Annotated in this window: 62 protein-coding genes (1 of these 62 cut by a window edge); 5 read left to right on the top strand and 57 right to left on the bottom strand. The window is 51.1% G+C overall.

All coding sequences use genetic code 11. The features are described from left to right. The 23 genes from J1782_RS08370 to J1782_RS08260 form a co-directional block, all read right to left on the bottom strand. On the bottom strand, positions 1 to 351 hold the 5' portion of the coding sequence (locus J1782_RS08370) for a hypothetical protein (protein ID WP_217152891.1). Its footprint begins 48 nt before the window's first position; the window shows 351 of its 399 coding nt (coding positions 1–351); it begins with the start codon at positions 349 to 351; its stop codon lies beyond the left edge, outside the window. Continuing rightward, positions 348 to 3,167: a conjugative transfer ATPase gene (locus tag J1782_RS08365; RefSeq protein WP_217152890.1), complete on the bottom strand. Its 2,820-nt coding sequence runs from the start codon at positions 3,165 to 3,167 to the stop codon at positions 348 to 350. Before J1782_RS08365 ends, J1782_RS08370 begins: the two co-directional genes overlap by 4 nt. Next, on the bottom strand, positions 3,167 to 3,574 hold the full coding sequence (locus J1782_RS08360) for a TIGR03751 family conjugal transfer lipoprotein (RefSeq protein ID WP_217152889.1): 408 nt from the start codon (positions 3,572 to 3,574) through the stop codon (positions 3,167 to 3,169). The genes J1782_RS08365 and J1782_RS08360 overlap by 1 nt, the downstream gene beginning before the upstream one ends. Before the next feature lie 405 nt (positions 3,575 to 3,979). Continuing rightward, positions 3,980 to 5,527: a TIGR03752 family integrating conjugative element protein gene (locus tag J1782_RS08355; protein WP_217152888.1), complete on the bottom strand. Its 1,548-nt coding sequence runs from the start codon at positions 5,525 to 5,527 to the stop codon at positions 3,980 to 3,982. Beyond that, positions 5,524 to 6,393 (bottom strand): TIGR03749 family integrating conjugative element protein, encoded by an 870-nt coding sequence (locus J1782_RS08350; protein ID WP_217152904.1) that lies wholly within the window; start codon positions 6,391 to 6,393, stop codon positions 5,524 to 5,526. Before J1782_RS08350 ends, J1782_RS08355 begins: the two co-directional genes overlap by 4 nt. 20 nt (positions 6,394 to 6,413) lie before the next feature. Then, a complete protein-coding gene (locus J1782_RS08345; protein ID WP_217152887.1) occupies positions 6,414 to 7,073 on the bottom strand; it encodes a PFL_4703 family integrating conjugative element protein in 660 nt (219 codons plus the stop codon). Then, a complete protein-coding gene (locus tag J1782_RS08340) occupies positions 7,070 to 7,444 on the bottom strand; it encodes a TIGR03750 family conjugal transfer protein (protein WP_217152886.1) in 375 nt (124 codons plus the stop codon). Before J1782_RS08340 ends, J1782_RS08345 begins: the two co-directional genes overlap by 4 nt. A gap of 9 nt (positions 7,445 to 7,453) precedes the next feature. After that, a complete protein-coding gene (locus J1782_RS08335; protein WP_217152885.1) occupies positions 7,454 to 7,804 on the bottom strand; it encodes a TIGR03745 family integrating conjugative element membrane protein in 351 nt (116 codons plus the stop codon). A gap of 15 nt (positions 7,805 to 7,819) precedes the next feature. Next, positions 7,820 to 8,065, bottom strand: coding sequence for a TIGR03758 family integrating conjugative element protein (locus J1782_RS08330; protein WP_217152884.1), 246 nt, complete (start codon positions 8,063 to 8,065; stop codon positions 7,820 to 7,822). Beyond that, a complete protein-coding gene (locus tag J1782_RS08325; protein WP_217152883.1) occupies positions 8,065 to 8,382 on the bottom strand; it encodes an RAQPRD family integrative conjugative element protein in 318 nt (105 codons plus the stop codon). Before J1782_RS08325 ends, J1782_RS08330 begins: the two co-directional genes overlap by 1 nt. Positions 8,383 to 9,068: 686 nt before the next feature. Next, positions 9,069 to 9,974 carry a hypothetical protein gene (locus J1782_RS08320; RefSeq protein ID WP_217152882.1) on the bottom strand — a complete coding sequence of 302 codons (906 nt, stop codon included), beginning with the start codon at positions 9,972 to 9,974 and terminating at the stop codon, positions 9,069 to 9,071. A 22-nt stretch (positions 9,975 to 9,996) separates the two neighbouring features. Then, positions 9,997 to 10,236: a PerC family transcriptional regulator gene (locus J1782_RS08315; protein WP_254302995.1), complete on the bottom strand. Its 240-nt coding sequence runs from the start codon at positions 10,234 to 10,236 to the stop codon at positions 9,997 to 9,999. A 1-nt stretch (position 10,237) separates the two neighbouring features. Next, a complete protein-coding gene (locus J1782_RS08310; protein WP_217152881.1) occupies positions 10,238 to 10,990 on the bottom strand; it encodes a TIGR03747 family integrating conjugative element membrane protein in 753 nt (250 codons plus the stop codon). Then, positions 10,990 to 13,092: a type IV conjugative transfer system coupling protein TraD gene (gene traD / locus J1782_RS08305; protein WP_217152880.1), complete on the bottom strand. Its 2,103-nt coding sequence runs from the start codon at positions 13,090 to 13,092 to the stop codon at positions 10,990 to 10,992. Before traD ends, J1782_RS08310 begins: the two co-directional genes overlap by 1 nt. Continuing rightward, on the bottom strand, positions 13,089 to 13,859 hold the full coding sequence (locus tag J1782_RS08300) for a hypothetical protein (protein ID WP_217152879.1): 771 nt from the start codon (positions 13,857 to 13,859) through the stop codon (positions 13,089 to 13,091). Before J1782_RS08300 ends, traD begins: the two co-directional genes overlap by 4 nt. Continuing rightward, positions 13,856 to 14,230, bottom strand: a complete 375-nt coding sequence (locus J1782_RS08295; RefSeq protein ID WP_217152878.1) for a hypothetical protein — start codon at positions 14,228 to 14,230, stop codon at positions 13,856 to 13,858. Before J1782_RS08295 ends, J1782_RS08300 begins: the two co-directional genes overlap by 4 nt. Then, complete coding sequence (locus J1782_RS08290) at positions 14,227 to 14,616, bottom strand: hypothetical protein (RefSeq protein WP_217152877.1); 390 nt, start codon at positions 14,614 to 14,616, stop codon at positions 14,227 to 14,229. The genes J1782_RS08295 and J1782_RS08290 overlap by 4 nt, the downstream gene beginning before the upstream one ends. Positions 14,617 to 14,626: 10 nt before the next feature. Then, entirely contained in the window at positions 14,627 to 15,118 is a 492-nt protein-coding gene (locus J1782_RS08285; RefSeq protein ID WP_217152902.1) for a restriction endonuclease, read from the bottom strand. An 89-nt stretch (positions 15,119 to 15,207) separates the two neighbouring features. Next, positions 15,208 to 15,726 carry an integrating conjugative element protein gene (locus J1782_RS08280; protein ID WP_217152876.1) on the bottom strand — a complete coding sequence of 173 codons (519 nt, stop codon included), beginning with the start codon at positions 15,724 to 15,726 and terminating at the stop codon, positions 15,208 to 15,210. Further along, positions 15,723 to 16,358, bottom strand: a complete 636-nt coding sequence (locus tag J1782_RS08275) for a transglycosylase SLT domain-containing protein (protein ID WP_217152875.1) — start codon at positions 16,356 to 16,358, stop codon at positions 15,723 to 15,725. Before J1782_RS08275 ends, J1782_RS08280 begins: the two co-directional genes overlap by 4 nt. Beyond that, entirely contained in the window at positions 16,337 to 17,071 is a 735-nt protein-coding gene (locus tag J1782_RS08270) for a TIGR03759 family integrating conjugative element protein (protein ID WP_254302993.1), read from the bottom strand. The genes J1782_RS08275 and J1782_RS08270 overlap by 22 nt, the downstream gene beginning before the upstream one ends. Before the next feature lie 9 nt (positions 17,072 to 17,080). Further along, on the bottom strand, positions 17,081 to 17,935 hold the full coding sequence (locus J1782_RS08265) for a plasmid transfer protein (protein WP_217152874.1): 855 nt from the start codon (positions 17,933 to 17,935) through the stop codon (positions 17,081 to 17,083). A gap of 98 nt (positions 17,936 to 18,033) precedes the next feature. After that, on the bottom strand, positions 18,034 to 19,128 hold the full coding sequence (locus J1782_RS08260) for a site-specific integrase (RefSeq protein ID WP_217152900.1): 1,095 nt from the start codon (positions 19,126 to 19,128) through the stop codon (positions 18,034 to 18,036). Positions 19,129 to 19,253: 125 nt separating this feature from the next. Between J1782_RS08260 and J1782_RS08255 the strand changes: the two genes are divergently transcribed. Continuing rightward, a complete protein-coding gene (locus J1782_RS08255; protein WP_217152873.1) occupies positions 19,254 to 19,580 on the top strand; it encodes a prepilin, shufflon protein A in 327 nt (108 codons plus the stop codon). Between the two features lie 35 nt (positions 19,581 to 19,615). On the opposite strand, the gene pilV is transcribed toward J1782_RS08255, so the two are convergent. The 11 genes from pilV to J1782_RS08200 are packed head-to-tail and all read right to left on the bottom strand — an operon-like array spanning position 19,616 to position 30,571. Then, entirely contained in the window at positions 19,616 to 20,917 is a 1,302-nt protein-coding gene (gene pilV / locus J1782_RS08250; protein ID WP_217152872.1) for a shufflon system plasmid conjugative transfer pilus tip adhesin PilV, read from the bottom strand. 3 nt (positions 20,918 to 20,920) lie between these two features. Continuing rightward, positions 20,921 to 21,601, bottom strand: a complete 681-nt coding sequence (locus J1782_RS08245) for an A24 family peptidase (RefSeq protein ID WP_217152871.1) — start codon at positions 21,599 to 21,601, stop codon at positions 20,921 to 20,923. Further along, positions 21,598 to 22,074: a lytic transglycosylase domain-containing protein gene (locus J1782_RS08240; protein ID WP_217152870.1), complete on the bottom strand. Its 477-nt coding sequence runs from the start codon at positions 22,072 to 22,074 to the stop codon at positions 21,598 to 21,600. The genes J1782_RS08245 and J1782_RS08240 overlap by 4 nt, the downstream gene beginning before the upstream one ends. 6 nt (positions 22,075 to 22,080) lie before the next feature. Continuing rightward, positions 22,081 to 22,671, bottom strand: a complete 591-nt coding sequence (locus tag J1782_RS08235; protein WP_217152869.1) for a type 4 pilus major pilin — start codon at positions 22,669 to 22,671, stop codon at positions 22,081 to 22,083. Positions 22,672 to 22,681: 10 nt separating this feature from the next. After that, positions 22,682 to 23,800, bottom strand: a complete 1,119-nt coding sequence (locus J1782_RS08230) for a type II secretion system F family protein (RefSeq protein WP_217152868.1) — start codon at positions 23,798 to 23,800, stop codon at positions 22,682 to 22,684. Continuing rightward, positions 23,793 to 25,358 (bottom strand): GspE/PulE family protein, encoded by a 1,566-nt coding sequence (locus tag J1782_RS08225; RefSeq protein WP_217152867.1) that lies wholly within the window; start codon positions 25,356 to 25,358, stop codon positions 23,793 to 23,795. The genes J1782_RS08230 and J1782_RS08225 overlap by 8 nt, the downstream gene beginning before the upstream one ends. A gap of 19 nt (positions 25,359 to 25,377) precedes the next feature. After that, the gene (pilP, locus tag J1782_RS08220; protein WP_217152866.1) at positions 25,378 to 25,890 is read right to left on the bottom strand and encodes a type IV pilus biogenesis protein PilP; all 513 of its coding nucleotides are present in this window, start codon (positions 25,888 to 25,890) and stop codon (positions 25,378 to 25,380) included. Beyond that, complete coding sequence (gene pilO2, locus J1782_RS08215; protein WP_217152865.1) at positions 25,877 to 27,166, bottom strand: type 4b pilus protein PilO2; 1,290 nt, start codon at positions 27,164 to 27,166, stop codon at positions 25,877 to 25,879. Before pilO2 ends, pilP begins: the two co-directional genes overlap by 14 nt. A 2-nt stretch (positions 27,167 to 27,168) precedes the next feature. Beyond that, positions 27,169 to 28,851, bottom strand: coding sequence for a PilN family type IVB pilus formation outer membrane protein (locus J1782_RS08210; RefSeq protein ID WP_217152864.1), 1,683 nt, complete (start codon positions 28,849 to 28,851; stop codon positions 27,169 to 27,171). A gap of 11 nt (positions 28,852 to 28,862) precedes the next feature. Then, the gene (pilM, locus tag J1782_RS08205; RefSeq protein WP_217152863.1) at positions 28,863 to 29,300 is read right to left on the bottom strand and encodes a type IV pilus biogenesis protein PilM; all 438 of its coding nucleotides are present in this window, start codon (positions 29,298 to 29,300) and stop codon (positions 28,863 to 28,865) included. After that, positions 29,300 to 30,571 (bottom strand): TcpQ domain-containing protein, encoded by a 1,272-nt coding sequence (locus J1782_RS08200; RefSeq protein WP_217152862.1) that lies wholly within the window; start codon positions 30,569 to 30,571, stop codon positions 29,300 to 29,302. Before J1782_RS08200 ends, pilM begins: the two co-directional genes overlap by 1 nt. 262 nt (positions 30,572 to 30,833) lie before the next feature. Between J1782_RS08200 and J1782_RS08195 the strand changes: the two genes are divergently transcribed. Beyond that, positions 30,834 to 31,454: a hypothetical protein gene (locus J1782_RS08195; RefSeq protein WP_217152861.1), complete on the top strand. Its 621-nt coding sequence runs from the start codon at positions 30,834 to 30,836 to the stop codon at positions 31,452 to 31,454. A 535-nt stretch (positions 31,455 to 31,989) separates the two neighbouring features. On the opposite strand, the gene J1782_RS08190 is transcribed toward J1782_RS08195, so the two are convergent. The 14 genes from J1782_RS08190 to dnaB-PI all read right to left on the bottom strand — a co-directional run bounded on the left by J1782_RS08190 (position 31,990) and on the right by dnaB-PI (position 44,349). After that, entirely contained in the window at positions 31,990 to 32,421 is a 432-nt protein-coding gene (locus tag J1782_RS08190; protein WP_217152860.1) for a DUF29 domain-containing protein, read from the bottom strand. Between the two features lie 99 nt (positions 32,422 to 32,520). Next, positions 32,521 to 32,679, bottom strand: coding sequence for a hypothetical protein (locus tag J1782_RS08185; RefSeq protein ID WP_217152859.1), 159 nt, complete (start codon positions 32,677 to 32,679; stop codon positions 32,521 to 32,523). 73 nt (positions 32,680 to 32,752) lie between these two features. Continuing rightward, positions 32,753 to 32,953, bottom strand: a complete 201-nt coding sequence (locus J1782_RS08180) for a hypothetical protein (protein ID WP_217152858.1) — start codon at positions 32,951 to 32,953, stop codon at positions 32,753 to 32,755. A 10-nt stretch (positions 32,954 to 32,963) separates the two neighbouring features. After that, positions 32,964 to 33,503, bottom strand: coding sequence for a single-stranded DNA-binding protein (locus J1782_RS08175; RefSeq protein WP_217152857.1), 540 nt, complete (start codon positions 33,501 to 33,503; stop codon positions 32,964 to 32,966). A 76-nt stretch (positions 33,504 to 33,579) separates the two neighbouring features. After that, complete coding sequence (locus J1782_RS08170) at positions 33,580 to 34,080, bottom strand: STY4534 family ICE replication protein (RefSeq protein WP_217152856.1); 501 nt, start codon at positions 34,078 to 34,080, stop codon at positions 33,580 to 33,582. 620 nt (positions 34,081 to 34,700) lie between these two features. Next, a complete protein-coding gene (locus J1782_RS08165) occupies positions 34,701 to 36,713 on the bottom strand; it encodes a DNA topoisomerase III (protein WP_217152855.1) in 2,013 nt (670 codons plus the stop codon). 10 nt (positions 36,714 to 36,723) lie between these two features. After that, positions 36,724 to 37,464, bottom strand: a complete 741-nt coding sequence (locus J1782_RS08160) for a PFL_4669 family integrating conjugative element protein (protein WP_217152854.1) — start codon at positions 37,462 to 37,464, stop codon at positions 36,724 to 36,726. A 532-nt stretch (positions 37,465 to 37,996) separates the two neighbouring features. After that, a complete protein-coding gene (locus tag J1782_RS08155) occupies positions 37,997 to 39,256 on the bottom strand; it encodes an STY4528 family pathogenicity island replication protein (RefSeq protein ID WP_217152853.1) in 1,260 nt (419 codons plus the stop codon). A 101-nt stretch (positions 39,257 to 39,357) separates the two neighbouring features. After that, positions 39,358 to 39,591 carry a hypothetical protein gene (locus J1782_RS08150; protein WP_217152852.1) on the bottom strand — a complete coding sequence of 78 codons (234 nt, stop codon included), beginning with the start codon at positions 39,589 to 39,591 and terminating at the stop codon, positions 39,358 to 39,360. Next, complete coding sequence (locus J1782_RS08145) at positions 39,588 to 40,169, bottom strand: DUF2857 domain-containing protein (RefSeq protein ID WP_217152851.1); 582 nt, start codon at positions 40,167 to 40,169, stop codon at positions 39,588 to 39,590. Before J1782_RS08145 ends, J1782_RS08150 begins: the two co-directional genes overlap by 4 nt. A gap of 84 nt (positions 40,170 to 40,253) precedes the next feature. After that, the gene (locus J1782_RS08140; RefSeq protein WP_217152850.1) at positions 40,254 to 41,018 is read right to left on the bottom strand and encodes a DUF2786 domain-containing protein; all 765 of its coding nucleotides are present in this window, start codon (positions 41,016 to 41,018) and stop codon (positions 40,254 to 40,256) included. Further along, complete coding sequence (locus J1782_RS08135; protein ID WP_217152849.1) at positions 41,005 to 41,253, bottom strand: TraR/DksA C4-type zinc finger protein; 249 nt, start codon at positions 41,251 to 41,253, stop codon at positions 41,005 to 41,007. The genes J1782_RS08140 and J1782_RS08135 overlap by 14 nt, the downstream gene beginning before the upstream one ends. Further along, positions 41,243 to 42,982 carry a ParB family protein gene (locus tag J1782_RS08130; RefSeq protein WP_217152848.1) on the bottom strand — a complete coding sequence of 580 codons (1,740 nt, stop codon included), beginning with the start codon at positions 42,980 to 42,982 and terminating at the stop codon, positions 41,243 to 41,245. Before J1782_RS08130 ends, J1782_RS08135 begins: the two co-directional genes overlap by 11 nt. Then, on the bottom strand, positions 42,982 to 44,349 hold the full coding sequence (dnaB-PI, locus tag J1782_RS08125) for an SPI-7-type island replicative DNA helicase (protein ID WP_217152847.1): 1,368 nt from the start codon (positions 44,347 to 44,349) through the stop codon (positions 42,982 to 42,984). The genes J1782_RS08130 and dnaB-PI overlap by 1 nt, the downstream gene beginning before the upstream one ends. A gap of 229 nt (positions 44,350 to 44,578) precedes the next feature. Between dnaB-PI and J1782_RS26350 the strand changes: the two genes are divergently transcribed. Both J1782_RS26350 and J1782_RS26345 read left to right on the top strand, forming a co-directional pair. Then, positions 44,579 to 44,821, top strand: a complete 243-nt coding sequence (locus tag J1782_RS26350) for a hypothetical protein (protein WP_254302991.1) — start codon at positions 44,579 to 44,581, stop codon at positions 44,819 to 44,821. A gap of 48 nt (positions 44,822 to 44,869) precedes the next feature. Beyond that, entirely contained in the window at positions 44,870 to 45,007 is a 138-nt protein-coding gene (locus J1782_RS26345) for a hypothetical protein (protein WP_254302990.1), read from the top strand. Positions 45,008 to 45,072: 65 nt separating this feature from the next. Here the strand turns inward: J1782_RS26345 and J1782_RS08115 are convergent, their stop codons facing one another. Next, the gene (locus J1782_RS08115) at positions 45,073 to 45,945 is read right to left on the bottom strand and encodes a ParA family protein (protein WP_217152846.1); all 873 of its coding nucleotides are present in this window, start codon (positions 45,943 to 45,945) and stop codon (positions 45,073 to 45,075) included. A gap of 571 nt (positions 45,946 to 46,516) precedes the next feature. Here J1782_RS08115 and J1782_RS08110 point away from each other — a divergent pair. Next, a complete protein-coding gene (locus J1782_RS08110; protein ID WP_321186227.1) occupies positions 46,517 to 46,855 on the top strand; it encodes a DUF1294 domain-containing protein in 339 nt (112 codons plus the stop codon). A gap of 77 nt (positions 46,856 to 46,932) precedes the next feature. Here J1782_RS08110 and J1782_RS08105 read toward each other — a convergent pair whose 3' ends face one another. The 8 genes from J1782_RS08105 to J1782_RS08070 form a co-directional block, all read right to left on the bottom strand. Next, on the bottom strand, positions 46,933 to 48,018 hold the full coding sequence (locus J1782_RS08105; RefSeq protein WP_217152845.1) for a GDP-mannose 4,6-dehydratase: 1,086 nt from the start codon (positions 48,016 to 48,018) through the stop codon (positions 46,933 to 46,935). A 145-nt stretch (positions 48,019 to 48,163) separates the two neighbouring features. Then, on the bottom strand, positions 48,164 to 49,318 hold the full coding sequence (locus J1782_RS08100) for a glycosyltransferase family 4 protein (protein ID WP_152328021.1): 1,155 nt from the start codon (positions 49,316 to 49,318) through the stop codon (positions 48,164 to 48,166). A 144-nt stretch (positions 49,319 to 49,462) separates the two neighbouring features. Further along, positions 49,463 to 50,842 (bottom strand): phosphomannomutase CpsG, encoded by a 1,380-nt coding sequence (cpsG, locus tag J1782_RS08095; protein WP_152327725.1) that lies wholly within the window; start codon positions 50,840 to 50,842, stop codon positions 49,463 to 49,465. Positions 50,843 to 50,856: 14 nt separating this feature from the next. Continuing rightward, on the bottom strand, positions 50,857 to 52,278 hold the full coding sequence (locus J1782_RS08090) for a mannose-1-phosphate guanylyltransferase/mannose-6-phosphate isomerase (protein WP_217152899.1): 1,422 nt from the start codon (positions 52,276 to 52,278) through the stop codon (positions 50,857 to 50,859). Between the two features lie 117 nt (positions 52,279 to 52,395). Next, the gene (locus J1782_RS08085) at positions 52,396 to 53,385 is read right to left on the bottom strand and encodes a glycosyltransferase family 2 protein (protein WP_152327724.1); all 990 of its coding nucleotides are present in this window, start codon (positions 53,383 to 53,385) and stop codon (positions 52,396 to 52,398) included. A gap of 8 nt (positions 53,386 to 53,393) precedes the next feature. Further along, complete coding sequence (locus J1782_RS08080; RefSeq protein WP_152327723.1) at positions 53,394 to 54,857, bottom strand: lipopolysaccharide biosynthesis protein; 1,464 nt, start codon at positions 54,855 to 54,857, stop codon at positions 53,394 to 53,396. A gap of 18 nt (positions 54,858 to 54,875) precedes the next feature. Next, positions 54,876 to 55,892: a polysaccharide pyruvyl transferase family protein gene (locus J1782_RS08075; RefSeq protein WP_165059130.1), complete on the bottom strand. Its 1,017-nt coding sequence runs from the start codon at positions 55,890 to 55,892 to the stop codon at positions 54,876 to 54,878. 4 nt (positions 55,893 to 55,896) lie between these two features. Beyond that, a partial coding sequence (locus tag J1782_RS08070) for a glycosyltransferase (protein ID WP_217152844.1) occupies positions 55,897 to 56,701 on the bottom strand: 805 nt, incomplete at its 5' end.

Raw genomic sequence — 56,701 nt, 5'->3', positions numbered from 1 at the left:
CATGTCAGTGGCATCCGCCACATTGATATACCATCGCGCTCCCCGCGCATACTCATTACCATCTGGCCAGACGGTGTTACCCGTAATGGTGATCAACAAATCTAACGTAGCCCCTGCGTTATCTTTAAGGTGCACGGAGACACAGTTGAGCGAGCCCACCCTGTGCGGCCGCATCGAGAGAAGCGCCGGCGACTGCAGACGCTTACGGATATGGTCACACAGCGACATCAGTTGGCCGTGATCTGTCAGACCTATACGGGCCTCCCCCTGCGGTGACACATCAAACATCACCGCAAGACTCACTTCATTATCGTTAACCACCGCAGGTTGTGCCATTCCCATTCTTCTCATGTGCCCCTCGTTTCAGTGAGTATTCCCCGGGCCATGTCCTGTTTACGGGCAACGCGGTAGGCCGCATCCAGTTCAGTACAGTTAAATTCCGTCATCAGCGCCCGCCGCTCGGCTTTCTCTTCTTTCTCAGTCATTCCAAGTGCCAGGTACAGACTGGGCGGGACTGCCCGGAACAATGCCTCCACCCTTTCGGCCAGCACCACACCTTCGGTATAGCACCTCGGGAGCTTGGTTGCTGACAGCAGCATGGCTTTTTGCTCAACCGTGAGCTTTTTAAAACGGGAAATTTGCTCAACTTCATCCGGCGGCATGGTCAGGCACAGCCACCACTCGGCCATGTTCAGCATTTTTTCCGCCGTGTCCGGGTAGTCCGCGAGGTTCTGGGTAGCCAGCCACAACCAGGCGCCGAGCTTACGCCACATTTTTACCACCTTGGTCATGTAAGGCGACAGCAGCGGGTTCGTGGTCACGATATGGGCCTCATCGATAACCATATTGATCTCCCGAGCTTTATACTGGTCACGTTCGGCAATGTTGTTCACCGTGTTGACCAGAGCGATGACCGCCACCGCCATCTGCGCCTCATAGCCTTCGCGGGCCAGCGTTCCCAGGTCAATCAGCGTGACGTCCGCCTCCGGCCACGGCGTACCAGGCCGGTTAAACAGTTCTCCCTCAAAGCCTTCGGTGAACATGCGCAGCGCCTCTGACATTTCTTCGGCGCGCGCACGCCGGCTGGCCGTTCTGCGTTCACGACCGTCGGCATCTTTGGAGCTATCGCGTGCGATATTTTCCAGTGAGTGCATCAGATCCTCAGGCAACATTTGCCGGCTCTCATTAAAGGATGTGCGCGCCGCCGCGAGGATGGCCTCACGCAGCATCCCGCGATCGGCTCGCGTCATGCGGGCTTCTTCTGCCGCTTCCCCGCCGGTCACCATCAGGCGCGCCGCAATTTCCATTTCCCCCAGAATGTCACGTTTTTCATCGTCTTCGTCATCGCCGGTGCCGGCATCAAGCTCGGGCAGGGCTGACTCATCGATGACAAGCTCATCAGGTGAGACCTGCAGCAGCAGATGGGCGTCCGCAAAAGGAGCAAGCGAGACACCTTTACCCGGCTTCACGCTGATCTTATTGACGGTCAGCCCCAGAGATTCGCAGTAATCTGCAAACAGCCCAAATGAGTTACCCGCCTCCAGCAGGAATAACCGGGAACGATGTACAGCCATTAACTGAGACAGCGCGGCGCAGAGCGTGGCCGACTTACCTGAGCCGGTTGGGCCGAACAGCAACAGATGCGCGTTCTGCGTGCGGTCATCTTTGTTCATCGGATCAAAGGTCAGCGGAGCACCGCCGCGGTTGAAGAAGGAAAAACCCGGGTTACCGGTACCGGTATCTCGGCCAAACACCGGTAACAGGCAGGCAAAATGCTGAACAAATGTCAGCCGGCTGTACCAGTGATTTTTATCCACCGCCGGGTTAAAACACATCGGCATTGCACGCAAATAGCCATTCAGCGGAGCCACATCATGCTCCGGGTTCACTGGCTGCAAGCCAGCATTCAGCAATTTGGCACTAATATCGAGATAACGCTTATCGAGCGTATCCAGATCCGATGCGCGGATAAGAAATGTCAGGGACGAACGGTACAACTTATGCCGCTCCCCAAGATACTCACGTGCTTTTTTAGCGTCTTCGCGGGCACGGGTAGACTCAATATTTTCCCCCATAGCATTACGGCCGAGGCGGTTAAACTCCTCCTCGAGCACATCCTGAGGCTGGACAATCAGGGTCATAGCAATCAGGGTGCCTTCAGGCATTAAATCCATCAGGGTGTTAATATTCTCACCCCGCCGGACTTCTCCGGTCAGATGACCCGTTTGTGGAGCACGGCGTAATCGCTCAACCGGCACCGCCTTATGCGCAACATCATCAAACCACCACACTCCCCGTTCGGCATCGCTTCGCGGTCGCGTAAACCACAAGGTTTCACTAAAATCGTTGAGAATAGGCAGGCTGTTCGCCTCACCATCTTCATGGCGGGCCGCACGGTAAAGCACCTGAGGGGCAACCCATTGCGGGTTGGGGTTAAACCATCGAAGCAACCAGCTGTGGATCTGCTCACCGTTTTGCCGTTCGCAGCGTATTCCTCCACCGGCCAGAGCTGACGTAAGGCGATCACAAACTTGGTTTAACATGACGGCCGGCGGCAAAGGGTCGCGAGCATTCTTTTCGACGTAGCGATAAATAATCATTCGCGTACGTCGGGTCTGACCACGCCAGGGCGCACCTGTGACTATTTTGTCTTCGAAGAGCCCTTTCTCCACGGCAATATTCTTCATGTGTCTTTCAGTTTCTGCCAACCAGGCCTGAGTAAATTTGGTGCCCTGAGCCCAGGGTTTAACATACCCCCGAAGTTTATCCATATACGACGTGATGTCAGTATCATCCTGACAATAAAACTGTATCACCCACTGGTTACCATCAAGCTCCGGTAAACTGTCTTGCAAAGCATCCTCGACGACGTCTCTGATTTCTTCCAGACGTTCAGCCGGACGACCTTCCGTGCCTACAGGTATCACTTCAAATACGGCCCCAACAGAGACGCCATCATCCAGCAACAGACAGCGCCCCTCGGTCAGATATTCCCCCCAGGGCATGTAATCTATAATAGAAGGCTGCAAACCATAGGCTTTGGCTTCATCATGGTGCGTTAAGCGCCCTTCACGGCTAAAGGGCTCATGCCCTTCTACAGCAAAAGGACCATCACCGGCGAGATGTGCATCCGACGGGCCGTTGTGGCGGCGAAACAATGAAAACATTACAGCTCTCCTGTGCGTTCGCCCGGCAGGGCATACTGGATTTGACTGTAGAAGGGAAATACCGTGCTGTAGCCAGGGATCGGGGCATTACCATCTGCAATATGGGGGTAGACATACATCACCATGTCAGGGTTGGGTAACCGCGGGAATGTTTGTTGAATCTCATTTTCCTGCGTACGGCTGTAACTTTCGCTCACCGACGTTGATACGCTGTGCTCACTGTCGTTTAGCCCACGACGTAAAGTTGCCCGCCCTTCAGTAGTGGCATGTGTTGTTGATGCGCCGTCATTCCACAGCTCCAGCATGTTGCTGTCACCGGGAGGAAGCATCGCATCTTTACTGGTACTGCACCCCGCTAACAGCATGACCGCACCTGCAATGAGCGGGGGCAAAATTTTAACTCTCATGGTTTATCCACCTTTCTTAAAGAGCGCATCGGCACGGGCAAAATCCCGAAAGCAGCGCAGCAAAAAGTTGTCTATCTCCGGTCGTAGTAACGCGTCTCTCTCAGTTACTAACCGCGACTTCACCGCCTGCAGCCACAATATTCCGGCCGCAGGTGTCGGGTCCTGGGTAAGCTGGGCCATCCAGCAGAGCGAATTTTTATGCAAAGGCTTCACCTGGAGTGGCCCGCGACAGCACCACCACATGGGTTGAAGTACGGTTGAAAACAACGTGGTACTTAACTGCTCCATGTCTTGAGCTGCCCTTGACGGCGAACGGCAAACCAACAGCCAGGGCGTCGCCTGACCGGTAACAAGTGACAAGAACAAAGCCAGAGATGCCTCAGAACCGGCTACATGGCTGCCCATTTAGTCCAACCCCGTGCCAGCCTGATTAAGACTGAAGTCATATTTCACTTTCCGCCCCTTCTCTTCATAATCAATGGCCAGCTGCTGCGTGATATGGATAGCCACCCTCGCCCCCGGGGGCACATAAATGGCATCAAAGGTCTGTCCGTAGCGGGCTTTCACCCACTCTGCGGTCTCCTGCATACCGCCAGCGAGCGCTTTTCCCACCACAGCCTGCCCGGCATCGCCTGTTAGCGATGACGTCACCCCGCCATAGGCATTGGTCTGCGCAGTATTTTGGTTTTGGGCCAGCGCGTCGCCAGCGGCACTGCCTGCCGAGAGAGCAAAGAGCGTAGGCAGGTAAGTTGATGCGTTAGATTTGCGCTCACCGGAGAGACAGGGGATACCGTTTTCATCAGACAGCCAGCCAATGCCGCCGGCGTTGTTGCTACTGTTGCCGTTCTGACTCCCCCCCTGAGCGTTACTTTGACCTTCTGTCTGCCCGGCAGGCCGTGGCAGGGTGCGTACCGTACCGTCAGAAAACACGAACGTAATACTGGTGACAGAGCCGCGCACACAAGACAACGTCCAGTCACCTGTGGCAGTACCAGATACAATGGCCCCCTGCACATCAGGCAGATCAATGCCGTTAGCAGTCAGGTTATCTTTACCTATCAGGACCTTGAAAGGATATGGATCGGTCACTTTACCATCGATAGGGACACGGCCTAACAATGCAGTCATCGCCCGGCTACCGATTAACGTCGAGTTTTCCGGCAGGGTATAGACAGGGTCAACGGGGCCTGCTTCAGCACTGTTACCGCTAAGCGTTTTACCCGCGTTGGTTTTATTCGCCAGATCGGCTTTCTGGCGGGTAATCGCGTTATCATCTAAAAATGACGTCGCAAAAGAAAACCCACTCGGAGTGTTGTTATTCCCCTCACCGACGGGTTTACCACTGGCATCAACGGCTACGCCGTCTTTAGGCTCAACCCACTGCAAACCATCGCTCCCTGTAGACGGAGAGGTGCTACCGCCCCCTCCACCATCAAGCCCCAACCCCACAGGGATATCACTGCCTACGGTGGAAGAATTTCCTGTTCTTCCCTCCGGCGAGCCACTGCGTTTATCCTGTAGCTGCTGCATGAGGCCGCTAATCTGTGACGTCAACGCCTGCACCTGACTCTTGAGTTGACCTTGCTCTTTGTCAGCCACTGAATGCGCATTGCTAACGGCCTGATTGATGCGCTCATCGATGTTCTGATTGTCCTGCTTCAGATTTTTATTTTCGTCCGAAAGGCTCTTATTATCAGCATCGAGCTGATTCTGTCGTTTCGTCACCGTTTTCAAACTCCCCACCAGGGTCCGCAAAGTATCCTGAGGCGTATCCCCCTCAATACCCATCGCCTTCATATCCTCAGGCGTCAAGTCGGGCACTACCATGCCAATTTTGGTTTGCGCTTTTTTATCATCGTTTCCGTTCGAACAAGATTTAACCGCGATTAACACCGCACCTAAAATAACCAGAGGCACAAGAATTTTAACCAGATTGTTGGAGTGAATTTTCATTGATGGGGGCTCCGCAGTTTTTTGGCGTGAGTCTTGAGCACCGCGGGTTCATCCAGAAACGCGCCTTCCGGATGGCCTTCCATAACAAGGTACAGCACCGTCGTATCCTCCGGCGTTCCTGCATTTCCTAACCAGCGGTGCTGAAAAGTTGCAGAGACAAACTGCCCTTCCAGTACGCGGGGATCGAGGATGACTTTTGACGCGGACATATTGCGCACTTGCAGGGCTACAACGCTGTACCCGTTAAGGCTCCATGCGGCCAGCGGGCTGACGGTTACGGACTCAGAAGGGTAAAGAGTAGTAATCCGTGAAGGTAATTTCAGAGCAACGGGGCTGATACCGGGAACGGCCTCTACGGTGCGCAGAGGACCATACAGGCTTTGAGCAGCATAACGCGTCAACACGACAGGCAACGGCGCGTTTAATTTTACGGGTTTACGGCGCTCCACCGTTGCATCGCTCTGCTCAGGCGTGGCTGAATTACCGCTGTTACCAACACCACTCACCTGCGTTTTATCACTGGCCGATGCCGAAGACACCTCTCCCTCATAAACGATCTGAACCGGTTCACGGGTCGTTTTACCTGACACGGCGCTGACGTCGAGTAAGATGATCTCGCCGTTTTCCTTGTTTTGCAGCTGCAGGCGCGTCACGGGGAAAACATCGCTGGCATCGAGATAAACAGCTCCGCCACTGCTCTGCACCCTCAGCTTGCCGTTGAGTGACGGAGGAAAACCAACACGCACATTTTTATCAACAAATACTATCCGTTCCTGCCCCACATTAAGGGGTACCTGCAAAGGAATGCGCTCCCACTTCATCAGTTCGATGGCATGAGCGGTACCCATGACGAACATCAACCCCATAGCGGCTAAAATAGGATGTTTCACTGGAATACCCCTGTTTTTTTCTGCGGTGTCGGCACGGGTATGGCCTCCAGTCGTTCGGGCACACCGTCATAACAGTCCATCGCCAGGCCAAACGGGTTACGCTCAGGATCGCCTTCCCAGCGAATAATTTTGATGGGGTAACGCACCATTGCCCGTTTGACTGATTCGGTGTGGTAATACTCGTCAGCAACAAGATCCAGCCTGGCCACCCATTCATTATCGGATTTAATGTCGATACTTTTGTTGCTGTAACCGCGTTTGGGGATCTCGTAAACCACTCGTACGCGATCTTTCAGTTCCCCGCTGTTGGTGCGAAATTCAGCATCTTTATTTAGAAAATCCTGACAGGCCGGAGTCAGATAGGGGCTTACCTGGGCGATTTTTGCCGGGTAGTCCACCTCACCATCTTTTGGCCAGGAGTTGAGCTGCTGAAAAATATAAAATGCGAAACTGTAAACAGTGGAAGGTGGCACTTCCCACCATTTTTTAGTGCTGCCCGAACGCAAATCGGGCGGGTTGTGAATAGTCAGGTTCCGGGGAGCCAACATCCAGCCTAAGCTGGTTGTCAGCAACGCGACGAACAACATGGCGCATACCATACGCAGGGTAAAAATATGATTGTCCCGGGCACTGACGGCATTGCGAAAGCGGCTCATTGCATCCCTCTCCGTTTAAAAGGAGGCGTGCGGCGCAACGCCCACGTCTGGCTGCTGATAACCAATCCCCGGTGTAACCCAAATTTGGCACGTACCTCTTCCAGCCGCCGCCAGAGATAGTTGTCCGGCTTCCCTCTCTTATAGCTGCTGACCCAACGTCCACCAACGAAAACCACGAAGATGGGCATAATCAGCATACAGGTAGGGATCGCAATCCAGCCCACCGCAGGAATGAATACCAGCGGCAAAGATAAAGGGATGCCGAGAAAAAATCCCACCGTGGCCGCCAGCAGAAACTCACCGGCGGTGAACCCTCTCCAGACGACGGGGGAAGAATTCAGACGGTCAGGCAAAAACTCGATCACAGCCATACCGTCCCCTTACAAAATGTCGCTGGCTTTGGTCACTAACCAGATGACGACGACCACCAAAATGACACCGATAACAACAAATGTGCCAAATTCAGTCCATGTTGCTTTGCCCTGACGCACATGGTGAAAACAACTGATGGCGGCATTTGCAACAACGATGAACGCAATAGCGGCGATGACTAACCCGCCAAGGGTAAGACCATCCTGTAAATACCCTTTAACGGTGGCATAGGTGCCACTTCCCCCGCCGCTAACAGGTTGTTCAACAGGTGGCAAATCAGCCAGCGCATTGCCTAAATAAAACAAAGTACTTCCTGACAGCAGCGCAATTTTATTACGAATAAAAGTTATAATTTTCATTGAATTACCCTTACTTCAGTGGAAATAAAAGAAAAGCGTGAGCAGCAGCATCAGAACCAACCGAACAACTGCCTCTAATAGTTTTTTCATGGGTACGGATTTATCGGACACTCCGCGATAAGCCGTGACCAGCACCCAGGCCGTAAAAAGAAAAAGCACTGAGATAAGCAGGCCCAAAACAAGAAGGTTAAGTTCCGAAGGCGGCATACCGCCTCCGCTGCCGGCATTCCAGCCTGACAGTTGGGCCGCAGTCATTGCCATCAGCGAGCATCCTCCCCGCGATATTGACCGGTGACGGACATCGGAACAGATGGCTGAGCCCGGGAGGGTTCCAAATAGCGGGATATGCCCTGCTTCATGGTAGAGATATCGCGGGTGGCACTGAGATAGTCAAAATAAAAGCGGGCATCCTGATCATTTTGATTGGCCACGACGCGGGCCCGATCTAGGCCGGCCTGAACCTGATCCAGCTGACGCATAACCAGAGCCAGTTCATCTTTTTCGGACGCCTGTGTCTGGAACGAGCTGAAGCCGGTAACAGTCAGCAATACCACGCAAAGTCCGGAGGTTAGGCGCATGAAGCTCTCCTGTGTGTTTAAGGTTGCGGAGGAAAGACTGACGCAACCGGACAAGGAGAGCAGCAGGAAACTGTTTATGGCGGGGTGAAAATTAAAACGAAGAAACCCATGCAATTTTTACTGTTCATTATTATAGCGTTTGCAGGTATTAGGGGGCTATGGCATTTCGATATCATCAATCCGTTCGCACTTTTAACACGACTTTTTGATCAGCTCACACATCCATCGTAAATCATGGTCAATCGTTTTTCTTTGGTAGCAAAATATACGCCGGTGGGGGGTTGGTTGGGGAAAGCCGATATCCTCTTACTGAAGAGTCTTTAGGGCCGTTTAAGGCAGAACATCGTATTGAAAAAATAGACTGAACACACATCTGATTAAAGGATGAAAATTCGTACCTCAGCATAGAAACTGAAGTCCTTATTCATCTTTAGAGCCCCTTCTATGTCAGATAACAATGAACATAACCCCCTCATTTCACACAACTGGGCCCATCCTGAAGGCATACTCCTCCCTTCACCAGAATGGCCCCAGACGCATTTTGTCATGCAGGATAACCATCATACATTCATGCTTTCCCTTGAAAGTATTCTACTTTGCCTACGGGAAGCTGAGCGTCATGGCGAAGTTCCACCTGTCGGCGAGGAATGGTGGATAGCACTGCAAGGAAAATTCGAAATCTTGCGTTAGCGGATTAAATCCCCCAAGACTTCCTGTGCCAGCTGCAACAGTTGCTCATTTTTGGGGGATGATTTCCAATCACTGAAGTTGACCAGGTTATTAAAATAGTTAAAATCAAAGAGAACGGATTTCCTGTATATTTCCTCCACTGCGGCATACCCCACTTTTCGCGTGAACACCATATCCATAGACTCATGAAGCCTATCATCGACAACCTCTGACTGATGCTTCGTGTAATACACGCCTAGCTCAATATAAGACTGACAGTTTTTAGACTTGACCAAATAATGTTGTGCTGTCTGTTCCAGGTACTCAGGTGATCGGGCAACAAGTTCGTCAGCTAATTTAACATCTCTCATCTTTTTGAAAAGAATGCCCTGATTATCCGTCATATAAGCAAATACCCAGGGAATATTCATCAGTGTTGCCCGGGAATATAACCAACCTTCCTCACGGCGATATTGCAACAGCATACTTTTGGCTAATGCTTCATCAATGTTTACACCCGTAGAGTGACTTAATAACCAGATCACCTTGTCAAAATGCATGACGAGCAGAGAAAGGATTTGTTGCGAGAGCATGCTCTGAGACCGCTTTGGCTTACCATCATTATTATTTTGTTTTTTATTCGAATACGGACACCACTCATAAGCATTCTGATCATAAAGACCCACCCCGGGTATCGACTTACCATAATGCTTTCCATAGGGATGATGCAGATTAGCAGGCAACTTATATAAACCGATCAGCTGTACGGGGTTGTTGCAAGCAGGACAAATTGCGAAATATCGCGGTTCCCCGTTATCACTGACCTTATACCAGGGAGGCCGCCGCGCCGTTCTCTGTTCGTAACTGTCCTTTTCGATAAGGTAGTAACCTTGAGTTTTCACTGACAGCTTGTATACATTCATACTGTTTATTTTCCCGCATCAGTTAATATCCCTCATTATATCTATTTTGCTGCTTATATTTCTTACGGTTTTCCCTGCGGCGCTGTTCGGGTGCGACCTGTCCTGCCATGTCAAGACAATGACCTCGCCTGCGTACGATCGTTTCACGGACAATATCGTCATCAGTATTATCCAAAACATCAAGCCAGCGGCGTGCAGCCCGATTCCACCATCCCCGTTCTTCAAGCATCTCAGCTGTATTATCTTTAATTACCATGCTCATCTCACAGATACTTTTTGAATGCGCCGGTCACGATAGAAAGCACCATGCCCAACATCACCGCTGACGGCACTAGCAATAAATTAGGCCATACCGCCGTTGGCCACGCAAGATACAGCATGCAGGGTCCATACATAGCAGGCTTCACATAGCGCTTCGCGTGGTGGTAAACAAAGCTGGATTCGTAACCTGCACCGTAGCGGCGTAAATCGCGACGGACCAGACCATCAACAATGCCGGTGATACTCACCATGATGAACAGAGGGACTGACAACACCAGAATAGACACGCGAATGGCAAAGATAATCGTCACATACACCGTGGCCTGTAAGTAATCCCACAGTAATCTCGCCAGCCAGCTGCCTGCCATACTTAATGTTTCTACAGCTCCGCCCTGGCCGTGAGCAGTCCGAGCATTATTGACCCAACCGATAAAACCACTGTCCACAAATCCCCATTGATAAGCTTGCTGTATCCACGCCCTGATGACCGTCACCGGCTGTGAGAGCATCAGGCTGTGGGTAAAACCCTCAGATAAATAGCCACTTTCCGTCAGCATAACCTGCCGGCTGTGTTCTGCACCTTCACCTGCCCAGACAAAGGTCATGCCGGCATATTCGATGAGCAGACTGACCAGCAGAGAAGCCAGTAATATCCCAATTACTTTCCAGGGCAGCAGCCAAAACAAGGTGATGAAAAGCCCGGGTTGCTTCGGCGGAACCGTCTGCTGTCTCTGCTGAACTTTCTCTTCGGCCATTATCCCTCCGCAGATGCCGTCAGGGCATCAGAAGGTAAGGCGCTGCCCGTCCACCAGGTTTCGCCAGTGCGGTAATTCTGTTGCATGTATTCTGCGATGCGGCTGATACTTTCCGGCATCAGTGGGTCGTTACCGCTCCCCGGTAACGGCATTCGGATTTTCCACAGTCGCCCCCCTTCCAGCAGGGCAAATGCCTGACCCTTAGGCAGATTGATGATGTCCGCGGGCGTTATCATCGGCATTCGGGCCAGCGTCACCTGATCCTGCACGTTACTGTTAAAATCGGTTCCCTCACCAGGGCGCGAAACGTCGGTCACGCCTGACGTGAGGGTTTTATTGTACACATCCACCTCTGGCAACTGACTGGTCAGCAGCTCCGCCGTGCTGTTCTCACGCACGCGAAGCATAATCAGGGAGTTAAAGTTGCCGACAACCTGGTTCGCCTTCGCGCGGCTCCCCACGCGAGCCTCAATATCTGAGAGGGTTTGGGTATACGCCGTCACCTGAATACCGGCACCGCCGCCCTTGTTGATAAGCGGGATGAACTCATCCCCCATCAGCTCATTGAACTCGTCGCAGTGCAGGTTAATGGGGACTTTCTTTTGCGAGGCGGCGCCGGTTTCATCTGCAAGTCCAAACTTATAAATATGGCCAGCGACAGAAACCAGATCTGCAAACATGCTGTTGCCAACAGCCGATGCGACCTCCGAATCCGACAGCGCATCGAGGCCGACATACACAATCCCTTTTTTACGGATCACTTCCTGCCAGTCAAAGATGGGACGTTTATCATCCATATCGTTGTAATCCGGAGCCAGAAGCGCCGCCGTCTTCCCCGTGGTCAGCTTCTCCAGCAGGGGCAACAGGGAGGCCACGATTTTATCAAAATAGGTTCGGTCATAACGAACCGCGCTGCGTAGGCCGTCCAGCACCGGATCCCACAGTTTCTTCCCTTCATCCGTGCTCAACGTCGTCTCAATGGCCCATACCCTCATCGCATTGGCCTGTCCCTGCATGTTGCGCGGCAAGTCTTTTTCTTTGAGCATGCCCGAAGACAGCAAATTTTCTACCTGCATCAGCAGGTTAGGCGCCTTAGAGGCCAGCATGTTTTCTACGTAGGTTTCATAGAGTTCACCAATGTTGGTGACATAGCGCAGGATAAGGGTGTAGTCAGGACGCTGTCCAAGTGCCACCAGCGCCCGGGTGATGATATTCACAAATCGCCAGGCGAACTCACGAAACGCCGCCGAGTTCCCCTCACCGGACAGCTGCCCTGCGACGCGTGAAGCTACTTCAGAGATGCGGCTAAAGCGGCCGATGGCGTTATACCGTGCGCTGACGTCTGGCCACCCCAGGTGAAAGACGTAAAACTCATTCTCCCTGCCCGCTCTCCGGGCTTCTGCATACATGCGTTTGAGCAAGTCTGCGTCCCCCTTGGGGTCAAACATTACAGTGACATCACCGCGGCGAATGTCCTGCGTGACCAGCACCTCGGCCAGACGAGTCTTGCCCACGCGGGTGGTGCCAATCACTAACGTATGCCCCACCCGCTCACCCAGGTCATACAGCACGTCACTTTCATTGGGTTCGACACCATGATAAACAGGGCTGCCCCCCACCGGCGGTAAAGGCCGTGCAGGATTGAATATTGAGTCAGTCTGCGTCAGACGACACAGCCACGGCAGGCTGTACTCCAGCCGTTTCTCCAGGTCGCGAGCCATGCGGTAGATGACGGAAGGCTGAACATAATGTTCCGCTTCAGGCCGTCTTGCCTCCAGCAGACGTTGCGTATGTTTTTGCGTCCACTGAAATCCGCGCCCCAGAAACAAATACCGCTGGCTGACGGGGATTTGCTGGCTGCTCAACTCATAGCGCGGCAACCGCTTAATATTACGACGGTAACGCAGAATACGCAGCCCTTGCCGCGTTCGCTGAAGAGCCAACACGCCAAAGCCGGCGGCAGTGACCCAACTGACAGAAGGGGCCAGTGCGACAGCCCAGGGGGCCGTAAGGCAGATATAGGTCGCACTCCATGCGGCACCTGCCGTATAGAGTTCAACAGCAGGCCTAAGAAGGGACTCCATAACATAGCGATCGCTCATTCAGCCCCCCGGTTGAAAAGGCGATGCAGCAGGCTCCGCGTAGTTTTTTCTGCCAAAGGGCGGCTTTTTGCCCGTAAACCCTCAAGCAGGCGAAGCACTTCCTTTCCCTGTGCTGCGTGCATAATGTTCGACGCTCCCTGCCATTCTGGCGGAAAACCAACGTTCACAAATGCCAGTTTTAGAGTAAAAAATGGCATGAAATGATCGGTTTTCCAGCCCGCGGTATCCTCCCGGGAAACATGCTGCGTGCCGGAAGTTAACTCCCAGTGATATCCCGCTTCCGGTTGCCGCCTAACTTCGGTCTGTATAGCACAGTAGGTGGCCAGCAGTTCATCATCAAACACATAGTGATTGAGGGTAACACCGTGAAGATGCGTTAACTGGCGTTCATAAAAAAGAAACCGGGCCAGACCTGTACGGTGATTGCCATCACTGCCGACATACCAGTCTAAGCCATTGTAACTGTTGTAATACATCCCGGGTTTTTTCGCTTCAGTCCCAAGATAATAATCAGGGTTGCGCTCCATCATCGGAATATTTATGTCCATCCGTTTCCCTTTGTGCAAAAACGCCTGCCAGGAGAGTCCCTGATAATCAGGATGGTCCGTCCCTTTCACACAAAAAACGTTAATACTGCCGCGATCCGTCCAGTAACTGTGTCGCACAAAATCCCGATACTTATACAATTTTTCCGCATCCCAGGACAAAATGACTTCTCCCGCCCAATGGGGAGGGCGAGCATCGATTTTCGTCAGAAAGTCACTCATCGGCTTTCTATCCCTCGTCCCAGATGGCGAAGCAAAGAGTGCACTTCAAAAAGAAGGCCAGTAAAAAACAACAGCCTCCACAGGTGAGGGACCAGCTTGATTACCCGGATAGCGCCGTCATACAGAACGGGGCCAGTGAATATCGGGCTGAAAAAAACCGCAATCGGTATAGCAGTGAGTAACGCCAGCAGGGTGCAGCAGAAGATCAGCAACGGCCGGACGATTAGCACCCGGTAAGCAAAATAGATACTGGCAGTCAAAACGGAAACGGCATGGATCCTGCTTACCCGGAACGTGGTGAGCAGGTCATAAGCAGCGCCCAGGAAAGATTCGGTACAGGCTCTAAAAAACCGCGCAAGAAACTCCCTCATTGATTTTTATCCTTCCGTTCCGCCTGACCGTACTCTTTCCCCGTCGACACCTGGGCGAGTAATGAGGCGTTCATCTGCCATGCATGACGCATCCCTTCCAGCACCGCTCCAGCCAAAAGCAGGATCGCGCCGAACTGGTCCATCAAGCTGTCATCACTAATACAAGTGCCCACCACCTCCCCCACTTGCTCAGCAGGAAGAAAAAGCCACAGGCTGACAGTTAACGCCCCGACGATAAAAAGGGGTATCACAATGCAGATACGCCATAACACGCGCACACTCCTCTGTATCGGATCGACTAAAACCAGTCCTGTTGCCTCCAGACGGCTAAATCCCAGCAGTCGCAGGCGGTTAAATTCAAACACATACGATTGATACGTTGTCATTGCCTGTTCCTCATTGATCTAAGTTTTGCCAGCCAGTGTTACCGGACAGCAGCTTCAACAACCGATTACCGCTTAACAGCGAAACGTCAGGTACCGCGCACAACGCTTTTCGGCTGGTCTCCCCCGTGCGTCCCGTGTGTACAAAAAAACCGCGACACCGTTCCTGACGAACCAAGACGCCAAAGTCCAGGATATGCTGAGACAAAACACCGTTTGAATAGCGTTTTGCCTGTATTAACCAGCGCTGGCCATTGATCCACACCTGGCCATCGGCTCCGCCGTCACCGCTGTAGCGGGCATTTCGCTTTATCCGACATCCCTGACGGGCAAATGCCGTCATAAGTATTTCTTCAAATACGTAGGGATTGATTTTTCGCAGGTAAACCAGCCTCGCAGCGTCGTCGCGCAACTGCGGGAGGCGGACAAGAATACGCGCGGCCTGACGCTGATAACGCCGGTGGCGGCGTTGACTTGCCGTGCCAAAGAAAAAAGGCAGCAGCATGAACGTCAGAGGAAGTAGCAGTACGCTCAACAACCATCCCAGCACTCCCTGTCGCAGGGCGAGAAATTCGTTCCCCGTAAATGCAGCACTCATTGTGCAAGCCCCTTATCAGTAATGATCAGCGGGTAATGGGTAAGCTGCAGGCGACGAGCCAGGTCGCTGCCGGAAACAGGCACCATATCGCTTCCCGGGAGCAAAACTTGCAACGCCTTCAGGCGGCTCTGGTCGGCAACGTTGACCACAAATCCGGTCGCATTGAGACGTGAAAGCTCAGCCCCACGCTGGGCCAGCCACCGCCTGGACAAGTCGTCATCGCCAATAATAAAAACAGGCGGCATACCAGGAAGCGTGAGTTTTCTGGGTGTCACAGCACCGGGTGAAAGCTCGGGGGTGCGGACGGGTAATGCCGATGCCACTGAGACCTGCGCGGGAGCCTGAGGCTGTTCTGCTGTTCCCTGCGGGGGAAACTCACCGGGCTGGTCATTCACCGCATCAAAATAGGTGTCGGTAGGCGCCCCCCCCAGGTCTCCCACCACCGTCAGCGCCGCATAACCCGCTGTGGAACACCCCACAGCGCACATCAAGACCATCATTTTTAAGATTTTCATTTTGGCTCTATCCATGTGAGTTGATTACTGGCCAGCGCAACCCCCTTCAGCGGCGTTGGCATCAGGTATTGTGTTTCGGAGGCTTGCTGAATGGGAGCCAGGGTGTCGAGCTTACCGCGCACGATCGCAATATATGTGGCAGCGGCTTTACCGCCTGCTGGATGGTGATAACACCCGGCCGCTTTAATCCAACTGCCCGGGCTGGCGTCATAGCAGGTTCGAAGGATATTGGCCGCAACGCGCAGGTTGGTGTAAGGGTCGAAGGCATCATAAAAAGACGAGAAAAGATGACCATTCCATCCCAGATTGACCTGAGCGATGCCGACATCTATGCGTTTCAACGGATATTTACGGACAAATTGCAGCAGAGCCTGCCAGGCCGCTTCGCGGGTTTCAAAACGATAGCCTTTACCCGCGACATTAATTGTCCAGGGCCACGGACGTTCTCCATACGGAAGGTGCCGTGAGGTTTCGGTCAGGGCAACGGAATATAACGATTCTGCCGGCACCCGCGCCTCATCCGCAATCTGATGATAGGCAGGCGGGATTTGTTGCAGCTGGGGACTGTTCTTTGCAAACCCGCCAAAAGAGGCCAGCCACAGCATTAGCGTTAAAATGCAGCGAGTTGCCATCCACTTTCCCCTTGCTGCAGGATCACTGGCATTTGCCCCTGACCGTAGGTCATCCACAACCCCTTGTCGTGATTTAGTGTGATTTGTCTGTTTCTGACACGATCGACAGGAATGTTATGACTTATTGCCCATTGGCGTACCGTGTCGTCTTTGCCATCACTTCCTACCAGGTAAATGTCAACCGGTCGGTTGTCCGCCAGGACTGCGGCCAGGCGCGCGTCACAGCGTTCACAGTTATTTCGCACAAATAAAGCCAGTCTTCCGTTTGTGTCATGAGCAAGACCTGCAGCATTACCCATATTGACGGACAATGCGTTCGGGTAGAGCCGGTTCCAGGCAGCATTGACCTCTCGTTGAAATGCCAACTCCTTCTCGGTGCGTTGGTACTCCTCTTTCACCCACAATTCTGCAAGATGGCGACGTTCGGAGCTGCTGTCACTTTCCACGCCAAGTGTCGTCAGAGGGTCTAATCCCGGAGATTGAATGCCTCTCTTGCCCTGTTTAAGATCCTGGTATTTTTGCCATTCCGTATCATTTAGCCCCCATTGTTGGGCCGACTGCAGGGACTTGGTTTGGGCTGATTTATCGCGCAAGGTCTCCAGAACCGAGCTGCTTTGAGCTGAAGTATTCACTGTATTACTTGCATCATTTGCAAAGGCCATACTCGCGAAAAGCAACATGCTGCAGGTTAAAAATGGTAGTTTTTTGTTCATTCAGGGCCTCTACTGAGCGGTTAACCGCTGTGGGATACCGTTAACGGAGAACACAGCTTCATTACCCTCGATGCTGCGCAGCTGCCATCCCCAAGCGGAATCTCCAGGAGATAAGAGTTGCATCTGCGATAAGCTCGTGGCTCCCGTTGGTGCAACAACTGCAAAATTCTGACCGCCCCGCTGTTCAATGCCCGTCAGGATAAACGGCGCAGCCAGAGGCACAATTCTGACTGACCGCTTAGGCTTTTTTGGGGCAGGTTTTTTATTTTTTCTGTCAGGCGTTAGCCCAGTGCTTACAGGAGCTGTGGCGGGTTTGTGAACCTGGTTTAGGGCATCGATACGGGCTTTTAGCGAGGAAATGTCCAGAGCGCTCGCCTGACTGTTATCAAGCTCATACTGCAGCGCTTTTTTCTGTTCACTGAGTTGGCTGCTTAGCTGTTCAATTTTTTGGTTCTGAGCCGCAATCTGCATATCCAGCGTGTTACCTAGCTGTTTCATACCAGATACCACGCCTTCTTTTAACGCAAAACCTTCATCCTGCTCATCCTGCTCTGTCATGCGTTTTTCCAGCATGGCCACCGAAGACGAGAGCTGGCTCAACTGACCGCTGCGGAATGCGGCTTCAAGAGAGTTAAGCCTGATAGCCATATTGCTCATCTGGAGATACAACACCAGGCTCAACACACCGGGAACAACAACAACGACGGCCGCAATGCCAATGGCGGCCCGTTTTAGCAGCTTAGGCTTGCTCACGCTGAGCAAAGGGCGTCGCCCGGCAGTGGGAGTGTGCTCACCGGGGCTGTCATCCATCACGGGGGAGGCTGACGGTTCTTGTTCAAGCAATGTTTCGGTTTCGGGGGTCATTGCACCTCATCCTTACAACGGTTCAGAAAGGTGTAAGGTGCAAAAACGAGGAAAAGAAGGCGATGCTTAACTCAACATTGCCGTTTGAAAATTAGCGGTTACAGGGGGCTGATCAGCAGACGGTGAGTAGCATTAACACAGATGTTCCCCGGAGGGGGCAGACGTTTCCCTTGGCTTGCGGCTGTAGCCTGAATGCGTAAAAGAGCCACAGAGGCTGCAGTGATCGCATCCTCTTGCGTGGCAGCAGAGATACACACATCCTCCAGGTCACGAAACCATAAGGTAACGCCATCAAGGGTATGAACCACATCAACAGGATAGGGCACGAACAACGCGGCAAATTTCTGAGCTTGCCGTTTACGGACATCCAGCTTGCTGACCAGATGAGTTGCCCGGAGGTGTGTATAGCGTTTCAGCATATTCATCGATTTATGACCCGAAATTGCTGCAACCTCCATAACATTCAGCGTTCCCAGTTCAAACAACCGACTAACGGCTTCATGGCGAAGATCGTGAAAATGCAGGTCGTCAATACCCAGTTCTTCCAAGGTGATACGCCAGGCGCTTTTAAAACCATTCGAGGTGTAACTAAAAACGGCGCCATGTGATGGGCCGCAGAACTCGCGTAAAACCTGACGAGCCTTAGATGACAACGGAACATCACGAGACGAACCATTCTTTGTCATCGGTAAATGAGCGACGCCAAGATGCAGGTCAATATACTCCCAGGCCAGTGAGAGGATCTCTCCCTGACGCATGGCAGTTTCAAGGGCCAAATAAAAGATGGCCAGCAATTGAGGGTTTTTAGCCTTCAACGCCCTAACGATTCTGCGTTCCTCAGAAGAAATGAGACGGCGAGTTCTCCCACCGGAAACAGGCGGTTTGCGTACATGCTCAACCGGATTTGATATGCAGGTACCCCATTCGACACGGGCAATATTATACATCGCAGAAAGAAGAGCCATCTCAAGGCGAACGGTATTAGCACTGACCGTTCGCCCTGTGCGTGGGCTGATGCTTGTCAGTCGAGTATCACGGTATTCGGCAATATCAACGGTTGTAATCTCATCCATATACTTTTGAGCCAATGGCATTCTGCGGATCACATTTACCCGATAGAACTCCTGAAGTTGGCCGCGCTTATGAATGGAAACCGTAGAGTAATATTTTTCAAGTGCTTTACCCAAAAGCATCTTTTTTAATCGTTTTTTCGCCACAATGATCCCCCTTTAATAAAAGAGAAAACATACCATCATCTTCTGAATACAATTGCCAATCCGGTGTGTGGACGGCCGCGGGTAAAAAATCAGGCAATTATATGGATATTGGTAGCTACATCTATTCCTATACCGGAACAAACGCCGGCGACAGTACTTTACTCATTCACGTTCTGGGGGGGCAATCTACTGTAAATAAGAGTGTAAACGTTGATGGAAACGACGGTGCATGCGAAAACTCATGGGCATTATATGCTTCGGTAAATGGAATGACTGTCGCACAAGCATCTGACAATAACCCTATGTGGGCCAAAGCCGGATTCATAAGTTTTCCTGTCCCGGCAAAAGGAAATTACACCATTATTTCAGATCCGAACTCGACGTCGGGATGTTCACCAGGGGCATTTAGTGTTGTGGGCTATCAATAAGCCCTCCCCCGAATGAGACATCGTAGACAGAGAATTTAATTCAGTGCACAGATAGCAAAGGCATAGGTAGTGACATCAGGGCACGCAGCGCTCCAACCGTTGCCAGAAGGGGCGCTCCACTTAAGCCGGTTGTCGGTTCCCGTGTCACATTGCCCTCCGCCTCCTAAAAGGGTTTCGTTAGCTGCACACGACACCGTTGCAACAGTTTGGGCACTTCCTGTACGAACAATTGTTTTGTTCATACCTGCATTTTTCCACACACCGGATTGGCAAGAAAGTATGGCACCTGAGGCATCATGGCTTATGTCCCCGTTTACGGTGCAAGATGTGTCAGCCACATTCACTTGATCTAATTGCAATGTACCCGCTGCGGACAGGTTGCTGTCAGACCGCACACTCCCTCCTCTGACCTGCCCCCCCGTATAAATATTTTTATCATTAATGGCACGTACCCAATCCGTATCCGACATATAGAAACCCCCACCGTAGGTTTCATTTAACCACCCCTTAGCCCCCTGAGTGACCAGGAAACCGCCCGTACTGCGAATGTCCCCCCCCGCAGTGACTCCCCCACCTGCTGTCAGACCATTGCTGGCGGCCACGTTAGCGGCATTGACGTTTCCGCTAAAACTCCCTGTCTGGGCATTGACTGCATTGGCATTATTCAGACTGCTGTTTCCCATATTGATATCAGTATGCATCGTGTTTAAATCTGGTTTGCCCGTCGTCGCAAAACGGTAAAGACGGTCACTTTCCTCTCGCGCGATACCTAATTCGTCAGAAGGGATCATGGCGCCAACGTGGCCGCTGGATGTACTGACCCCAAAACTGGCTAAAGGCACGCTCCAGCTGTCCATCGCCCCGGTCACGTTCGCACTTTGCCAGACGTACCCCCCCATACCATCGATGTCGACCGAAATATTTCGCAGTGCGGCATAGGGCAGACTGGCCCCACCTTGGGTTATCACCAGAGCCTGCAACTGGTCGGTATTCGTCGCATTGCGCGTGACAGCCGCACTTATTTGCTGACCGTCTGACGTGATATCACTAAACCCGGGTTCGATGAGTCCCGTATTTTTAAGCATCTGAGGGGTGACAATCACCGGCGCAGTGGTGCCCGCAGCGGCCAGCAAGGTATCATAATAGCGTCCCACGTAGGTTTTAACTGACATCCTGAACCGGGATAACTGCGCAGCTGTCACCTGCCATTCGCGCTGCTGGATATAATCATTGAAATACCCCATAGCCCAGACAGAGACAGACAGAAGAATTAACAGCCCGATACCGGTACTCATGACCGTCCAGCCACGGTCGGCTGACTTCGTTTTTATCGACATACATCACCACATGAATAAAGGTTCGGAAACGTTAAAGGCCATGGCCAGCAACGCGCTATAGCCCAACCAGGGGCCTAAAGGCCCGCCCTGGTTAGCGTCTTGCGAGCCGGCATGCCAGAACGTAAACCCAGCTACGCCGCCCATCAGAGAAAACATTAAAACAGGTGCATCAAACCAAGCGCCTAACCCCGCAGCAAACCAGACATCCCCCATGCCCAGTACTTCACGCTGGGCTAAAGCTCCGCCACCTTTCCGAATAAACCAGCCGAAACTCAGCAGGATGAACGACAAGGCAGCGTGGGAACTCAGGACATGATTACCCGAGGCAACGCATAAACCGGCTGCCAGAAATGGCCACGTGAATTCTCGAGGTAGCCACCCCGTCAGGGCATCGATAAGGCTCATGCGAAAAATAAACAGCGTAAATAAGCACGACGTGACCAATTCGAAAGGTTTGCTGACGGATGCCAACATTAAGATCGTGCTCAGCGCTATGGCGTGCAGCCAGAGGTGCCGTTTGACGCAAGGTTCGTCAGGAGCAAGGAAGTGACAATGCCCATATTCCCGCATCACGCTGGCAACCTGCCGGCTCTCACAACGAAAAATAAATAAAGCCAGACAAAACAGCGGCAACCACAACGGCCACGGTCCCAGGAGAGTCAGTACATCTACAGGGGAGTTCAAAGCACGATCCCCCTCTCCTGTCTGAGCAGACGTTTATAAATGCCATAGATACGGTTGGCGTAGGACTCCCGCGTTTCATGTCGGTCTTGACGAAATCCGGCATTGTAGGAGCCCAAACAGTTCCAGCTGATGCCACAGACCTGAAAATGCGACGCCAAAATCCGCGTACCGATTTGCACATTGAGACATGGCCGTGTAAGCAGTTCGCTTTTATCCGTGATAACGCCTTCACGTATGAGCTCGGGGATGTGTGAAGAATTCACCTGCGTCAGCCCATAATCGCGACTGATTTCACGACCGGTTTTCTTATTACGGTTAATGTTAATGGCGGTGGGAACGAGGTCACTTTCGCCAATGACGATGGCTTTAATCAGAAGCGGATCAATGTGATATTTGGCACCGGCCGCATCAAAACAAAATGCGGCCGCCGGCTGGCACACGACCAGAAGAAGAAAAAACAGAGCGCGTGCCATGCGAGGTTATCCGTTGACTGTAAAGGTAAGCGTATTTTGACCTGTCCCGCCGCTGTCCTTGACGCATTCTTTTGTCGCTGTTTCCGCTGACACATTCCCGTCAGTGTGTGAGGTACTGTTGATGCTGACATCGGCATAAGCGCCGTTACCCATCTTCTGCGCGATAGAAATGCATGCTTCCTGCGGGATATTGGCAGAGGACAGCGAGAATCCATTGTTGAAGCCCCCTGAGGCCAACGGAGTCAGTATCACCTGACCACCGAAGGTATTGGTCATGGTGGCAGTCCCCGAGGTTTCGTCACCCTGAATGGTCATACCCTTTGCGCCACCAGCTGCGATCACGGTGCCCGTCATCGTGCTGGCACTGGTGAAATCATACCCGCTGGCCCCCTTAAAATTCCCCCTGACATAAGTGATGATGCTTTGATAATTGGTGGTTTCCATGGCGACATCTTTCTGCGTCCACAATCCCCACAGTTTGCTAACAACGTACACGATGACAACGAGTGCAATGATGCCAATAGCACCATTTTCAATAATCCCCCACCCACGGTCGGGTTGGCGGCGAACGGAAACAGGTAACGGATGAGCTGACATAAGAATTCCTTTAGTGAGGAGACATTTGGGTCATGTCCTGAATTTGCATCACCATGCCCAGCATAAGTAAGAAGAAAGTGATTATCAGAAACAGAGAGAAAAGTTTGGCCACGTTTGCGCGCCGGCCAACTAATACGAGAACCTGCTCGAGCCAGCGGTCGGCGTAGTTACTGATGAGCGCAGAAGCACCTTCGCCCTGCCCCAGGATCGAGAGATAATTGACCGACTCCTGGCTGGGGAACTGATACCCACAATCGCGCAGTGATCTTCCCAGCCCTGCACCGTGACTAAAACCGTCAATCACAGCGTCGAGGCGCTCCCGCAGCCAGGGGGAGCCAAAATCATGCAATATTCTGACAGCTTCACGATGCGGCACGCCGGCCTCAAGCAGCGCAGAGACGTTCATGAGAAAAACGGCACCCTGCAGATCCTTATAAATTGACCACGGCATCAGCCGGTCAGCAAAACGACGCAAACGGCCACGCCAGCGCGGCAGTGACCACAACACGAGCACCACGCCCCCGACACCTCCGAGTGCGAGTGCGCTGCCGTAGGCCGTTGTGAATGCCGAAACCTGATTCATGAATCCGAGGGAGCCCGTCCAGGACTGCGGAGAAGATACTTTGCTCAGCGTAGGAATAAGCAGCCGGTTATTCACCGTCAGCAGACCGGCTCCCAGGGAAAGCAGGAGCACCGGGTAAACAGAAGCCATCAGCACCTGTGCCATAATCCGCCGCCGCGCGACAATCAACTTGTCGGCTTGCTTGAGTGAACGCGGCACGCTGCCACTTCGGATACCCGCGCTGATAAGCGCGGCCTCCTCCCAGGGAACCCAGGAGGCAAGAACGTCCGGCAGAGAATGGCCTGCACTGTTATCGGCAAGTGCTTCGAGGCAATCCTCTACCAGCTCAATGTAAGGATGCCAGCGACGGCCAAAATCAGTATGCACCTCACCGATCATCGTCAATGCTTCTTGAAATGACTTCTTGTTTTCCAGCAGAAAGCGCAGCGTCTCGTAAAAAGGTTGCCGATATTTACCGGTGAAGGTCCTGCGCACAAGCTCATAGCGTATTCTCGGTAACAGGCTCATCTCTTGTGCACGGTAGGAAACGGTAGAATTTTTAGACATGAGGAACCTCACAGGACAGCAATTCGTCTTCATCCAGCGGGCAGACCAGATCGCCGTCCAGCGGGTCTACGACGCCTTCGGCCAGCCGCCTCAAAAGATGTATGCGACGGCTGATGCCCCCCAGATGCTGTAACCAGTATTGACGCGCGACGGAGGTCCCGTGCGACAATAACAGGCTCATAAAGCGGGCATCCGGGCGGATCACTTCGGCCAGCACGGTGCGGCCGTTCACGCCGCGACTGACGATGCGTCCAGTAAGCTCAACCTTTTTTTGGCAATGCTCGCAGCCGTCGGGATGACGAAACCAAAGCTGCTCCGGTGAGCAAATGCCGGGTTCATTGCAGTATTTCTCCAACCTTTCCCGGACATGCACATCAAGTGTTGCGACCTTCTCAGACCAGGGTATGCGACAGAGCGGACACAAGGTCTGAGACAGGCGCTGACTGAGCAACCCAACCATGATTTGCGGGTCAGCAATGAGCTGCAAATTGACGCCCATCGAACTGATGCGAGCAATGGCGCCGGCGGCGCTGCCCGCGTGGAGCGTACTAAAAAGAAAATGGCCAGACTCGACGGCGTGGATAGCCGCCATGACGGAGTTACGCTCCTGCATTTCCCCGATCACAATAGCGTCGGGATCGGAGCGAAGTGCAGCGGCGTTGGACTCTTCCCAGGCTTCCGCCACGTCTTCACGAGCACTGGTTTTAGGCATCACTGAGGTTTGAATAGCCCCGGCAATACGCCCCTCAACGGGAAATTCGATGGTTAACAGGCGTTTTTTACCCCGAGTACGATCGAGCCAGAGCCGGCTAAATGTGCGCAACGTCGTACTCTTCCCTGAACCCGTTGGCCCCGTCAGCGACATCATGCCTTCCGGTATCCTCAGGATTTTTTCAATCAGTGCCCGTTGCTCGGGCAAGAAACCAAGTTGTTCCAGGGTAGGCACTTTATCGCTGTCGTCTGGGATAATACGCAGCACGACATAAAGACCGTCTGGCGTAGGCATATGCTGATAACGCGCCCCAAACACCCCGGCACGGCGGGCATACTCTGAGCCCACCCTGCCCTTTTGCGCAATCTGTGCGAGGAAATCCATTGAACGCAAATCGCACATAGAGCGGTAAATCGTCGATACTAGGGACAATCCTTCGTCATAGGTCAACTCATCGATGACTTCAAGCTCGCCGTGTATGCGCATTTCAATAATGGTAATATTTTCATTACTGCTCAGCGTCAGATGGATGTCCGAGGAATCCAGTTGCCCGGCAGCCGCCATATAGGCCAGCACTTTTTGCTGGGTTGCACTCAGATCGAGAGAATTCTGGCCTGCTAACGAACCGTTCCCGTTGTTGAGTTGCTTTCCCCGTCGGGCATTGAGCTCACTAAGCGACACGAACTCTTTCGACGCCAAAGGGTAAGCCTCGACCATATCCATAACCCAACGCTGCACCCGGGGATCGCTACGGCGGTTAGTGTCAATCACCAGTCTGATGGCTCCATGACTGTCGGGAACGTCCTCAGCCAACACAAAATCCATAATTTCACTGTTCGGTTGCATAATATTTCCTGATTGGGATTTAAAAGGACAGTTCGGTTCCGTCACTGAGCTTGACGGTATTCACGGTGATTGATTTGACCGACACCTTGCTGTCCGGCAACTGATCGCCGACAGAAACCTCAGTCACTCCGCCCTGAGGCAAAACAATACGGGCGCGCAGCTGAGAACCACGCCCGTAAATTTCCTGCAAACGGACAGAAACCTGGCCGCCTCTGTCTGAGGCAGCTCTGGCCGCTTGCTGAACAACACCGGTTGTTGGCGGGCCGGAGGGAATGAAAGGCAGCGACGGGGGCACATTAGCAGCCTGGCTCGTCTGAGTTTCGCTTTCACTTTCACGCAACTGCCGCGTGAGTCGGGCGGTCTGTACCTGCTGTTCCAGAAGGAAATTGCGCGACTGAATAGCTTCGAGCTGGCCAATTGTGACATTCCCGGCCTCAGCAGAAACGGGGGTTTCTGCAGCCAGGCTTGGCTGGCAAAAAGCCGCAAAAATGCCCAGCAGCCAAAACCGGGAGGCGGGGTTAACGTTGTGCATAAAGACTCCCCTTAACGGTGTAGTCAAACTGCCCCTGAGGGCTAAGCGTGAAAGCAATACTGAAGAGACGAAGCCCGGTATCATCACAGCCAGCCAGCATCCACTCCGGGGCCAAACGGGCATTGACGGCGAAGGTAAACTCACGCCAGTCCTGAGGAGGGGGAGGATTTGCCGCACCGGGAATAACCTCAGGGGGTTTTATCTCCGTAAACTGAACGTGGATATCGCGCCGCTGCAGGTGGGAAACAAACCGCATAAGCTGCGTGTCCGCATCGGGTAAGTCCTCATCTCTTGCTGGCTGACCGCTGGGGGCGTAAGGCACATTAACGTCGCCGTTCTGTCCGCCTTCTTTCAGGTTAAACACCGCACGCTGACCAAAAATCTGTTTGGCCCGGCTGGCAAAATCATTGACCGTAGTTCCGGGCATGGCGACATACCGTAAACGTAATCCCGACTGAGTGCATTCGCCGGCGATAAGCCGCCATCCCACCACCGAAACGGGCAAGGGTTCGCGGGTAAACCAACACTGGCTCAGAAATCCAGAGGACGGTAATAGGGAAGCCCAGGGGTGAACAACTTTTGGTTGCACACGGGGTTTAGTTGCTGCCAGAGCTTGCTGCGCCTTGTACTTCGCCAGCGCCGCCGCCTGCCTGGCCTGCGCGGTAGCATCATCACGCCAGTAATAGAGAGCGGCACAGCTCCCTACCGCCACCAACACCAGTGCCCCTAACGTTGGCAGCGAGGGGATCTGCCGTAGCTGAGCGCGACGACGTTGCTGCCGGGTTAAGCCATTCCCCAGGCTTTGCCAGGATTGGGGGGCCTCAGGTGTGGCAGAGCAATACCAGTCACTCTGCATGTCCCCGGGCTCATTGAATTCAATGAACCGTTCGCGAGCAGCGTTTACCTCCCGCAACGTACCGGACACATCGCCCATGACGGAGAGACGCCCACCGACTGTGGCGAAGAACACCCAGCGGTCCGCCCCTTCTTCAAGCCTGTAAATGCCGTAGCTGTTTCCCCCTTCGCGCATTAAAAATGCAGCAGCCAAAGAAAAGAATCGAACACCACGCCGGGCGCGGGCTGGCCGGGCAAAACCGATCATTCTGTCGGGTTTCCTTCCCATACGGATCCGATGAGTATCGCCGCGAGAATGCCCCCAAAAATGGACCTTTTCCCCCTTCTCATCTTGCCAGCGCAGACCTGTCAGCCACGCAGCTCGCCCCTGAATCAGTACAGACTGGGTAGTTGGGGTTAATTTTTCCTTTAGGTTTTTCATAATTACCTCAGCAGCACAGGCGTAATGAGAATAACGAGCGTGGTGCGTGTAGACGCCCCATTTTGCCCTCCCCCCAACAGCCAGTTACCCGGCGTAAAGGTGCCCTGTTTGTCTGCTGAAGTCGTAACCTGATCGGAGCCGGTCAATACCAGCGTTTGGCCGCTGCGCATGTTGACTTTCTGGGTCATCGCCTCGGTTGACGTGTTAGGAATATCATTACGGGTGTTTCCGTCTTTACTGATAAACGACTCAATTTTTGGCGGGCTGGTGTAGCTGAAAGCGAACTGCAATTGCACATCACCGTTTTCCTGGATGTAGGGCAACATTGTCATGAAAAGACCGGTGGTCAGCGTCGTGGTCGTCATGGTCGAAGTGACCCCCACATTCGCGGTTGCCGTGGAACTTGAGGACGTCATGATCCCCTGTTGGTTAGAAAGCTGGTAGGGTACGGGGGTCAGGTTCGTCGTTGCCCTGGCCTGACTGGTGAGTACGCTGACGTTTCCCTGCTCAGACAACGCTTTGATAAAGAGCTGTGAACCGGAAAAACGCGCAGCATCGCCTGTGGCGCTATCGAGAATTGCCAGGCCAAGACTGCTGGCTGATGAAGACGCGTTCGTGAATGTGCCGCTGACCGTAGCGCCAAAATTATGCAAAGATTTGGCAATCAGATCTGTATCGATGCCGTTATTCTCTGTACGGGAATGTGTGTAACTGAGGATTTCGATATTCAACTGAACCTGACGGTTCAGGACAGTATTTTGATATTCAACATACCGGCTAACGCGTTCGAGTACTTCCGGCGTATCCGTCACGGTCAACGTACCGCTGGCGGAAGAGAGCCAGTAACGCCCTTTTGCAGGCGTCAGCATTTTTTCAACGGTATTACGGATATCATCATAGAGATTGCTGCTAAGGTCATATCCCGTTTTTTGTAAGGAATTGACGTCTCCCGTTGTCCCCCCTCCCGTACCACTGCCCGCTCCCATTGTGTTCCCCGCTCCTGAATTGATGCTCGCTGAGCTGTCAATTTTGGTATTGAGGATCACCAGTTGAAACGTCCGCGTATCCATTTGGTAAAAAACAATATCCCCATGGTCATTACGCCAGGACAGCCCCAGGCGGCTGGAGATAATTTCAAGTAACCCGCGCAGGTTGCCCTGCCATTTGAGGCCGGTGAGAACGGCCTCAGCCCCTGAGGCGGCTCCCCCTTGCTGAGCCTGTCCACCGAGTAGCGGCAATGGAACGCGACCATTATCATCAGGCGCGGGCAATTTGCCTGACATTTGCTGCGTCGTTACATTACCCCCACCCGTGGAGACCAGCGCTTGCAATGCATCAGGCGTGATAGTGACACGCAGTCCGCACATTGCCGTAATACGCTGACCAATTTCAGGTAAGGTCATTCCTTCAGGACGGTTAATCGTGATCTGGCAATCGGGGAGCGTCTTGTCATCTGCTGACTCAGCCACCGGGATCACCGGCTTGAGATTTACCCAGGGTTTATCTGTCCACGTTACGGCATCTTGCGTCATTGATGTGCGGCTTTTGACTATGCGCTGAGCGGAGTTGCCGTCGTCCTGCGCCTTACTGTCCATGCGGTTAAATTCAGTACACCCTGCCAACGTCACCAACGCGGCCATCATCGCGGCATGGAGAGCGGGTCGGGAAAGACAATACTTCTGCATTCTCGATTCCTTCAGTTGAGATAAACAACATTGCCTTCCGCCACGCCGGCAGGAAGGGATAAATTCATATCGGTGCCATCAGACATTTTCAGACGTCCGCCTGACACCATGCAGACCAGAGCAGAACCTGCCGACTGGTTGTTCAGGGAATAGACCAGACTCGGGCGGTCCGCAGACCAGACCCAGAGCCTGCCTCCCTGAATTGCCGCCTGAATATGACTGTCAGGGACCGGAACCATGCCAAACTGCCCAACGGCAATCGGCCCATCGGCAAGCTGACGGGTGTATCGCCAATCATTGACAGCACTGGCAAGACGGAGCATGTCTGAAGCGAGCCGGTTGGCATTCAACAGGGTCTCCTGTTGCTCGAAACGGGAAGCTTCCCGGGTCTGAACGTTGCCGACAATCAGCAATAAAATCAGAGCCAGTGCGGCGATGGCGTATCCCATCAGTTACGGCCGGGCTGGTCACTGACCGAAACCAGGCACTGCATGCGGCTGGCGGCGGCGTAAAGCGGTTTGTCCGCCTGGCGATACAGGTCAAAAACCTGAACCAGTACCGACTCGAAGTTGCCGTGGAACGTCAGAGGTGCGTCAATACGGTAGTCAAGCGATACCGGCCAGATAACAACCCAACTCCCGCCGTTTTCACACTTCGCCGTTCCCGCCCAACGCGTCAGAGTTTCTTTTAAAGTGGATCCCACTTCAGCGCTCCACAGTTGACCTGAGGGCGCGGCTATTACAGGGCGCCCGGGAACAAATGCCGGAACCGTTGGCGCTGCCGCCGGGGATGGGAAGCTGTGCGTAAGCGGACGGGAAACTGCCGGAACTGTCTGTAGAGGTCTCACACTTCCCGCTGTTTTTACGGCAGCAATCGGTATTGGTGCTGACGGTTTGACCAAAGCCTGTGCAGGCTGATGTGCCTGAGGAGAAGACGTTATTGAAACGCCAGAGACCCGACCAGGGGGCACTGCGCTTGCCATTTGAGGCCCGCTTTTCATTGCCGTAAGCACAGGTGAAGGCACGGGGATACTTTCCGGTTTTAACAAAAGCTTAGGCTGTCCCTGCGCAGGAGCGGAAAGCAGAGCTGAAGAAGGGTGAGTTCCTGAGGTAAGTGAACCAGAAGGCGATGCTAAGAACCCATCACTCGCCACCCGCGGTGCAATAACAGGTGTCACGGGATTACCTATATAAGCCGCAGTCACCGTTTTAGGCGCAAAATCACGATAGGCATCGCGGAGCGTAAAGCAAACTTCGCGGTTCACATCATCCACCCGTAACCGCCAGGCGGGCCCTGCCAGAACCTGCAATGCTTCACTTAAACGAACAGGCCCAATTGAACGCTGTACTGCAGGCAAAGGACGGCTTAAAAGCTCCGAGAAGACGGATGAGGAAGAAGGGCAAAGAGAGTAACCGGACTCGAGCAGCAGATAGCGAAATCCATCGCCAACTGAACGCACTAATTGCGCCGGCATGGTGATCTCAACCATCTGATTTAACGGGTCACGCTGTGCGTCGTCTGGCCGGGCGCTGACCAGGGTGTATTTATCATAACGCACTACTTCGGGGGCTTTGCCCTGGTAAATGTCGCTAACGCGGGGGTCTGCGGGGATCCGAGACAAAGCGTCTGAAGACGTGCCGTTATTGGCGCACCCGGCGGTCAGCAATGACAGCGTAAGCCATGCCAGTTTGTGCCCGGGATGCAGGGTCAGTTGTGCCATCAATGTTCACCGTAAAAGTCATCCGAATGAGAGACGGATATTCTGACGGCGGCACAAAGCGGGACAACGTTAAACTCTTTCTGGAAACTGAAGAAAAACCGGCTGACACCGATAAAGATAAAAGGTGTGGGAGAATGAAGATGAATGCATGAATTGGCTTTTTACATCCGAGAACGCCCTAACGGGAATCAACGTCATTTCCCTCTTAATGAGCCCTCTGTTTCTATGCTGGCTTTGTGTGAGCTATGTCAGACACAAGCATATGAGACAATGGCCCGCAAAAGCTGCATTCCATTTCACCTCGTCAAGCGCACTGAGCAAAATACGTGATGATGGAGTGATTCGGGCAGGAAGGAACGGTACGGTCTTTTGCACCCTCAATCCAAAACTATCGAGGGTGGGCTCGGGTAAAACCAAAACAAAAAGTAAAACACCCCCCGCTGTGGTTTTCAGAAAGGATGCCCTAAAGCAATTTCGTAAGAATGACGTTTTTTGGGCCGCACTCATCAATGGACACCGATTTTATGGGATCATTTTCTGCGAATGTCTCCCCAAGAAAAAAGGCGACATTGTCATATTAAAAAGCCGTTCCTATCTGAACGTGCTAATTATTGAAGATGCTGTAATAAAAATGCCCGCAGGAAAAAGAGGTTTCGCCATTCGCTACCTTTCATTTATTACCGGTTCACATAAATGGCTGTTTCCCCTTCTGCCGCTTATATCCACATTATCCCTATGGCATCTCGTCTGGCATAAAGATGTCCCAATGGCTTATCAAATATACATAATAAGTTTTGGGCTGGTATTTTTTCCCGCATGTTTCTTTGCTAATTGTTCAGTGATGAAAAGGCTTATAAATGACGAGGGCCCAAACCAGCAATAAATAAATCGACGTAATAAACAGACCTAGCTCAGCATCCAGCCCTATTATCACACCTATCCGCACGGTCAGAAAGAAGAGGAAGTTTATCAAAAAACCCGTGAGCGAGGGTGCCGTCAGCGCTAAGGCAAACTGAGATGATATCAGCAGTAAAATGGTAAACATCAGAGCGGTCTCGTTGTACCCAATGAGAAATTCAAAGTATAACCACTCACCTATCGCGACAATTTTTCTGCCTAAAGCTCGCATCATGATATTTGCCTCTCACACAGATGCATTATTTGTCTGGAGAGCTGATTTTGTCCGGAGATCGCCGCGTAAGAAAGGAGTTATCCGGTTCCCAACTTATAAGAATAACGGGCCGTTGATAAATCAGTCAGCAATTAGGAATTGTGATAGTTGAGATTGTGATGCGATAAGAGCTGCTATCAGGAGGATACTTAATTTTCTGGAGAAACGAGTTTAACGGTTTTTAGCAGCAGAAAGCATAAAAAAAACGCCGGACAAGCCAGCGTTTCGTGCAAAAAAAATGATTGGATTAATCAGGGTAAAAATCCTGATTCATAAACTGCTCGAATGACCACGGGCAAACAGTGGGAAACACGGAGCGCTTGATGTTTGTCTCACGCTCGGCACTGATCACTGCATCACCGTAAGCATCTCCTATGATCTCAGGCAGTTTATGCTTGAGGCTCGGACTTTTCTTGAGGCGGCGCTCAATCTTGCGGCGTTGCTCCTCGATGGTGAGTTGCCAGCTTCGCCCCTGTCGGTCGGACTGGAACTGCCATTTCAGCAGGTGGATAAACAAAATTTCGAGGCGAGATTCCAGCTCGTTTTCAGCGCTTGTTCCCATTGCCTCAATCTCCTCCAGAAGGTTCTGTGTATCCAGTTCGCTGAGGCTCCCGGAACGCAGCAAATCAGCCTGTTCCCTGGTCCAGCCATAAAAATCAGTATTATAACGGTTAGTCATAGTGTCCTCCGCTAACAGCTCACATTACCTTCAATAAGGTGAGTCTGTCAGAGAATCAAACGCCAGTCAAAGCTGGCGAAGAGTGATGCACATAAGCCTTCAAACAACGTAAGCAGCCAAAACTTCCGGATCCTCAGCATCGAAAAGTTCAGCTTCCATTAGCGCTAACACTTCCGGATGCAGACGCCAGAAAGGGGCAACATCGGCAAGCAGAAGCTGTCTGGCCTCATGCCTGAGCGCTTTCAGGTGCGTCATCATTATTCTCCAATAAAAAAGGAGAATCCCCCTGGAGGAGAATTCTCCCCACAGGGTGGACAGTTAAGGTTCATGCTCAGCAATAAGTCAGCTGAGTCCAGTTCCCATCACGTAAAGCCTCTTCAGCTTCACGACGGGTACGCCAGTACTCTGCCGATTCTCGCGAAAGAGGTTCCATGTTGTCAGATGTGCCGAGATAAAAACCAGCATTGCTGCGCATCACATCAACAGGTATTTTCTTTCCGCAGCACACTAAAGCCAGTACGCCGTATACCATGTTGAGCTCCTTACGACATACCGTAAATGGCACCGCGACAGACTCCGTACCCGAAACCGAGAAACGGAATATCATCGTCAAAATCCATCGGCGGTTCATTGCCCATAGGCTGCTGAGCCGGCTGATGTGTCCCGCTGTGTGCAGGAGCTGCAGCCTGTTGTCTTCCTGCTGGCTGTCCGCTTCCATTGGTATTTGTGCGGTTACTGCTGCCCAGCATCTGCATGGTGCCCTGCTGTTTGACCGCAATTTCAGTCGTCCAGCGTTCAACACCGGCGTTGTCAGTCCACTTACGGGTCTGCAACTGGCCCTCAATGTAAACCTGAGAACCTTTGTGCAGATATTCACCGGCGACTTCAGCGAGCTTGCCAAACAACACAACACGGTGCCATTCAGTGCGTTCTTTTTCTTCGCCTGATTGTTTATCACGCCAGGATTCGGAAGTGGCCAGTGAAATAGTTGTCACTGCTGTACCGTTTGGAAGGTAACGAACTTCAGGCTCCTGCCCTAAAAAACCGACCAGGATAACTTTGTTTACGCCGCGACTGGACATAATGAATTCCTCTTAAAAATAAGTGAGAGGAACACACCCGCTGGTGTGTTCCAGCTGGGTGTGTATCCGTGTCGGATCAGAATGAGTTATCAGCGTAGCTTTTCGGCTGTTCTGCATGCTGACCCGGCGGGGTAGACGTCGGTTTTTCAGACTTGAAGACGATCTCGCCACCAATTTTTATCCACTCGACGGCAATCAGTCGGGCTTTCAAACTGGGACGACTTTCACCGGCGTGTTCGCCCTTAGCAAGGGTGAACACGTCAGCAGTCAGACCGCTCAGGACAAAACCAATCAGCACCTGTTTCTCTTCATCAACCGATTTCTGGCAGCGGTTGATGAGTGAAACACTTTCCTTGCCTGCAACAGTCACGTCAAAACGAGTGTAAGACGCATTGTCTGTCGGGCCGGTCAGGGCGTTAATGACGGCACAGGTGAATTCACCGGTGGTGCCAGCCACTTTGCGGATATTGTTGAGGTATCCGATCCCGGTGACGTTCAGATTGAAATATTCAGCCTTAGACTGAGAGGAAGAATGTGAAGCGTTGTTTGAAGCAGGGGTATTTGCAGTTGCAGTCATGATGTTCTCTCCGGAGTGAAAATAAACAGGTAGCGGAGAAACAATCATCCCGTGCGGGAGAATGTTTCCCGCAGGGAAGTCAGTAACATGGTCACTGACTGGCTGAATTTGTGAAGGTAGCCTTAACCCGAAGGTCTCTGTTTTCAAAGGTTAAACAGATTTAGTACCGCTCGAAAGCGCCATCTCTCAGGTCATGATGGCATTGGCATGTGATCACCCGAAGGCGTTCCTCTCAAATCACCGGAACATTGACAGTTGTCAAAGACAACGGTGAGCCTGTTCAGTTTTAAACCACGGCGGAGAGAAGTCAATATGAAGGGGCTATAAAATTGAAACTGGGGAGACACAAATAAACAGCGGCACCCTAAGGTACCGCCATTGCGATCTGCACCATCGATCTGAGGTTAAGCTGTTTAAGCAGCTCCGGGGCATGTTCAGGACCCGGCACGGTTTTCACGGAGGTTATGTGCCTTACAGACTCTACTCTCAGGTGTGGGAGCGGCCTGTCAGACTGTTCTGCCAGAACACAATGCATGTAGCATTCTGGCAGACCGCAGTCACGGGGTGCGGCTTCAGAGCCACGAGAAACATAGCAAAAATCCCACCCTGCCCGCAATCGGTTAATTCTGCTTTGGTTTACGTGACTTAGGCTTAGACGGTTTTTTCTTCCCTTGATCAGCGGCATTGACCACGCCTTTGCAGGCCGGATATTTCTCACAGCTGTAGAAAGCCCCTTTATCACCGCGCCGCAGCCGGGTTTTACTGCCGCAAAGAGGGCATAGTGGCGTCGGGGGTACGCGGATAGCCACATTTTGAACCAACCCCTGAGCAACAAGCTGCCGTGTCCAGCCCGTTTGTCGTGCCATAAAATCCTCCAGCCGCATGCGCCCCGCGGCAACCTCATCGAGCGCCTGCTCCCATAACGCCGTCATGCCGGGCTCTTTCAACGGCGCGGGCAAGGCGTCAATTAAATCCATCGCCACCTCGGTCGCCCGCAGATAACGGCCCTTGATCACGATATATCCGCGTTTGAGCAAGGTATCGATGATACCCGCACGCGTCGCCTCTGTTCCCAAACCCGCATTCTCTTTTAGGACCTTTTTAAGCTGCAAATCCGTCACGTAAGACGCCGCATTCATCATCGCCGCTATCAGCGTATCAAAGGTGAAGTGCAGCGGTGCTTTCGTCATCAAATCTTTAACTTCTGCCGCCGTCACGGTGCAAATATCCCCTTTGTTCAGAGCAGGTAACACATCGGCCTGATCATCCGGACCGCTGTCTTTACGGTCAGCGTTTGAACTGAACAACACTTTCCATCCTGGTACCACGACCACCCGCCCCGTAGTGCGGAAAAGCTGTCCCCCGATGCTGAGATCGAGGTGCGTAACATCACTCTCATGCAGCGGAAGGAACTGAGCCAGATAGTGACGGCGAATGAGTTCATATACTCGCTTCTCTGTGTCGTTCATTTTACCCAGGTCGCAGGCATGCTTGGTCGGAATAATCCCGTGGTGGGCCGTCAGCTTTTTATCATTCCAGATACGCGACACAAAGCGGGGGTCTAAGGTCGCTATCACCGGCATCACGGACGGGTCGGTTTTAGCCAGTGCGGCAAGTACCTGGGGGATTTCCTCACGCATAGACTCTGGCAAAAAACCGCAGTCAGTACGGGGATAGGTCGTTGCTTTATGCGTCTCATAAAGACTTTGTGCCGTATCGAGCACTTGTTGTGGGGACATTTCCCACAATTTACCGCAGGCCTGCTGGAGAGCGCCTAACGAAAAGGCCAGCGGAGCCGCTTCTTTCTCGCGCTTTTTTTCCTGCTCCAGAACTTGTGCCTGTGCCGTCTGACGGCACAACTGAGCCACCTGCTGGGCAATGCCCTGATGGACACAACGTTTTTCCTCATCGGTGTACATTTTCGCCGGCACCCAGTGGGCAGTAAACGTCACGCCCCCGGCATGCAGGATCACCCTGACCTGCCAATAAGGCTTCGGAACAAATATCGCAATATCCCTGTCGCGGGTGACTACCAGTGCCAGCGTCGGGGTCTGCACCCGCCCGACCGACAACACGCCATCAAACCCTTTTTCACGAGCCTTCAACGTATAAAGACGGGTGAGATTCATGCCCGTCAGCCAGTCGGCCCGGGCCCGCCCTAATCCCGCGTAGTACAGAGCCAACGTCTCACTGCCGGGTTTGATGCGGTTGAGTCCCTCGCGAATACTTTGTTCATCCAGTGCGGATAACCACAACCGGTTTACCGGCCCCTGCCACTGGCAAAAATCCAGCAACTCCCGGGCAATGACTTCTCCCTCCCGGTCAGCGTCGGTGGCGATAACCACTTCGTCAACCTGCTTCAGTAGTTTTGCAATAGTTTTAAACTGTTCTTCCGTATCCTTTTTCACTGTCATTTGCCACTGCGTGGGCAGTACCGGCAAAGCAGTAATATTCCAAGGCTTCGCAAATTGCGGCCCGTACGCCTCCGGAGAGGCGTTTTCGAGTAAATGGCCTATAGCCCAGGTGACGGTCACGCCCGGTCCCTGAAGAAAACCGGCACCGCGTTTCGTGGCACCAAGAATGGCCGCGATATCCCTTCCCTGAGAGGGCTTTTCACATAGGATTAGGCGCATCCTCCCTCCTCTATTTGGTTGCCGCGTTGTGATTAGCCCGGTGCCGCATGCGCAAGAGGTTAACACTGGCCTCATTGACCGGCGGAGAGAACGCAGACCGGCGGTTACCCAGCAGCACGTCAACGTCTGGTTCACCGAGGTCTAAAACAGCCTGTTGCCACACTGCATTATTTTCAACAGCATCCAGCCGCGACACCGCCAGTGAGCGATAAGAAATAACACTGCCATAAATCTGCCGGATCAGCCGCCCCCCCTCACTCAGAAGCTGGTCACGTTTAGTCCGCGAAATCAGCGCGTAATGAGATGCTTGAAGAACCTTTTTTGAAAATTGGTCAAAACCAATTAACAAATACACACAGCGGTAACCCAGCGGGGTGTTGCTGAACACTTTGATATCCAGAGGCGCAGAAACGCCTGGCTCCGTGAAGGTGACACCCGTCGGGATCAGTTCCATATCGCTATCAAGGCTGTTTATCAGCGCAGACATGGTGCGACTGGCCCCACTGATTTTTTCTTCCAGCGCGAGCATCGCAGCATCTGCCCAGGGATTATTTTTCAACGAATCCTGGTTGATTCTGGAAGCCAGGCTAAGAAATCGCGGCATTCCCATGATGGCCGGCTTTCCTTTAGCACCCTCTTCCCCTTTTTCCGCCCTCCGGCCTTGCCACAGCCCAATGGCGTAGTGGCTGTGGAGTTCAATTTTCAACTCAGAGTGCAATGCACCCGTTCTTTTTTCAGTGTTGTCTGCCATCGTTGTCACCGCTTTATCAGTTAAGAAGGGTCTGATAGTCCTGAAAAGACAGCGTTCCCAACAACGAAAAACTCTTCATCCATTTTCGGAATATAAGCCTCAAATATTTAAATAACCGCTGCGAAAGACGATGCTGTTTAATTTTCAACCTTTGCTGCGGGGCGCAGCACTGTATACTTTTCAACCTTTGTTGCGGGGCGCAACACTGTTCACTTTTCAACCTTTGCTGCGGAGCGCAACACTGTACACTTTTCAACCTTTGTTGCGGGGCGCAACATTGTACACTTTTCAACCTTTGTTGCGGGGCGCAACACTGTACACTTTTCAATCTTTGTTGCGGGGCGCAACACTGTACACTTTTCAATCTTTGTTGCGGGGCGCAACATTGTACACTTTTCAACCTTTGTTGCGGGGCGCAACACTGTACACTTTTCAATCTTTGTTGCGGGGCGCAACATTGTACACTTTTCAACCTTTGTTGCGGGGCGCAACACTGTACACTTTTCAACCTTTGCTGCGGGGCGCAGCAAGATTACTTTTTAGCGGCAGATGTGCGGCACAACATCGCATTCCGAATATCAGCGATAACGCTTGACACACGTTCAGGCGAGGCCCGCTCCACAGGTCGTTGAACGGTGGGCATCGGCGTCAGTGCGGCGTTTACAGACCTGACAGTGTGTGACGCAGTGGCAGTGTCTGGCTTCACCAGTTGACCTTCGCGGGCCCGCTTGAGCATGGCCAGCATCCAGCCCATCGGGTTGGTTAGCTGCCCCTTACGCAGCTGGTTTTTCAGCAAATCAAGCAACACCGAGGACTGCGTTTCAGGCAGGGCCGCCAGCTGATTCGTCAGCATCACAGCATCATCCGAAGAGATTTTGCTCGTCAGCGATTCTGGCAGTTCAGGCATTGGCAGGCCATTACCACCGTTCCCGTCAGATACGTACGTTTTTTTATTCACACCTTGTGTGAAAATACGTACGTTACAGTTCGATTTCCGAACTTCGGCATAAGTCGCTGATTTTAGACTGAGTTCGGATTTCGAACCCTGTTCAAACTCCCCTCCTGTATCACTGAGTTCGGTATCCGAACTGGGTAATTTCTGATGATTTCCTGTGCTTTTTATACTGAGTTCGGGAACCGAACCCGGCTGATAAGCGCGACGCAGCGCGGCCATCTGCTGCGGTGTAGATGCCGCACCGAGGCGGCTTTCAATCATTGCAAGACGGGAATGGCGATGACGCATCGTGGGGTCATTGCGAATTTCAGCCAGGACAGCCAGGGCCGTCATACGGACCGCTTTGTTCTTGTGCTCGCAGCCAGATGCCACAACATCCAGCCAACCCGGATCAAAGATTTCAGCATCGCGGCAGCTGAGCGGTTCATCATGCTGGGCATAAATGTTTCCCCTCACCCGCCCGCGCACATCGCGGACACGTTTACACAGGCTCAGCCAGCCGGTTATTCGCAGCATGAGAAGCACCCTGCTGATGGTTTCGCGGGACGCTTTCTCTGCATGGGGAGACGCAAGCTGCAACTGCAACTCGTCATAAGTGGGGAAGACGGCACCTTCATTTTTCTGTGCATATAAGCGGATCATTACCCACGCCGTTTTATCGAGCGGGGAAAGGCGTGTATCCATGAACAGCTGGCGTGGAAAGGCATCATGCACATTGCCCAGAAAAAGCAGCCCGCTGCGCTCGCTGGTGACGTCATTCTCCGACGTTCGGCTGGCAAGGCTGTTCTGCATTCTTGACAGCGTAAACTCCACAATGCTGTCTGGCGGTAATCCCATCTCGCGTCCTCTTTATACATAACAGTGACAGCACAGCGGGGCCATTGAGGCCCCGTTCCGTGTTGTGCCGGTCATCGTGCAACAGGCTTTATCCTGCGGTGTTATTTCCTGATTTCACGGTTGTAGGTCTCGTGATTCATCAGGAACCAGCGGTGCCCACCGTCTTTGCTGAGCACCCGCCAGAAAGGACCAATATCAATTTTGAGATAGCCGTTAACATCCAGCCGTTTACAGACCCGATGTCCATTTTTAAGCGAATCAACCCTATGCTGAGCTTTGCGCCGCACCGCCGGCGAGGCCTGCTGACGTGGGCAAAAATCCAGGAGTTCTGTCATACGGCCTCCCTTTTATTGCCCTTGCGGTCAAGTTCGCGGCACCATGTAGTGACCCGTGTCCAGACGGCGGTTAACGAGACATCATGTAATTCTGCGGCCAGCATCATCACATCCAGCGCGTCATGAGAATCCGGCGACGTGAGGCCTGATGCATTCCATTTTGTCCAGATACCCGCATCAGCCTCTTCATCCGGAGCCTGCGTGCGCCCCCGCGCCGTATCGATTCCTTTAAGGCGGCGACGGGCGCTGACCTCGGCAGCACTCAGACCAAAATAGGTTTGCATCAGCTCAATTGAGCCCCCGAGGGCTAATGCCCGGTCAATACGCTGCATCCGCTTCTGCTCAGTCCGTGACTGCTGGACGATGATCCAGAAATTGTCATGATTGATACTCACATCAAGTACCGAAACGCTGCTTTGCATCAGGTAATGCAAGTCATCAACGGTCAGTTGGCTAAGCTGACGCACTTCATCAATGGTCATCCCTAAAGACTCGCACCGGCGGATGTTGCCGGATTTCAACTCCATCAGGAGTTGCGTCAATATGGCATTCGTTGCCTGAGATAAGTTCTGATTCACAGTAACCCCCCGTTAATTCCCAAATCCGAAAGTAACCAAACGTCCGTCGCCCAGCTGGCAGTACATGCGATAAAAATCAGCAAATTACTCATCTTCGCTTCCTCCGGTTATGGATAACTGCAGGGTGGGCACCTGTGATGCCTGGCCATTGATCCCCTGATTCAGCTCAGCACGCTGCCCGGCCAGCCAGCCGGATACGCGCGCATCTTTATCCCCGCGACAACGCCGGGCTTCCCTGGCGTTAATCTCAGACAGAGACTGATCATCACACCTTTGAGTTAGCCAGCGTCGCAGGACATTTGACTCTTTCTCAGTCGGTGCAAAAGACTCCAGCACGTTCCAGACACCCACCACCCAGCCCTCCCGGAACTGGTCTGCACGGTTGCGTTTTGTTTGAATTTTTAAGCGCTTAAGACGGTAGGCTGAATGCATGTGAAAGTCGGTGGCCTCCCGGAGCTGGCGGGAGAGGACGGTGAAGACGTACAACGCGACCTCAGGACGTTCATTCAGCCCGTAAAAATGCAGGGAGCGGCGGCGACGTGGCTGCCCCGTTCGGCTGACGGTGTTATACCAGCCAAACCAGCAACGGCTTCCCGTGGCCATACAAACCACGGCAGCCATCGCATGCAACCACCCCGGAATGCTGATTGCATCGCTATAGAGCTGATAGCTCACCTGCTCATGAACGGCAGAAATCGCGACATCATCGGGCGAAAGGTTGTGTCGCTGCATCAAAGTCTGCGCAAGGCGCACCGCCCGGGCTGCCTCATACGCATTATTATTGCGGGTACCCAGAGCCATCAGCTTACGGATACGGCGCAGCAATTTTTCATGATCACCGGTGGTCATAGCGCCTCCCCGAGCCAATATGCTGATGATGTTCCCTGACCTCCTGGCAACCGATGCAAAACCGGACGCCGCGAACAGCCAGACGACGCGCTTCGGGGATAGCTGCGCCGCAATCCTCACAGAATCGGTGCGAGGGTTTATCTGAACGGACTTCATCAAGGATCAGACTCAGGCTTGCCCTAAGCTGCTGTTCCGTCACGGCCTGTGCCATTTCATCATTGAGATCAAAGTTCATCAGAACCCCCTTTTGCGGCATCACGCTGCAGCTCACGCAAACGGCGTAACACGCGGATAAGGCGCATCACTTTAACGACGTGCTCATCGGCAAAAACGGGCTGGTCACTGATAACGTGTGATCCGAAGAAATTCAGGCAGAACATAAACATGTTGAAAGGCTGTTTTGGCAGGTTTCCTGTCATCCCTGCCAGGAACAATACAAACTCATTGCTGCTTTGGGCTGAGGCGTTATAACCAGCAGCCTGAGGAGCTTTATCTTCATGAATGCTGTCTTCACATCCCATGGCTTCAGCGAGCTCAAAGGCCAGCCGGTAGGCCATATCTTGCAGGTGCTCGATATCATCCTGTAAAGCCGGGATATGCCAGATATCCGTCACGGGCTCGAGTCCAGTTGCCGCAAAAGCGACGGAGGACACGTAAGACGATGGCTGCCTGCCGGACTCATCAAGCGGATCCGACAAAGCAGAAAACAGATTGATATCGTTCAATGCTGACTGAACACCCGACTCACCACTGAATACCGCAGGCCCGCCGTAGAGGTCAGGCTGCGTCTCCGTCCGGTTAGCAGGGCGAACCTGACTGCCATCCGTCAGAGACTGCAATGCAGCCGGTAATGTCGGAACATCTACCTCAGCGTTGTTATCCGGAACCGGCTCCGGCCGGTTACCTGCGCCGGTCAGGGTGCCAGACCGCAGCCCGGTGATATGGACTTTATCATCAGGCTGTGGAGGAAGGCGGGTCTCCTCTGTTCCTGGCGATAATGAAGAGAGCGTGGCCTTAACCGGAGTAACGACTGGCGGTGCGGGCGGCTCACCAAACATCTCGCGACGCTGCTGCTCTTTCGGATCAAGTTCAATCAACCAGCGGTCATAATTCAGGGAAGGATGCGGTAAGGCCTTGAGAAGCTGACCAATCAGCTCATCGCGAAACATCTCAAAGGAGTACGAGTCGGGGTTATTAAAAGCTGAGCAGGTAGCACCGAATACTCCCCCAAAATCAGGACTTTCATCTCTGACTATTTCGTACTGGCTCCAGGTTTTTTCTGCTGCTGAACGGAGTGTGAGAATAGAAACCACTTGCCCACGACTTAAGCCAGAATCGAGTAAATCAGGCATGTTTGGGTAGAGATATTTCAGTGTATCTTCCATGCGGCTTATAGAAGAGTAGTGGATCGGGTAACCCTCCTGATTCAGCAAATCGGATAGTTCACGCAATGCGACGCTTTTTCCTAGCTGCTCCTCCTGAATAGTGCGCGCGTTACGGATCCCCAGGGCTTTATCGATATAGGTTAGATCACCGCGAACTTCATTTTCAGCCAGATGCCCTATCAAACATTTCAGGCGACCCGGCCACGGCTTAACGATGGTCTGGATCCGGTAAAAACGGTCTTCGCCGGTCTCCTGCCATAACTCACTCAAGATCTGATAGCGAGTATTCCCACCGTCGCTGAAGATATAAACATCTTCACCTTCAGGGTCGCGGGTCACTTTCGGGATAGAATCCAGCCCACGCGCCCTGATTGAGGCTTTAATATCATCGTAACGGGGGTTACGGGATTTTCGCGGGTTGTCGGGGTTTGGCTTTACCTGATCCAACGTGAGCATCATTGCCATTTCACTGACTGGTGGTACCAGTGGTGAAACATTATTTCCGGCACCCACTGGTGAAGGTGATTTGCCACGCTGAAGCATGGCATCGGAGAGATTCACTTTGTTGTATTTGCTCATCAGAATTTCCCTCCCAGAACAACGGGTGTCTGAAGAGATCCAAAGCGGGTAAAGCGGCTGTCAAATTGCAGCCTGACCGTACCAATCGGCCCCTGTCGCTGCTTGCCAATGATAATTTCTGCCTGGCCTTTATCATCAGAATCAGCGTTATAGACCTCATCACGGTAAATAAACATGATGACGTCGGCATCCTGCTCCAGCGCACCGGAGTCACGGAGATCACCGTTGTTTGGCCGTTTGTCTGCACGGGATTCCAACGAACGGTTAAGCTGAGAGAGCGCCAACACTGGGCATTTCATTTCTTTCGCCAACGCCTTAAGAGAACGCGAGATTTCAGCGATTTCCTGCGTCCTGTTCTCCTGGTCAGGACAGCGCATCAACTGTAAGTAATCAATCATGATGAGAGAGGGCTTACCGTACTTACGCGCATTGCGGCGAACCCGGATGCGCAGCATCGCCGGCGTCATGTAGCTGGTGTCATCGATAATCAGCCGCTCACGCCATTCCGTCATAATGAGACCGGCAGCGCTACTGATACGCGCCCAGTCTTCTTCATCGAGCTGCCCGCTTTTAAGCCGCTGAAGCTCCACATGACCTAAAGAGGACAACATGCGCATGAGGAGCTGTTCAGCCGGCTGTTCAAGGCTGTAGACCTGAACGACGCTGTCTTTCTTCTGTTGAAGGGAGCCGGTGACCATACCCATCGCCAGCGCCGTTTTCCCCATCGAGGGACGGGCAGCCAGTAGCACCAGATCACTGTTCTGCAGCCCGCAGGTGCGGGTATCAAGGTCATCAAAGCCCGTCGGCGTTCCGGTGATCCCGTCAGGAGACTGATTACGAATTTCGAGCTCATTGAGAAGACGCTCCATTCCATCTATCACGGAGGTGCCTTTTTCCGGCTCGGCTTTTTCAGCAATATCGATGATGCGTTTTTCTGCCTGCTCCAGGAGCGCTGAAATATCTGCACGCGGGGCTGAAACCTCACGGGTAAGGTCACTGCCAAGGGCTGCAAGCTGCCGAGCACGGCTGTACCTCGCCACGATTTCGCTGTACGCAACAATATTGGCCGCACTGGGCGTGTTTTTGCTGAGCGTTGCGGCATACCCAAACCCCCCCACCGACTCCAGCAGTTTTTGCTGGTCAAGGGCATCAGTCAGCGTAATGAGATCAATCGGCTTGGCGGCGTCAATCAGACGCTTCATTTCACGGAAATAGGTCTGATGGCTTCTGCTAAAAAAGTCCTCGGCGCATAGAATCAGGGCAACATCATCCCAGCGGTCGTTATCGAGCATTAAACCGCCCAATACGCTCTGTTCCGCTTCCACTGATACAAGCCCTTGTAACATATCCATTTTTGAATCAACCATGAAACACCTCCGGCTCCGGCATGACAGAGCCAGAAAATGTTAATAACGCATTTATTTTCAGAGAACTGACACTGGCGTAAACATTCGTAAAGGGTGCCAGACGGACAGTTGCCGGGAGTAAACTCCCTTTAACTGACTGCACAATTTCAGACCGACGAGTTTCGCGGCTCCGGTCTGAAGGTGCGGACAGCGTTTTCATACCCATAAAAAAATATTCACGAGGAAAAAAATGGATACAAAACAACAACTGCCGTCCGGCATTGATGATTTTCACTTCTTCGACAATGAGCGAACAAAGGAGACCTTCTTTCACGTATGGTCGAATTACTTCTGGCACGTTGCGCGGGAGACCTCGGAAGACTCGTCCACCCGTCAAAACATGTTTCGCCTGCAGTGGCTGGGTGACTGGCTGACCGCCACTCACGGCTGGAAAGCATTGAACCCGGGCATCACGCCATTCAAGGCAATCTAGACCTATCTCATCTTTCGCTATAACCAGCCTGCTGCTCAGGTTGCCAATATGACACCGGAAGAAATGAACCTGACGCTGACTGAAGAGTGGGAAGCTTTTAAGGCAAGTAAAGGTGCTAAAGACTTTCTCTTTAAAATCGAAAAGCACCTGGATTATCTTGACGATCCTTTCCGCGGGCGACATTGATAATCTCGGTACCGGCAGCGGGTGCTGCCGGTTAGCCACAGGGACAGAAATAATATTGGCCGCTATCATTTCGCGCCCCCTTCCAGACCGAGGACAGCAAACTTTTGCGACCATTCAGGGAAGAGCTCACAGGCCAGCTGTTGCATCGTGGAAAATGCTGAATCACTGACACGCCCGGTTTTCTTTTCCAGCCGGTGAGCCGGTTGCCCCGCAGCATGCCCTTCAACATAAATTTCAAGGTCATAGATAAAGGTGCTGAGCAATGACACGTTGATTTGCTCGCTGTGCGCGCTGTATCTGCCATCGTTGATGATTTCTTCGAGTTGCTGATAGGTTTCACGGGCCAGACGCGTGTACTTCATGCAGTTAATCAGAATACGGATTTCGGGGAGTTTCAGGCCAAGAGCTGAAAATGGAAGGAGGTTCTCCATCATATTGATGGTTCCGCGAATAAACTCCCTGACATCTGGGAGAACAGGTTTGACCACGCCGACTGCACTCCGGGTGGCAGCCAGTACAATCAGTTCCAGCATGATGGAGCGGGCGCCCTGAGAATCAACGATAATGACGTCATAAGACTGGAAAAGTGGGTGTTGCAGAACATTGCGTAAGCGCAACCGACCATCCGGAGCGTGAAGCATGGCAGTAGGTAACTGGGCGTGCGGGTCGTTTGAAATAATTATATCGAGCCCGTGAATAACGCTGTTAGATATGAGGCTGGAAGGTTGGCTTAGATCTGCAGTCTGCATGAGTAATTCATACAACCCGCTAGGCGCTTCGTAAGAAAGAGCAAAAATGCTACTTGCGGTGGGTTGGGCATAGTCGCCATCGATGAGGAGGACTTTTAGACCTGCATCGGCAAGAAAGCCGGCAAGGTTGGCTGCCTGAGTGGATTTACCTTCCCCACCCTTTGTAGAAATAACTGGAATTACATGCATTTAGGCACCTGATAATTATCTCAGGATGCGAATTTACATTTTAACAACAGGACGACGAGAAAACTAACCCTCCGGCACAGGGATTGAAAATCCCTGTGTCCTTGGTTCGATTCCGAGTCCGGGCACCATCTTTAAAGAAACCAGCTTAACGGCTGGTTTTTTGCTTTCTGAGCTACGGACTCTCCATCGAACTCCGTTCGATTATTCGTCTCATACTGAGACTCACCCCATCGGGGCCAGCGCAAGCGCTGTTCAAAGCTGCTTCGCAGCATTGTCCGAGTCCGGGCACCATCTTTAAAGAAACCAGCTTAACGGCTGGTTTTTGCTTTCTGAGCTACGGACTCTCCATCGAACTCCGTTCGATTATTCGTCTCATACTGAGACTCACCCCTTCGGGGCCAGCGCAAGCGCTGTTCAAAGCTGCTTCGCAGCTTTGTCCGAGTCCGGGCACCATCTTTAAAGAAACCAGCTTAACGGCTGGTTTTTTGCTTTCTGTCCTTTCTGTTTTTCTGTCCTTTCTGTCCTTACTTTTCTTTATAGTTACACGGGTCTTCCTTCAATTTCCGGTGATATCTCAATGAACGCGGTCTTTTATGTCCTGCTGATGTTCACGGTCGGCGTCAGTCTCATCTCTCCTTATCCTGTCCGGGTGGGCTTATTACTGATCAACCTGCTGACATTACTGATTTACGGTGCCGACAAGCTAGCCGCCCGCAAAGGCTGGCGAAGGATACCGGAAAACACATTACTGCTGTTCGGACTGCTCGGTGGTTGGGCTGGCGCACTGGCGGGTCAGCAACTTTTCCGGCATAAAACGCAGAAGCAACCTTTCAGAACGAGATTTATGCTCAGTATCGCTGCCAATATCGCTGCCGTTTTACTGGCACTCTGGTTGGGCTACGGACGGTAAAAAGCAGGCAAAAAAAAGCCGGAGAATGTCTGCGCATTCTCCGGCTTTTTTATACATCTCAGAAACAGCGGCTGGCGTTATCCGTACAATTTCAGCCGTGCAGCTTTCTTCGCACAAGCAAGGTCCGCCTGCACCATCTCAATCACCATATCCTGCAAAGATGTTTCCGGTGCCCAGCCGAGTTTACGGCGGGCTTTGGTCGGATTGACATTGACCTTACAGGCTTCGGCAGGCCGGATATAACGCGGGTCTACGGCGACAATCACGTCCCCGACTTTCAGGGCCGCCGCAACCGGGCTGATGATCGCGGTAATAATCCCCTTCTCTTCCACGCCCTTGCCTACAAAGCGCAGCTTAATCCCGAGCTCCAGCGCCGCAAACGTCACAAACTGGCGGACGGTATACTGCACACCGGTAGCCACCACAAAATCCTCGGGATTATCCTGTTGCAACATCAGCCACTGCATTTTGACGTAATCCCGGGCATGGCCCCAGTCACGCAGCGCATTCAGATTCCCCAGATGCAGACACTTCTCCAGCCCCTGCGTAATATTGGCCAGGCTGCGGGTAATTTTGCGCGTGACGAAGTTCTCGCTGCGGCGTGGTGACTCATGATTAAAAAGAATGCCGCTGCATGCATATAACCCGAACGTTTCGCGATAATTCACAATGGTCCAGAAATCAGAAATACCCGTGGCATACCAGGAGGGATAAATATTCAGGCTCACCATTTCATTAATCGCGATGCCATTCACCAGACCGCATAACGCCGAAGGCGACGCATGATAATAACGCGTTTTCGTTTCCAGCCCGAGAATACGGATAGCCTCCAGTACCTTCAGCGCACTGAATTCCCCCGTGGAAAACAGATCATCTGCGGAGTCAGAATTTTCAGACAACTGACCTGCTACTCCCAGATTATAAACTTCGTCCGGTCGGATAATAGCGAGCAAATCGCGAGCCGTTCCCGTGCTGATATCAGCATAAGTATAAATATGAAGATCAGAGGATTTATCGTGGAAATTACTGCCCGCATTACCGGTATTATGCGGAACGACATTCCCGCCAATCCCGTGAACAGTATAACCTTTCTTTAATAAAAGCTCGGCAAGATAAGAACCATCCTGCCCGGTTATATGGGTAATCAGTGCGACTTTAGACATATAAGATCCTTTGATTACAATTTAATAAACACATCATGAATGATGCCCGATTATAATCGTAAGGTTATTCACCGGAAGGCAGAGAGTGAACCAGAATTAAGATGCAGAAACGATTTAACAAATGGCATAAGTGAACCGTAAAGAATTAATATATGACTTTCTTACTTTCATTAAACGCTTGCCACTTTGTTTTAATATAGTCATCCAGTTCACTGTGAAAACGTTCTTCAGAGAACCGCAATGCATTGTTGCGGCAATTCACCGGCAGGAAAGATCCCTGAAGGGTCTCGAAGTGCAAAACAGCGCGCAGGAGTGAATCTGCCGTCTGCTCTGCAAAGAAAATACCGGTCGGATTTACTTCACCGTAAGGCCGGATGGACTCCAGTACGCCGCCTTTGCCAAAAGCAATGACCGGTGTTCCGCAGGCCTGCGCTTCAACCGGCGTGATACCAAAATCTTCTTCGGCAGCAAAGACGAACGCCTTCGCACGACGCATATGATCCTGCATGACCTCGTCCGGTTGATACCCTAAAATCTCAATATTCTTGCCCGCTTTCGCTTTTATTTTGGTCATCTCAGACCCGTCACCAATGACTACCAGCTTTTTGTCCGGCATCTGGCTGAACGCTTCCACAATAATATCGATGCGCTTGTAGGGCACCATACGGGACGCGGTAAAATAGAAGTCGTCTTTATTTTCCTGCAACGTAAAACGGTCCACGCTCACCGGCGGATAAATAACATCTGCATCACGCCCGTAGACTTTTTTAATTCTCCGCGCGATGAAATGTGAATTAGCAATGAAATGGTCTACGCCGTTGGCGGTACGGCAATCCCAGATGCGTATTTTGTGCAAGAACCATCGTGCTAATTTACCCTTAAGGCCTTTATCTAAACCAGCTTCCCTGAGGTACTGATGCTGAAAATCCCAGGCATAACGTATCGGAGAATGGACATAACTGATATGCAGCTGGTCGGGCCCGGTGAGCACCCCTTTTGCTACGGCATGGCTGCTGGAAAGAATAATATTGTGCTTTGTGACATCCAGCTGTTCGATGGCTAACGGCATCAGCGGCAAATATTGCTGATACTTTGTTTTTGCATACGGAAGCCGTTGAATAAATGATGTCTTAACATCTTTACCGTAAAATTGTTTTCTGGATTCATCAGAGAGAAAATCAACAACCGAATAAAGCTCGGATTCAGGATAAAGTTTTATAAATTCTGCAATAACTTTTTCTGCCCCGGCAAAAGTCACCAACCAGTCAGCGACAATCCCAACACTCACTTCATGTGACATCATTAAAACCTCATCAATTATTATTTTGGTATGATGATAAAAAATACAAATAAGAGTAAACGCGAAACATTTCGGAAATTAAAAGTGAGTAATACGAATTAGATAGTGAGCTGTATTACTCACCAGAAAATATTTTACAGATAATTACATACTGCGGAGAATAGAAAGGATCCTTCTCGTCTGTTCCTGCATCAGTTTTGAATTAGCCCTGGATTCCACATTCAGACGCACAACCGGTTCCGTATTTGAGCTGCGGAGATTAAACCGCCATTCATCAAACTCAAGGCTGATACCGTCCGTATGATCGACATTAATGGCTTCACCTTCATAAACCGCCAGCACGCGCGCAATAGATTCTTTCGGCTGATGCAGGAAACTGTTTATTTCACCTGAAGCCGGATAGGCAATAATGCGGTCATTAATCAGTTGGCGCAGGGACTTGCCTTTTACATGCAATAGTTCCGCCACCAGCAGCCACGGAATCATCCCGCTGTCGCAATAATAAAAATCGCGGAAGTAATGATGGGCGCTCATCTCACCACCGTAAACTGCATCTTCCTGGCGCATACGTTCTTTAATAAAAGCATGGCCGGTTTTCGACATAACAGGCACGCCGCCCGCACCGGTGACAATATCAATGGTATTCCAGCTTAAACGCGGGTCGTGGATGATTCTTGAGTTGGGATATTTTTCGAGAAAAGCGTCAGCTAATAACCCGACAATATAATAACCTTCGATGAAATTCCCCAGATCATCAAACAGGAAACACCGGTCAAAATCACCATCAAACGCAATCCCCATATCGGCGTTGTGTTTGATAATCGCATCGGTGGTGTCCTGACGACATTCTGGTAATAGCGGATTCGGGATCCCGTTAGGGAACGTACCGTCTGGCTGGTGATGTACTTTGATAAATTCAACCGGCGCACCGGCCTGTTTGAAGCGCGCTTCGATTGCATCAATAACATGGCCCGCAGCGCCATTACCCGAGTTGATGACCAGTTTCAGCGGACGGATAAAATTCTTTAAATCGACATAACTGAGTAATTTATCGATATACGCATCGAGTACCGACGCTTTTTCGTAGGTTCCACGCTGAGCAGGATCGGCAGGTGAAAAATTGTTCTCTTCTGCCAGACGTTGTATTTCCCCAAGCCCGGTATCACCGCTTATAGGTTTAGATTCTTCACGAACTAATTTCATGCCGTTATAGTTCATCGGATTATGGCTGGCCGTCACTTCTATTCCGCCATCCAGTGCCAGATAAGACGTCGCAAAATAGATTTCTTCTGTACCCGTCACGCCGATATCAACAACGTCCGTTCCCGCATCCTGCAAACCTCTCGCCAGCGCAAGTTTTAATGCTTCGCTGGTTAAGCGGACATCGCCTCCCAATACCATTTTATTAGGTTTTAAATATTCCCCGTAAGCACGTCCTATGCGATAGGCAATATCTTCATTTAATTCGACGCCTAATTCACCGCGAATATCGTAAGCTTTAAAGCAAGTTAATGTACCTGACATATTTCATCCCCAAATTAACAGCGACCATAGTGATCTTTTATACGGATAATATCGTCATCTTCCAGATAGGATCCCGACTGAATTTCCAGAAGTTCCAGAGGAATTTTTCCCGGGTTCTCTAACATATGCTGAGCCCCAATAGGGATAAACGTTGATTCATTTTCACTGAGCAGATAATTTTTATCTTCGAGAATAACTCTGGCTGTGCCCGACAGAATGACCCAGTGCTCCGCGCGGTGATGGTGCATTTGTAATGAGAACTGTCCGCCCGGTTTAACGGTGATGCGGTTCACATGATAACGGGGTGCAGTCACAACATTATCGTTACGGCCCCACGGGCGATAGGATTCGCGGTGCAAACGATATTCCCGTCGTTTATTATCTTTTAAATATTCGACGACTTTTTTAACGTCCTGCACCTGGTTTTTATCAATCACTAAAACGGCATCTTTTGTATTTACGATGACCAGATTATCCACACCAATGGCGGCTACCAATTTCTCATCGGTGTTGATATAACAATTGTTCGCATTATGGGTAAATACATCGCCACTGATGGCATTCCCTTCAGCGTTTTTATCATTCACTTCCCAAAGCGCCGACCAGGAACCCACATCATTCCAGCCCGCATCTAATGGAACAACAATCGCATCCGTGGTTTTTTCCATTACGGCATAATCAACCGATTCATCCGGACAGGAAATAAATGCCGCTTTATCTACACGGATAAAATCTTGCTGCTCATCAGTATGCGAAGTCTCAATCGCTTTCTGACAGGCTTCGAGTATGTCCGGCCTGAATTTCGCCATCTCTTCAAGAAAACGTCTGGCGCGGAACAAAAACATACCGCTGTTCCAGTAATACTCGCCGCTTTCCAGATATTGCAATGCGGTCTCAAGATTCGGTTTCTCGACAAAACGCTGCACCCGAAAAACAGGATCGGCATCACTGCTGAATTCTGTTCCCCGCTGGATATAACCGTAACCGGTTTCAGGGCCTGTTGGCACGATACCGAACGTGACCAGTTTCCCCTGCTCAGCGAACGGAATAGCATTCTGCACGGCCTGATGGAAGGCATCCGGAGACTCGATAACATGGTCGGCAGCAAGCACCAACAGTAACGGATCAGAACCGTTGTCGATGGCACTGAGCGCAGCCAGCGTAATAGCAGGCGCCGTATTGCGCCCGACAGGCTCAAGAATAATATTGTCGGAGAGCTGGTCTATTTGTCGTAATTGTTCGGCAACAAGAAAACGATGCTCTTCATTACAAATTACCAGCGGTGCAGAAACGTCCAGCCCTTTTAAACGGGTGACCGTTTCCTGCAACAAGGAATTATCGCCATGCAGACGAAGAAATTGTTTTGGATAAAGCTCACGAGACATTGGCCACAAACGGCTACCGGTGCCGCCAGCCATGATTACTGGAAGGATCATAGTTTTCGTCTCAAAAATAAAAGAGTTAAATAAGATTAAACCACCGAATACAACCACTCAGTGTGCAGAGGAATAACTTACTAATAATTCAGAAGGGTACAAAGGAATATAAAAACACTATGCTTTTATTTTAAAAGCAGTCTTGAGCATAAAATAGAACAAATAGGGGAAAACTTTAATTAATGAGATGGCGGAGAGTTTTTTTAAACTGACAGATTTAGATAATTTCGCAACATACGAGAGATCAATAGAGCGCCTGATGCCAATAACATCCTTTAACGGCGCCCCATATCTGACGGCGTTTATAAACACCATTAAAATGACCAGATAACTATGTTTAGCCCATTTTTCTTTATCGGTTTCAGTGATAATAAGTGGCGATACAAGTGACTTCGTCCTGTTAAGGTATTCCAGTCGGTTTAATATTTTAAGGTAAGACTGTTTTGTTAATGACGACGCGTGCTGGATGTAATGATATTTACGCTCATTACCGAAAGCGATACTAGCTCCGTTAACAAACATTTTCATAATCACTTCATAGTCTTCAAAAACGGTCAATGTAGTATCAAACCGAATGCCATCAAACAAGTCGCGTTTAAAGATTTTGCTCCACAAATATCCCGTTACCTTACCCTCCAGCATGGAAAAAACAGCATTTTTACCCTGTAAGGTGGTATCCGTTGCAAAATCATTCGTTTTACCAACGGAGACTCCCGAGGGTTCCTCAGAAAAATACAGGCACTGCCCAATACTGGTATTATTTTTCGTCAGAACTCCGATCAGGTAACTGACAAAATCAGGTTCAAGATAATCATCTGAATCTAAGAAACAGATAAACTCTCCTGAAGCATTATCAACCAGGGTATTTCTCCCAAAAGAGACCCCTTGATTAATTTTATTATTGATGACTTTGTGCTGAATATGTTCATATTCTTCAAAAAAAGTGGTGACAATTTTTCGCGATGAGTCTTTCGAACAATCATCCACGATAACTATTTCCACGTTTGAATATGTCTGTTCTGCAACTGACTGAAGCGCTTTCCTGAGGAATTTTTCTGAGTTATAGACTGGTATTAAGATACTCACTAAGGATAATTTTTTTTCCATGAGATCATTTATCCTCTCTGAAGAATTTTTCTTGCAAGAGAAAAAATCATTGTTCTCTTACTCACTGAGGAGAAAGTAAAAATCAAAGCAAAATAGCACACTGCACCAATACCTATTTTTATCATTAATCCAAACCAGGACTCGCTCAGGACAGCGTATTGTTGTACCGCCACGAGTATCATGCACATCAGAACTGAACAAACAATGGGCGTAATCAACTCTTTTACGTATTGTTTGAAAGTTAAATTCAACAGAGTCAGGGCACACCATGCTGAAATAGGGTAAAGCAACACGGTTCGGATTGAGAAGACGAGAGCGGTAGCGATAAGTCCAAATCTTACAAAGAAATAAAAAGCCACCACATTGGTAATAGCGTAAACCAATGTCAGTCGTGCCTGCCATTCAGGCTTATCTCTGGCAAACATCACTGAATGGTTATAATATCCAATTGAAGTGACAAAACCTACAGCACTGACAATTTGCATAACAGGGACAGAATTCATCCACTTGTGCCCTAAAAGTAAAAAAGTAATATCATGGGACAATGTTGCAAGCCCCACAAAAGCAGGTGCAGTGACCAAAACCGTTAAATACGTCGCCTGCAAATACTTCTTACCAAACTCGTTGATATCATTTTTATAACGGCTGAATGCAGGCAGTGAAACACGCATTAAAGCCGATGCCAGAACCAGATTCAATGTATTAACGATACGCTTGCCGGCAGAGTAAATCCCCGCGGCTGCACTTCCCAGGAAATAAGTTATAAAGAAAACATCGCTATTCTGATTTGCAAAGTTAGTGACATTGCTCAACGCGACATGCTTTGAAAATCCCAATGATTCCTTCATTGATTCTCTTGAAATTTTCATTCTGGGCTTCCAGGGTGTCGCCACCCACAGAGCTACCAGTGAAATCAAAGACGTCACAACTTGCTGCACAACTAAACTGGCGACGGCGAAGCCATTGTAGGCCATTACTACCCCGACAATACCGCCGATAGAAATCGACGTCATAGAACGTATCGCTAACGGGCGAAACATCATATTATGCGACAGCCAGGCTTCATGAGTACGACTCAGACCACTCACCAGGATAATAACGCCAGTGCCGCGGATCACATTGGCTAACTGCGGCACGTTCATATACGCCTCAATAAAAGGAGCGGCGAAAAAAACAATCAGAAAAGCGGGAACAGAGAAAGAAAAACACAAAAAAAGGGCAGAGTTATAATCGACTTCAGAAGGTGATTTTTTCCTGATAATTGAAGTCGCAATACTATCAAAGAGAACGCTTTTGAAAAATTGAGTCACTAATAAAGAAACACTTAACATGCCATATATACTGGGCGTTAAAATCTTAGCAAGTATAATAAATATGACAAACGTAATGATCTGAGACGCAGTATTATCCAGAATAGACCAGATTGCACCAGAAAGAATGCTGGGCCTGCGGGCGTTTTCTTGAGATTTCAAGGTTACATCCTTTACATATCACTTGCATTTTGAAAGTATATCAATACCAGCCAGCAGACGTTCTACATTATTATTAAACTGATTATCCTCACTCAAAAAACCAGGATGTTTTCTGGCAGCTAAGAGGATATTGGCTGCATTATCGATAAAGCTATTATCAAGATTTAATTTAGTGGCTTTTTCAATGATTTGAATACCTTTATTAGGGATCCGGTATAAGGCAAGACGTGTCAGGTCATGATAGTGAGGCCACCATTTTTTATTCTTCAGCTCACGCTGTTTTTTAAAATAACTCACGGCATACTCAACGTCAGCATCAGGTAAATGGTATTTCTCGCCATAAACATATAAGCCCTTATCACGCATACACTCACGCAATGAACTGCTACCCAGAACAGTTGGCCTGTAAGGAAGGTTTATTGTCTGAGTCCAGTCTAGCCATTTGAATGTGTTGATCTGTGAAGAAGTAATCAAAGGAACCCAAGGTACACGCATTGCATCTGCAATAATCGCAGCATGCATGGCATCCGCAAGCACCAGTTTGGCATTTCGGATTTTTTGAATAACGGTCTTCGCATCCGACTGTGGATTCACAAACTCAACCCCGGCCTGCTGACAAACCTTTTCCCACTGCCCCGTGACGAGCGCATGGTGATGAGGAACAAAAATCACCCCCTTACGTTCAGCTTCTGTGAGGGGTTTAACCTCGGCGAGCGTGTTTAACAGCGCGGCGCCATCGGTAATAAACTTGTCTTTCGGCAATCCCAAAATTTCAGCACTGAGCGGCCCCCTGACACACAGCGTTTCCCAAGAGCTGTCACCAAAGTTAGCCGGTGGATAGCCATAACCCACCCCGCTGGAGAAGACATACCACTTTTTAGCAGGCGGCATAGCGGAAGTAATAATGGTGCCAATACCGGATACCCTGACGTTCTCATTGTCATCAAAAAAGCCAGGAAGTAGTGCATCCCAAATCCATGCGTTAAGGTCGTCCCCAAAATTCCCATGCGCAGATTTATAATAGTAAATTTTCAATTTATCACCGGTTAATATGTAAAGGCAGGCCGAGTAGAATATTTAACATCCTGGAATAGGATTTATCCTGATCAAATTCGTTATCAATTGTTTGTTTCGCATTACGACAAATATCCGGCAACACACCGGGATTATCGATTATTTCAGAGATGACACCTGCAATGCTGGCGGCATCATTTTCATTGACCAGAAAACCAGACACGCGATCTTCAATAAGCTCAGGGATGCCACTGTGAAACGTCGATATCACAGGTATACCGATTGCCATTGCTTCCATCAGTGCAACCGGGATCCCTTCCATATCACCATCTGACGCCGTGACGGAAGGTAGTAAAAACACATCCGAGTTATTTAAATATTCAGAGACAGTTTCTTGCGTCTGCGCACCTAAAAAGGCAATTTTGTCACCCAATCCAAGATTGGTGACCTGAGATTCAAGTTCTTTTCGCAGAGGCCCGTCCCCGATAATGGTGTAATCAAAGTCAACGTTTTGCTGTTTTAATAACAGGCAGGCATTTATAGCGACGGAGATGCCTTTTTTTTCTGTAAGTCTGGCGATAGAGAGAAGTTTTATTGGATAACTAATAGTAATTCGTTCTTTATAAATGAATTTACTAATATTCACGCCCATTCTTATCACGTGTGTTTTATTTTTTATTGCAGGTGTTAAGGCTATCTTACTCGCCCACAACTCACTCACCGGAAAAATATAATTTGCATCATTGAATAGCTGTTCATAATCGGAATGAAATAAATTCAAAATTCTTTTTTGAGAAATATCATTACCGTGAAAAACAGCAGCTATTTTC

Source organism: Rahnella sp. BCC 1045 (genome assembly GCF_019049615.1).
Classification (GTDB): domain Bacteria; phylum Pseudomonadota; class Gammaproteobacteria; order Enterobacterales; family Enterobacteriaceae; genus Rahnella; species Rahnella contaminans.
This window is presented reverse-complemented; position numbering and strand designations above follow the sequence as displayed.

Excerpts from the sequence above, each read along its gene's own strand:
- J1782_RS08295 (WP_217152878.1), bottom strand. The coding sequence starts at position 14,230 with ATGAGGGAGTTTCTTGCGCGGTTTTTTAGAGCCTGTACCGAATCTTTC.
- J1782_RS08135 (WP_217152849.1), bottom strand. The coding sequence starts at position 41,253 with ATGAACTTTGATCTCAATGATGAAATGGCACAGGCCGTGACGGAACAG.
- J1782_RS08180 (WP_217152858.1), bottom strand. The coding sequence starts at position 32,953 with ATGGTATACGGCGTACTGGCTTTAGTGTGCTGCGGAAAGAAAATACCT.
- J1782_RS08270 (WP_254302993.1), bottom strand. The coding sequence starts at position 17,071 with ATGAACAAAAAACTACCATTTTTAACCTGCAGCATGTTGCTTTTCGCG.
- J1782_RS08285 (WP_217152902.1), bottom strand. The coding sequence starts at position 15,118 with ATGCTGCTGCCTTTTTTCTTTGGCACGGCAAGTCAACGCCGCCACCGG.
- pilP (WP_217152866.1), bottom strand. The coding sequence starts at position 25,890 with ATGCACAACGTTAACCCCGCCTCCCGGTTTTGGCTGCTGGGCATTTTT.
- J1782_RS08355 (WP_217152888.1), bottom strand. The coding sequence starts at position 5,527 with ATGAAAATTCACTCCAACAATCTGGTTAAAATTCTTGTGCCTCTGGTT.
- J1782_RS08185 (WP_217152859.1), bottom strand. The coding sequence starts at position 32,679 with ATGATGACGCACCTGAAAGCGCTCAGGCATGAGGCCAGACAGCTTCTG.
- J1782_RS08165 (WP_217152855.1), bottom strand. The coding sequence starts at position 36,713 with ATGCGCCTAATCCTATGTGAAAAGCCCTCTCAGGGAAGGGATATCGCG.
- J1782_RS08100 (WP_152328021.1), bottom strand. The coding sequence starts at position 49,318 with ATGTCACATGAAGTGAGTGTTGGGATTGTCGCTGACTGGTTGGTGACT.
- pilV (WP_217152872.1), bottom strand. The coding sequence starts at position 20,917 with ATGTCGATAAAAACGAAGTCAGCCGACCGTGGCTGGACGGTCATGAGT.
- J1782_RS08330 (WP_217152884.1), bottom strand. The coding sequence starts at position 8,065 with ATGGCAATGACTGCGGCCCAACTGTCAGGCTGGAATGCCGGCAGCGGA.
- J1782_RS08275 (WP_217152875.1), bottom strand. The coding sequence starts at position 16,358 with ATGGCAACTCGCTGCATTTTAACGCTAATGCTGTGGCTGGCCTCTTTT.
- J1782_RS08130 (WP_217152848.1), bottom strand. The coding sequence starts at position 42,982 with ATGAGCAAATACAACAAAGTGAATCTCTCCGATGCCATGCTTCAGCGT.
- J1782_RS26350 (WP_254302991.1), top strand. The coding sequence starts at position 44,579 with ATGGATACAAAACAACAACTGCCGTCCGGCATTGATGATTTTCACTTC.
- pilM (WP_217152863.1), bottom strand. The coding sequence starts at position 29,300 with ATGGGATACGCCATCGCCGCACTGGCTCTGATTTTATTGCTGATTGTC.
- J1782_RS08170 (WP_217152856.1), bottom strand. The coding sequence starts at position 34,080 with ATGACTGCAACTGCAAATACCCCTGCTTCAAACAACGCTTCACATTCT.
- J1782_RS08085 (WP_152327724.1), bottom strand. The coding sequence starts at position 53,385 with ATGGAAAAAAAATTATCCTTAGTGAGTATCTTAATACCAGTCTATAAC.
- J1782_RS08200 (WP_217152862.1), bottom strand. The coding sequence starts at position 30,571 with ATGGCACAACTGACCCTGCATCCCGGGCACAAACTGGCATGGCTTACG.
- J1782_RS08335 (WP_217152885.1), bottom strand. The coding sequence starts at position 7,804 with ATGAAAATTATAACTTTTATTCGTAATAAAATTGCGCTGCTGTCAGGA.
- J1782_RS08210 (WP_217152864.1), bottom strand. The coding sequence starts at position 28,851 with ATGCAGAAGTATTGTCTTTCCCGACCCGCTCTCCATGCCGCGATGATG.
- traD (WP_217152880.1), bottom strand. The coding sequence starts at position 13,092 with ATGAGCGATCGCTATGTTATGGAGTCCCTTCTTAGGCCTGCTGTTGAA.
- J1782_RS08300 (WP_217152879.1), bottom strand. The coding sequence starts at position 13,859 with ATGAGTGACTTTCTGACGAAAATCGATGCTCGCCCTCCCCATTGGGCG.
- J1782_RS08150 (WP_217152852.1), bottom strand. The coding sequence starts at position 39,591 with ATGACAGAACTCCTGGATTTTTGCCCACGTCAGCAGGCCTCGCCGGCG.
- J1782_RS08255 (WP_217152873.1), top strand. The coding sequence starts at position 19,254 with ATGGATATTGGTAGCTACATCTATTCCTATACCGGAACAAACGCCGGC.
- J1782_RS08225 (WP_217152867.1), bottom strand. The coding sequence starts at position 25,358 with ATGCAACCGAACAGTGAAATTATGGATTTTGTGTTGGCTGAGGACGTT.
- J1782_RS08140 (WP_217152850.1), bottom strand. The coding sequence starts at position 41,018 with ATGACCACCGGTGATCATGAAAAATTGCTGCGCCGTATCCGTAAGCTG.
- J1782_RS08190 (WP_217152860.1), bottom strand. The coding sequence starts at position 32,421 with ATGACTAACCGTTATAATACTGATTTTTATGGCTGGACCAGGGAACAG.
- J1782_RS08310 (WP_217152881.1), bottom strand. The coding sequence starts at position 10,990 with ATGGCCGAAGAGAAAGTTCAGCAGAGACAGCAGACGGTTCCGCCGAAG.
- J1782_RS08345 (WP_217152887.1), bottom strand. The coding sequence starts at position 7,073 with ATGAGCCGCTTTCGCAATGCCGTCAGTGCCCGGGACAATCATATTTTT.
- J1782_RS08280 (WP_217152876.1), bottom strand. The coding sequence starts at position 15,726 with ATGAAAATCTTAAAAATGATGGTCTTGATGTGCGCTGTGGGGTGTTCC.
- J1782_RS08105 (WP_217152845.1), bottom strand. The coding sequence starts at position 48,018 with ATGTCTAAAGTCGCACTGATTACCCATATAACCGGGCAGGATGGTTCT.
- J1782_RS26345 (WP_254302990.1), top strand. The coding sequence starts at position 44,870 with ATGACACCGGAAGAAATGAACCTGACGCTGACTGAAGAGTGGGAAGCT.
- J1782_RS08350 (WP_217152904.1), bottom strand. The coding sequence starts at position 6,393 with ATGGGGTTGATGTTCGTCATGGGTACCGCTCATGCCATCGAACTGATG.
- J1782_RS08290 (WP_217152877.1), bottom strand. The coding sequence starts at position 14,616 with ATGACAACGTATCAATCGTATGTGTTTGAATTTAACCGCCTGCGACTG.
- J1782_RS08235 (WP_217152869.1), bottom strand. The coding sequence starts at position 22,671 with ATGTCAGCTCATCCGTTACCTGTTTCCGTTCGCCGCCAACCCGACCGT.
- J1782_RS08315 (WP_254302995.1), bottom strand. The coding sequence starts at position 10,236 with ATGAGCATGGTAATTAAAGATAATACAGCTGAGATGCTTGAAGAACGG.
- J1782_RS08265 (WP_217152874.1), bottom strand. The coding sequence starts at position 17,935 with ATGACCCCCGAAACCGAAACATTGCTTGAACAAGAACCGTCAGCCTCC.
- J1782_RS08325 (WP_217152883.1), bottom strand. The coding sequence starts at position 8,382 with ATGCGCCTAACCTCCGGACTTTGCGTGGTATTGCTGACTGTTACCGGC.
- J1782_RS08340 (WP_217152886.1), bottom strand. The coding sequence starts at position 7,444 with ATGGCTGTGATCGAGTTTTTGCCTGACCGTCTGAATTCTTCCCCCGTC.
- J1782_RS08260 (WP_217152900.1), bottom strand. The coding sequence starts at position 19,128 with ATGCTTTTGGGTAAAGCACTTGAAAAATATTACTCTACGGTTTCCATT.
- dnaB-PI (WP_217152847.1), bottom strand. The coding sequence starts at position 44,349 with ATGGTTGATTCAAAAATGGATATGTTACAAGGGCTTGTATCAGTGGAA.
- J1782_RS08365 (WP_217152890.1), bottom strand. The coding sequence starts at position 3,167 with ATGTTTTCATTGTTTCGCCGCCACAACGGCCCGTCGGATGCACATCTC.
- J1782_RS08115 (WP_217152846.1), bottom strand. The coding sequence starts at position 45,945 with ATGCATGTAATTCCAGTTATTTCTACAAAGGGTGGGGAAGGTAAATCC.
- J1782_RS08230 (WP_217152868.1), bottom strand. The coding sequence starts at position 23,800 with ATGTCTAAAAATTCTACCGTTTCCTACCGTGCACAAGAGATGAGCCTG.
- J1782_RS08155 (WP_217152853.1), bottom strand. The coding sequence starts at position 39,256 with ATGGGATTACCGCCAGACAGCATTGTGGAGTTTACGCTGTCAAGAATG.
- J1782_RS08090 (WP_217152899.1), bottom strand. The coding sequence starts at position 52,278 with ATGATCCTTCCAGTAATCATGGCTGGCGGCACCGGTAGCCGTTTGTGG.
- cpsG (WP_152327725.1), bottom strand. The coding sequence starts at position 50,842 with ATGTCAGGTACATTAACTTGCTTTAAAGCTTACGATATTCGCGGTGAA.
- J1782_RS08175 (WP_217152857.1), bottom strand. The coding sequence starts at position 33,503 with ATGTCCAGTCGCGGCGTAAACAAAGTTATCCTGGTCGGTTTTTTAGGG.
- J1782_RS08320 (WP_217152882.1), bottom strand. The coding sequence starts at position 9,974 with ATGAATGTATACAAGCTGTCAGTGAAAACTCAAGGTTACTACCTTATC.
- pilO2 (WP_217152865.1), bottom strand. The coding sequence starts at position 27,166 with ATGAAAAACCTAAAGGAAAAATTAACCCCAACTACCCAGTCTGTACTG.
- J1782_RS08160 (WP_217152854.1), bottom strand. The coding sequence starts at position 37,464 with ATGGCAGACAACACTGAAAAAAGAACGGGTGCATTGCACTCTGAGTTG.
- J1782_RS08360 (WP_217152889.1), bottom strand. The coding sequence starts at position 3,574 with ATGAGAGTTAAAATTTTGCCCCCGCTCATTGCAGGTGCGGTCATGCTG.
- J1782_RS08240 (WP_217152870.1), bottom strand. The coding sequence starts at position 22,074 with ATGGCACGCGCTCTGTTTTTTCTTCTTCTGGTCGTGTGCCAGCCGGCG.
- J1782_RS08195 (WP_217152861.1), top strand. The coding sequence starts at position 30,834 with ATGAGACAATGGCCCGCAAAAGCTGCATTCCATTTCACCTCGTCAAGC.